Origin of the sequence: Bradyrhizobium sp. NAS80.1, from assembly GCF_001908205.1 — a bacterium.
In the GTDB taxonomy this organism is placed as follows: Bacteria; Pseudomonadota; Alphaproteobacteria; order Rhizobiales; family Xanthobacteraceae; genus Bradyrhizobium.
The window spans coordinates 1-56697 of sequence record NZ_LGHL01000106.1 but is presented as its reverse complement, the minus strand read 5'-3'; the positions used below and the strand labels follow the sequence as shown (position 1 = coordinate 56697).

At 64.0% G+C, this 56697-nt stretch carries 51 protein-coding genes and 2 pseudogenes (1 of these 53 only partly in view); 24 read left to right on the top strand and 29 right to left on the bottom strand.

Annotation, left to right across the window (positions count from 1 at the left end):
• The 3 genes in view from fdhF to AC629_RS23300 are tightly spaced (at most 10 nt apart) and all read right to left on the bottom strand, a layout consistent with a single transcriptional unit that may run on beyond the window.
• A protein-coding gene (gene fdhF, locus AC629_RS23310; protein ID WP_084807298.1) for a formate dehydrogenase subunit alpha crosses the window boundary here: on the bottom strand, positions 1–1143 show its beginning. Its footprint begins 1731 nt before the window's first position; the window shows 1143 of its 2874 coding nt (coding positions 1–1143); its start codon is at positions 1141–1143; the stop codon falls past the left edge of the window.
• A 10-nt stretch (positions 1144–1153) separates the two neighbouring features.
• On the bottom strand, positions 1154–2710 hold the full coding sequence (locus AC629_RS23305; RefSeq protein WP_084807297.1) for a formate dehydrogenase beta subunit: 1557 nt from the start codon (positions 2708–2710) through the stop codon (positions 1154–1156).
• Positions 2707–3195 (bottom strand): formate dehydrogenase subunit gamma, encoded by a 489-nt coding sequence (locus tag AC629_RS23300; protein WP_084807296.1) that lies wholly within the window; start codon positions 3193–3195, stop codon positions 2707–2709. Before AC629_RS23300 ends, AC629_RS23305 begins: the two co-directional genes overlap by 4 nt.
• 222 nt (positions 3196–3417) lie before the next feature.
• On the opposite strand from AC629_RS23300, the gene AC629_RS23295 reads away from it, so the two are divergent.
• A complete protein-coding gene (locus tag AC629_RS23295; RefSeq protein ID WP_084807295.1) occupies positions 3418–4311 on the top strand; it encodes a LysR family transcriptional regulator in 894 nt (297 codons plus the stop codon).
• A 3-nt stretch (positions 4312–4314) separates the two neighbouring features.
• On the opposite strand, the gene AC629_RS23290 is transcribed toward AC629_RS23295, so the two are convergent.
• The 14 genes and pseudogenes from AC629_RS23290 to AC629_RS47045 form a co-directional block, all read right to left on the bottom strand.
• Positions 4315–6642: a PAS domain-containing sensor histidine kinase gene (locus AC629_RS23290; protein WP_084807294.1), complete on the bottom strand. Its 2328-nt coding sequence runs from the start codon at positions 6640–6642 to the stop codon at positions 4315–4317.
• 225 nt (positions 6643–6867) lie between these two features.
• Complete coding sequence (locus AC629_RS23285) at positions 6868–8241, bottom strand: cation-efflux pump (protein WP_084807293.1); 1374 nt, start codon at positions 8239–8241, stop codon at positions 6868–6870.
• A 250-nt stretch (positions 8242–8491) separates the two neighbouring features.
• Positions 8492–9460 (bottom strand): zinc-binding dehydrogenase, encoded by a 969-nt coding sequence (locus AC629_RS23280; protein ID WP_084807292.1) that lies wholly within the window; start codon positions 9458–9460, stop codon positions 8492–8494.
• Positions 9461–9485: 25 nt separating this feature from the next.
• Positions 9486–10481 (bottom strand): NAD(P)H-dependent flavin oxidoreductase, encoded by a 996-nt coding sequence (locus AC629_RS23275; protein ID WP_084807291.1) that lies wholly within the window; start codon positions 10479–10481, stop codon positions 9486–9488.
• Between the two features lie 567 nt (positions 10482–11048).
• Positions 11049–11699 carry a hypothetical protein gene (locus AC629_RS23270; protein ID WP_084807290.1) on the bottom strand — a complete coding sequence of 217 codons (651 nt, stop codon included), beginning with the start codon at positions 11697–11699 and terminating at the stop codon, positions 11049–11051.
• Between the two features lie 59 nt (positions 11700–11758).
• Positions 11759–11956: a hypothetical protein gene (locus tag AC629_RS23265; RefSeq protein ID WP_074116556.1), complete on the bottom strand. Its 198-nt coding sequence runs from the start codon at positions 11954–11956 to the stop codon at positions 11759–11761.
• 163 nt (positions 11957–12119) lie between these two features.
• Entirely contained in the window at positions 12120–12836 is a 717-nt protein-coding gene (locus tag AC629_RS23260; protein WP_084807289.1) for a hypothetical protein, read from the bottom strand.
• Between the two features lie 153 nt (positions 12837–12989).
• Entirely contained in the window at positions 12990–14084 is a 1095-nt protein-coding gene (locus AC629_RS23255; RefSeq protein ID WP_245331980.1) for a coiled-coil domain-containing protein, read from the bottom strand.
• Positions 14085–14900: 816 nt separating this feature from the next.
• Positions 14901–15688, bottom strand: a pseudogene (locus tag AC629_RS23250) (fumarylacetoacetate hydrolase family protein).
• Positions 15685–16704, bottom strand: a complete 1020-nt coding sequence (locus AC629_RS23245) for a 2-dehydropantoate 2-reductase (protein ID WP_084807288.1) — start codon at positions 16702–16704, stop codon at positions 15685–15687. Before AC629_RS23245 ends, AC629_RS23250 begins: the two are co-directional and overlap by 4 nt.
• A gap of 100 nt (positions 16705–16804) precedes the next feature.
• Entirely contained in the window at positions 16805–17230 is a 426-nt protein-coding gene (locus tag AC629_RS23240; protein WP_084807287.1) for a CBS domain-containing protein, read from the bottom strand.
• A gap of 175 nt (positions 17231–17405) precedes the next feature.
• On the bottom strand, positions 17406–18728 hold the full coding sequence (oxlT, locus tag AC629_RS23235; protein WP_084807318.1) for an oxalate/formate MFS antiporter: 1323 nt from the start codon (positions 18726–18728) through the stop codon (positions 17406–17408).
• Positions 18729–18989: 261 nt separating this feature from the next.
• Positions 18990–20276, bottom strand: a complete 1287-nt coding sequence (oxlT, locus tag AC629_RS23230; RefSeq protein WP_084807286.1) for an oxalate/formate MFS antiporter — start codon at positions 20274–20276, stop codon at positions 18990–18992.
• A 270-nt stretch (positions 20277–20546) separates the two neighbouring features.
• Positions 20547–20684 carry a hypothetical protein gene (locus AC629_RS47045; RefSeq protein WP_167336519.1) on the bottom strand — a complete coding sequence of 46 codons (138 nt, stop codon included), beginning with the start codon at positions 20682–20684 and terminating at the stop codon, positions 20547–20549.
• Positions 20685–20995: 311 nt separating this feature from the next.
• Here AC629_RS47045 and AC629_RS23225 point away from each other — a divergent pair, with 311 nt between their 5' ends.
• Positions 20996–22327 (top strand): Hsp70 family protein, encoded by a 1332-nt coding sequence (locus tag AC629_RS23225; RefSeq protein WP_084807285.1) that lies wholly within the window; start codon positions 20996–20998, stop codon positions 22325–22327.
• A 35-nt stretch (positions 22328–22362) separates the two neighbouring features.
• Here AC629_RS23225 and AC629_RS23220 read toward each other — a convergent pair whose 3' ends face one another.
• A complete protein-coding gene (locus tag AC629_RS23220) occupies positions 22363–23169 on the bottom strand; it encodes a GntR family transcriptional regulator (RefSeq protein ID WP_245331979.1) in 807 nt (268 codons plus the stop codon).
• A gap of 191 nt (positions 23170–23360) precedes the next feature.
• Between AC629_RS23220 and AC629_RS47775 the strand changes: the two genes are divergently transcribed.
• The 7 genes from AC629_RS47775 (at position 23361) to AC629_RS23195 (ending at position 28281) form a co-directional block, all read left to right on the top strand.
• Entirely contained in the window at positions 23361–23930 is a 570-nt protein-coding gene (locus AC629_RS47775; protein WP_210419098.1) for a hydroxymethylglutaryl-CoA lyase-like TIM-barrel protein, read from the top strand.
• Complete coding sequence (locus AC629_RS47770; protein WP_210419097.1) at positions 23869–24297, top strand: hydroxymethylglutaryl-CoA lyase-like TIM-barrel protein; 429 nt, start codon at positions 23869–23871, stop codon at positions 24295–24297. The genes AC629_RS47775 and AC629_RS47770 overlap by 62 nt, the downstream gene beginning before the upstream one ends.
• A complete protein-coding gene (locus AC629_RS23210) occupies positions 24294–25508 on the top strand; it encodes a CaiB/BaiF CoA transferase family protein (protein ID WP_084807283.1) in 1215 nt (404 codons plus the stop codon). Before AC629_RS47770 ends, AC629_RS23210 begins: the two co-directional genes overlap by 4 nt.
• Before the next feature lie 40 nt (positions 25509–25548).
• Positions 25549–26592 carry an ABC transporter substrate-binding protein gene (locus tag AC629_RS23205; RefSeq protein ID WP_084807317.1) on the top strand — a complete coding sequence of 348 codons (1044 nt, stop codon included), beginning with the start codon at positions 25549–25551 and terminating at the stop codon, positions 26590–26592.
• Complete coding sequence (locus AC629_RS50245) at positions 26592–26843, top strand: ATP-binding cassette domain-containing protein (protein ID WP_349531229.1); 252 nt, start codon at positions 26592–26594, stop codon at positions 26841–26843. The genes AC629_RS23205 and AC629_RS50245 overlap by 1 nt, the downstream gene beginning before the upstream one ends.
• Before the next feature lie 173 nt (positions 26844–27016).
• A complete protein-coding gene (locus tag AC629_RS50240) occupies positions 27017–27427 on the top strand; it encodes an ABC transporter ATP-binding protein (protein ID WP_349531224.1) in 411 nt (136 codons plus the stop codon).
• 2 nt (positions 27428–27429) lie between these two features.
• Positions 27430–28281, top strand: a complete 852-nt coding sequence (locus AC629_RS23195) for an ABC transporter permease (protein ID WP_084807282.1) — start codon at positions 27430–27432, stop codon at positions 28279–28281.
• 188 nt (positions 28282–28469) lie between these two features.
• Here the strand turns inward: AC629_RS23195 and AC629_RS23190 are convergent, their stop codons facing one another.
• Positions 28470–28913 (bottom strand): SRPBCC family protein, encoded by a 444-nt coding sequence (locus AC629_RS23190; protein WP_084807281.1) that lies wholly within the window; start codon positions 28911–28913, stop codon positions 28470–28472.
• A gap of 234 nt (positions 28914–29147) precedes the next feature.
• Here AC629_RS23190 and AC629_RS23185 point away from each other — a divergent pair, with 234 nt between their 5' ends.
• Both AC629_RS23185 and AC629_RS23180 read left to right on the top strand, forming a co-directional pair.
• A complete protein-coding gene (locus AC629_RS23185) occupies positions 29148–30083 on the top strand; it encodes an alpha/beta hydrolase family protein (protein ID WP_349531221.1) in 936 nt (311 codons plus the stop codon).
• 31 nt (positions 30084–30114) lie between these two features.
• A complete protein-coding gene (locus AC629_RS23180) occupies positions 30115–31245 on the top strand; it encodes an alpha/beta hydrolase family protein (RefSeq protein WP_084807280.1) in 1131 nt (376 codons plus the stop codon).
• Between the two features lie 370 nt (positions 31246–31615).
• Here the strand turns inward: AC629_RS23180 and frc are convergent, their stop codons facing one another.
• From frc to AC629_RS23165, 3 genes are all read right to left on the bottom strand, one after another.
• On the bottom strand, positions 31616–32893 hold the full coding sequence (frc, locus tag AC629_RS23175) for a formyl-CoA transferase (RefSeq protein ID WP_084807279.1): 1278 nt from the start codon (positions 32891–32893) through the stop codon (positions 31616–31618).
• A 62-nt stretch (positions 32894–32955) separates the two neighbouring features.
• A complete protein-coding gene (oxc, locus tag AC629_RS23170; RefSeq protein ID WP_084807278.1) occupies positions 32956–34689 on the bottom strand; it encodes an oxalyl-CoA decarboxylase in 1734 nt (577 codons plus the stop codon).
• A 75-nt stretch (positions 34690–34764) separates the two neighbouring features.
• Positions 34765–35460 carry a GntR family transcriptional regulator gene (locus tag AC629_RS23165; RefSeq protein WP_162250091.1) on the bottom strand — a complete coding sequence of 232 codons (696 nt, stop codon included), beginning with the start codon at positions 35458–35460 and terminating at the stop codon, positions 34765–34767.
• 348 nt (positions 35461–35808) lie between these two features.
• Between AC629_RS23165 and AC629_RS23160 the strand changes: the two genes are divergently transcribed.
• The 9 genes from AC629_RS23160 to AC629_RS23120 all read left to right on the top strand — a co-directional run bounded on the left by AC629_RS23160 (position 35809) and on the right by AC629_RS23120 (position 47595).
• The gene (locus AC629_RS23160) at positions 35809–37938 is read left to right on the top strand and encodes an acetate--CoA ligase family protein (protein WP_084807277.1); all 2130 of its coding nucleotides are present in this window, start codon (positions 35809–35811) and stop codon (positions 37936–37938) included.
• Between the two features lie 180 nt (positions 37939–38118).
• Positions 38119–38943 (top strand): IclR family transcriptional regulator, encoded by an 825-nt coding sequence (locus tag AC629_RS23155; protein ID WP_084807316.1) that lies wholly within the window; start codon positions 38119–38121, stop codon positions 38941–38943.
• 123 nt (positions 38944–39066) lie between these two features.
• Entirely contained in the window at positions 39067–40035 is a 969-nt protein-coding gene (locus tag AC629_RS23150) for a Bug family tripartite tricarboxylate transporter substrate binding protein (RefSeq protein ID WP_084807276.1), read from the top strand.
• Positions 40032–40517 (top strand): tripartite tricarboxylate transporter TctB family protein, encoded by a 486-nt coding sequence (locus AC629_RS23145; RefSeq protein WP_074116570.1) that lies wholly within the window; start codon positions 40032–40034, stop codon positions 40515–40517. Before AC629_RS23150 ends, AC629_RS23145 begins: the two co-directional genes overlap by 4 nt.
• Entirely contained in the window at positions 40517–42016 is a 1500-nt protein-coding gene (locus tag AC629_RS23140; protein WP_084807275.1) for a tripartite tricarboxylate transporter permease, read from the top strand. The genes AC629_RS23145 and AC629_RS23140 overlap by 1 nt, the downstream gene beginning before the upstream one ends.
• Before the next feature lie 120 nt (positions 42017–42136).
• On the top strand, positions 42137–43939 hold the full coding sequence (locus AC629_RS23135; protein WP_084807274.1) for an adenine deaminase: 1803 nt from the start codon (positions 42137–42139) through the stop codon (positions 43937–43939).
• 151 nt (positions 43940–44090) lie between these two features.
• Positions 44091–45881, top strand: a complete 1791-nt coding sequence (gene gcl, locus AC629_RS23130) for a glyoxylate carboligase (RefSeq protein WP_084807273.1) — start codon at positions 44091–44093, stop codon at positions 45879–45881.
• A 13-nt stretch (positions 45882–45894) separates the two neighbouring features.
• On the top strand, positions 45895–46680 hold the full coding sequence (gene hyi / locus AC629_RS23125) for a hydroxypyruvate isomerase (RefSeq protein ID WP_084807272.1): 786 nt from the start codon (positions 45895–45897) through the stop codon (positions 46678–46680).
• A gap of 12 nt (positions 46681–46692) precedes the next feature.
• A complete protein-coding gene (locus tag AC629_RS23120; RefSeq protein ID WP_084807271.1) occupies positions 46693–47595 on the top strand; it encodes a 2-hydroxy-3-oxopropionate reductase in 903 nt (300 codons plus the stop codon).
• A gap of 75 nt (positions 47596–47670) precedes the next feature.
• On the opposite strand, the gene AC629_RS23115 is transcribed toward AC629_RS23120, so the two are convergent.
• From AC629_RS23115 to AC629_RS23105, 3 genes are all read right to left on the bottom strand, one after another.
• Positions 47671–48033, bottom strand: coding sequence for a VanZ family protein (locus AC629_RS23115; protein WP_084807270.1), 363 nt, complete (start codon positions 48031–48033; stop codon positions 47671–47673).
• A gap of 65 nt (positions 48034–48098) precedes the next feature.
• Positions 48099–48695 (bottom strand): thiamine pyrophosphate-dependent enzyme, encoded by a 597-nt coding sequence (locus tag AC629_RS23110; RefSeq protein WP_084807269.1) that lies wholly within the window; start codon positions 48693–48695, stop codon positions 48099–48101.
• A gap of 8 nt (positions 48696–48703) precedes the next feature.
• On the bottom strand, positions 48704–49270 hold the full coding sequence (locus tag AC629_RS23105; protein WP_084807315.1) for a thiamine pyrophosphate-binding protein: 567 nt from the start codon (positions 49268–49270) through the stop codon (positions 48704–48706).
• A gap of 253 nt (positions 49271–49523) precedes the next feature.
• Between AC629_RS23105 and AC629_RS23100 the strand changes: the two genes are divergently transcribed.
• A complete protein-coding gene (locus AC629_RS23100) occupies positions 49524–50573 on the top strand; it encodes a hydroxyacid dehydrogenase (protein WP_084807268.1) in 1050 nt (349 codons plus the stop codon).
• Between the two features lie 117 nt (positions 50574–50690).
• Positions 50691–51140, top strand: a complete 450-nt coding sequence (locus AC629_RS23095) for a flagellar basal body rod protein FlgC (RefSeq protein WP_084807267.1) — start codon at positions 50691–50693, stop codon at positions 51138–51140.
• A 72-nt stretch (positions 51141–51212) separates the two neighbouring features.
• Here AC629_RS23095 and AC629_RS23090 read toward each other — a convergent pair whose 3' ends face one another.
• The gene (locus tag AC629_RS23090; protein WP_084807314.1) at positions 51213–52154 is read right to left on the bottom strand and encodes an ornithine cyclodeaminase family protein; all 942 of its coding nucleotides are present in this window, start codon (positions 52152–52154) and stop codon (positions 51213–51215) included.
• A 166-nt stretch (positions 52155–52320) separates the two neighbouring features.
• Between AC629_RS23090 and AC629_RS47040 the strand changes: the two genes are divergently transcribed.
• A complete protein-coding gene (locus AC629_RS47040; protein WP_084807313.1) occupies positions 52321–52533 on the top strand; it encodes a hypothetical protein in 213 nt (70 codons plus the stop codon).
• 61 nt (positions 52534–52594) lie between these two features.
• On the opposite strand, the gene AC629_RS23080 is transcribed toward AC629_RS47040, so the two are convergent.
• The 3 genes from AC629_RS23080 to AC629_RS23070 all read right to left on the bottom strand — a co-directional run bounded on the left by AC629_RS23080 (position 52595) and on the right by AC629_RS23070 (position 56124).
• The gene (locus AC629_RS23080; RefSeq protein WP_084807312.1) at positions 52595–53173 is read right to left on the bottom strand and encodes a GNAT family N-acetyltransferase; all 579 of its coding nucleotides are present in this window, start codon (positions 53171–53173) and stop codon (positions 52595–52597) included.
• 6 nt (positions 53174–53179) lie between these two features.
• Complete coding sequence (locus AC629_RS23075; protein WP_084807266.1) at positions 53180–55537, bottom strand: Orn/Lys/Arg family decarboxylase; 2358 nt, start codon at positions 55535–55537, stop codon at positions 53180–53182.
• Positions 55538–55644: 107 nt separating this feature from the next.
• Entirely contained in the window at positions 55645–56124 is a 480-nt protein-coding gene (locus AC629_RS23070; RefSeq protein WP_084807265.1) for an Lrp/AsnC family transcriptional regulator, read from the bottom strand.
• Between the two features lie 142 nt (positions 56125–56266).
• Between AC629_RS23070 and AC629_RS23065 the strand changes: the two are divergent.
• Positions 56267–56697 (top strand): annotated as a pseudogene (locus AC629_RS23065) (alanine dehydrogenase); the annotation flags it as partial.

The window sequence follows — 56697 nt, the reverse complement described above, 5'->3', positions numbered from 1 at the left end:
GCGGGCGCAGGTGTCGACATTGTTGTTGCCGAAGCCGGCGCGGATCAGCTTCTGCACCAGATAGGTTTCCTCGTTGGTGCAGCGGGACGAGGTGATGCCGCCGATGGCGTCGCGGCCGTACTTTTTCTGGATGCCGCGCATCTTGGCGGCGGCGAACGAGAACGCCTCATCCCAGGACACCTCGCGCCAGGGATCTTCGATCCGCTCGCGGATCATCGGCTTGAGGATACGTTCCTTGTGGTTGGTGTAGCCCCAGGCGAAGCGGCCCTTGACGCAGGAATGGCCGCGATTGGCCTTGCCGTCCTTCCAGGGCACCATGCGCACCACTTCCTCGCCGCGCATCTCGGCCTTGAAAGCGCAACCGACGCCGCAATAGGCGCAGGTGGTGACGACGGAGTGCTCGGGCTGGCCGATCTCGATCACCGACTTTTCCGTCAGCGTCGCGGTGGGGCAGGCCTGCACGCAGGCGCCGCAGGAGACGCATTCGGAGCCGAGGAAGCTCTCGCTCATGCCGGGCGAGACACGGCTGTCGAAGCCGCGGCCCGAGATCGTCAGCGCGAAGGTACCTTGCACTTCCTCGCAGGCGCGGACGCAGCGCGAGCAGACGATGCACTTCGAGGGATCGTAGGTGAAGTAGGGGTTGGACTCGTCCTTCGGCATCCAGGCCGGATCCACATCGCCGTTGGACTTGGCGAAGACGTGATTCTCGCCCCCGTAGCCGTAGCGCACGTCGCGCAGGCCGACGGCGCCGGCCATGTCCTGCAACTCGCAATCGCCGTTGGCGCCGCAGGTGAGGCAGTCAAGTGGATGGTCGGAGATGTAGAGTTCCATCACGCCCTTGCGCAGCTTCTTCAGCCGCTCGGTCTGGGTGTGCACGACGAGGCCGTTCATCACCGGCGTGGTGCAGGAGGCCGGCGTGCCGGCGCGGCCCTCGATCTCGACCAGGCAGAGGCGGCAGGAGCCGAAGGCGTCGATCATGTCGGTGGCGCAGAGCTTTGGGATCTGGTGGCCGGCGTCCATCGCCGCGCGCATGATCGAGGTGCCCTCGGGCACCGAGACCTGCTTGCCGTCGATGGTCAGCGTCACCATCGTTTCCGATCTGGAGCGCGGCGTGCCGAAGTCGATTTCTTCGATCAGAGACATTCTCGTTCTCCTATTCCGCGGCCTGAAGCGTGGTCGGCGCCGAGACGAAGTCTTCCCGGAAATGCTTCAATGCGCTGAGCACCGGGTAGGGCGTGAAGCCGCCGAGTGCGCAGAGTGAGCCGAATTTCATGGTGTTGCAGAGGTCCTCGACAAGCGCGAGGTTTTCGCTCACGCGCTCGCCGTTGATGATCTTCTCGATGGTCTCGACGCCCCGGGTCGAGCCGATGCGGCAGGGCGTGCACTTGCCGCAGGACTCGATCGCGCAGAACTCCATCGCGAAACGCGCCTGCTTGCGCATGTCGACGCTGTCGTCGAACACGACGATGCCGCCATGGCCGATCAGACCGTCGCGCGCGGCAAAGGCCTCGTAGTCGAACGGCGTGTCGAACAGCGCGCGCGGGAAGTAGGCGCCGAGCGGTCCGCCGACCTGCACCGCGCGGACCGGACGTCCCGTCAAAGTGCCGCCGCCGATGTCGTCGACGAGTTCGCCGAGCGTCACGCCGAACGCCGTCTCGAACAGTCCGCCATGGCGGATGTTACCGGCGAGTTGGATCGGCATCGTGCCACGGGAACGGCCCATGCCGAAATCCGCATAGGCCTTGGCGCCTTCGGCGAGAATGAAGGGGATGGCGGCGAACGACAGCACGTTGTTGATGACGGTCGGCTTGCCGAACAGGCCTTGATGCGCCGGCAGCGGCGGCTTCGCTCGCACGATGCCGCGGCGGCCTTCGAGGCTCTCTAGCAACGAGGTTTCCTCGCCGCAGACATAGGCGCCTGCGCCGACGCGCACTTCGAGGTCGAAGCTGTATGTGGAGCCGCCGATCCTGTCGCCGAGATAGCTGCCGCGCTTCGCCGCCACGATCGCGGCATTCATCGCTTGGACGGCATGCGGATACTCGCTGCGGATGTAGATATAGCCCTTGGTCGCGCCGACGGTGATGCCGGCGGTCGTCATACCCTCGATGACGAGGAAGGGATCGCCTTCCATAATCATGCGGTCAGCAAACGTACCGCTGTCCCCTTCGTCGGCATTGCAGACGATGAACTTGCGATCGGCCTTCGTCTGGGCGACCGTTTTCCACTTGATGCCGGTCGGGAAGCCCGCGCCGCCGCGGCCGCGCAGGCCGGATGCCGTCACTTCGTTGAGGATCGCGTCCGAGCCGAGCGACAGCGCGCGCTGCAGGCCCTTGTAGCCGCCATGGGCGCGATAGTCCTCGAGCGAGCGCGGGTCGATCACGCCGCAGCGCGCGAAGGTGAGGCGGGTCTGGCGCTTGAGCCAGGGGATCTCGTCAGTTGTTCCTAATCGCAGCAGATGCGGTGTGTTGCTGGCGAGCGCATCGAGCAGGGAGGGCACATCGGTCTCGGTAACCGGGCCGAAGGCGATCCGGCCCTGCGGCGTTGCAACCTCGACCAGCGGCTCCAGCCAATACATGCCGCGCGAGCCGGTCCTGACGATCTCGACCGTCACGCCACGCTTGGCCGCAGCCTGTTCGAGCGCCAATGCAACCTCGTCGGCGCCGACGGCAACCGCAGCTGCATCGCGTGAAACGAAGAGACGCATGCTCATCGCTGAGCCTCCGCAACCAGTGCATCGAGGCGCTTCTCGTCGAGCCGTCCGATGAGGCGGCCATCGAGCATCGCGGACGGCGCAGTCGCGCACAGCCCGAGGCAGTAGATTGGCTCCAGCGTGACGAGATCATCTGCGGTCGTGTTGCCGAGCGATACGCCAAGCCTTGCCTCCGCGCGCGCAGCCAGCGCATCGCCACCCGCAGCCTGACAGGCCTCGGCTCGGCACAGCTTCAGCACATGGCGGCCGGCGGGCTTGCGCCTGAAATCATGGTAGAATGTGAACACGCCGTGGACTTCGGCGCGCGACAGGTTCAGCGCCTGCGCGACCATGGGAATGGCCGCCTCCGGCACATATCCGAATGCCTCTTGAAGGGCGTGCAGGATGACGAGCGTTGCGCCTTCTTGCTTGGCATGTTCGGCGATGATTTCGGCGCCGCGCGTCTCGTCCCAAGGCTCGTAAATCGGCTCGTAAACGGCTGTCATTTTTCGTTCTCAACCAGAGCGTTCCTTCGCGGCAAACTATTTGGAATCGTTCGAAGATCAATAAAGCTGTCTCATGCTGCGATTGCGGATTCTGATCGATTGGCGAAGGTGATCGGTCGATATGAAATCGCAATCGGCGCCGTAGCCGAGCGATTTTTACGTGTTGGGCAGGGTCTAGCGTGCTAGCTTGTATGCCAAGGCAAAATCCGAGGGGACGACCGGTTGATCGACAAGCTTGAACTGCTGCTGGCGCTGGCGAAGGAGCGACATTTCGGACGCGCAGCGGAGGCTTGCGGCGTGACGCAACCGACGATGTCGACCGGGCTGAAGCAGCTCGAGGAAATTCTCGGCGTGATGCTGGTTCAGCGCGGGTCACGGTTCCAGGGCTTCACTCCCGAAGGCGAGCGGGCGCTCGACTGGGCGCGCCGCATTGTGGGCGATGCCCGCGCGATGCGCCAGGAGATCAACTCTCTGAAGGACAAGCTCTCCGGCGAGATCCGCATTGCCGCGATCCCGACCGTGCTCGGCATGGTCGCCGCGCTGACGACGCCGTTCCGCGCAAGGCATCCCGAGGTGCGCTTCCGCATTCAGTCCACCACCTCCTCCGAGGTGCTGGGACTCCTCGAAAATCTCGAGGTCGATGCGGGGCTGACCTATATCGAGAACGAGCCGATCGGCAAGGTACGCACCATACCGCTCTACAACGAGAGCTACCGCCTGCTGACCGCGCCCGACGGAATGTTCGGCGACCGAGAGACGGTGACATGGAAGGAGGTCGGGCAGGTGCCGCTGTGCCTTCTGACGCCCGACATGCAGAACCGCCGCATCATCGACCGCGCGTTACGCTCGGTCGGCGCGGAGGCGACGCCGACGCTGACCTCGAACTCGCTGCTCGTGCTGTTCACGCATGTGAAGACGGGGCGTTGGGCGAGCGTGATGCCCGCCAAGCTCGCCGAGACGCTCGGCCTTTCCGATACGGTGCGCTCGATCCCGATCACCGATCCTGACGTCAATTACAGCATCGGCATGGTGATCCCGCAGCGCGATCCGATGACGCCACTGATCGCGGCGCTGGTCAATGTCGCGCGGGAAGTGGCGCCGACGCTGCAATTGTAGGGTTCAGGCCGCAGCCGATATCTTGGCCGCCTTGGCCGCATCGCGCGGCAGGGTCACGCGGACGACCGTGCCCACATCGATCTTCGAGCGCAGCCGCATCGAGCCGCCATGGAGCTGTGCGAGCGAGCGCGCGATCGCGAGCCCAAGCCCGGAGCCGTGATAGGTCTTGGTGAGCTGGCTCTCGACCTGCTCGAACGGGCGGCCGAGCCGCGCCAGCGAATGTTGCGCGATACCGATGCCCGTGTCGGCGATCATCAGCACGACGCTGTCGTCGAGCTGCCGGCTGCGGACCACGACACGTCCGCCGTCGGGTGTGAACTTCACCGCGTTGGAGAGCAGGTTGACGATGATCTGCTTGGTGGCGCGGCGGTCGGCTACGACGGAGATTGATTTTGCGATATCGGCGTCGAGCGTCAGGTCCTTGTCCTGAGCCCGGCCGCTGACGACCCGCAAGGATTCGGCCAGCGTCTTCGCCAAATCGAGCTCTTCCATATCGAGCTTCATGCGGCCAGCCTCGATCTTGGACATGTCGAGGATGTCGTTGATGACCTCGAGCAGATAGTGGCCGCTGGTCAGGATGTCCTGGCAGTATTCCTGGTACTTTTCCGAGCCGAGTTCGCCGAACATGCCCGAGCCCATGATCTCGGAGAAGCCGATGATCGCGTTGAGCGGCGTGCGCAGCTCGTGGCTCATATTGGCGAGGAACTTCGACTTGGTCTGGTTGGCTTCCTCGGCGCGGGTCTTCTCGCGCTGATACTTCTCGGCGAGATCGGCGAGCTCGATTGTCTGGCACTCCAGCGCAGCCTGGGAGCGCTTCAGATCGATGACGGTGGCGCGCAGGCGCAGATCGTTGTCGACCAGCTTCTGCTCGTGCTCCTTGATACGGGTGATGTCGGTGCCGACCGAGACGTAGCCGCCGTCCTTGGTGCGGCGCTCGCTGATATGTAGCCAGCTGCCGTCGTCGAGCTGCGCCTCGAAGGTGCGCGCGCCTGGGGCCTGGCTTGCGGTCTCGTTGTGGCGCGTGCGCACCTCCGGCATGCGGCCGACCTCGAGCACCGTCTCGTAGGAGGTGCCGGGGATGACGGCGCTGTCGGGCAGCTTGTGCAGGCGCTGGAAGTGCGAGTTGCAGAGCACGAGGCGGTCGCTCGCGTCCCACAGCACGAACGCTTCCGGAATGGTCTCGATCGCGTCGCGCAGGCGCAAATCGGCTTCGACAGTCTTCTGGGCGAGGCTTTTCTGCTCGGTGATGTCAACCGCGATTCCGATCAGGTGCACGCTGGAATCGGTCGCGCCGCGCGTCTTTTCGCAGCGGACGCGAAGCCAGATCCAGTGGCCGTCGACATGCTGCATGCGGAAGGTCTGGTCGATGTGGTCGATCTTCTCGGAGATGAGCTGGTCGGCGATCTCGAACAGGTCGATGTCGTCGGACTTCACCAGGGCATTGACCTCGCCGAAGGTGAGAAGCTCGTTGCGGCCGTCGAGGCCGAGCATCGAGAACATCGACTGTGACCAGAAGATCCTGCCGCGCGACAGATCCCAGTCCCACAGCCCGCAGCGGCCGCGGTTGAGTGCGGTATCGATCCGGCCGCGCACGGCGTCGTTGATGAGATCACCCTCGCGGGCCCGGGTCGACTGCCAGTGGAAGGCGAAGCCCAGAATCAGGACGACGAAGCCTGTGGTCGCCGACAGCGTCACCGAGAGCGCGGCGTCCGAGCCCCAGATCGGCTCGTTGCGTTCCTGGATCACGGTGACGAAGCCGGGCATCGACTTGACCTGCCGCGAGGTTGCGATCGCGGCGTTGCCGTTCGGCAGCGTCATGTCGGAGATGCTGTTGTCCCGCGGCGGTGCCGCGATCAATTGGGCCGTCGTGATCGCATCGAGCAGGCGGTCATTGCCGGTCGGGTCGCTGTCGATCGGAATGCGGGCGAGGATGCGGCGGTCGATGCCGGCCGAAGTGACGATGACGTGGCGGCCCGTGGCCATGCCCCAGGAAGGAATCAGGTCGGGCAGCAGCGCCGGCAGATGCTCGATGTTCTTCTGCCGCTCCAGCCGCGATGAGGTGAGGTGGTCGATGCGCTCGGCCAGCAGGTCGGCGAGCGCCGAGATGTCGTGCTGGATCACCAGCCGCTTTTGGCGCGTCTGGTCGGTGACCTGGACGAACGCGCCGAGGCAAATCGTGATCAGGAAAGCGATGATGAGAGTCGGCACGGCACGGCGCAGCGCCGGCTCCGCGATCAGGAGCCGATGATAGGCAGGTTTCGCGATCGATTGCGCCAATCCCTTGATCGAATCGGATTGCACGCACGCGTTCGCTGCGTCTGCGCGCGCCATGCCTTCTGCCCCCTGGAAACCCTGCTGCGACTAATTTCGAAAGCAGCCCCACATCGCTTTCGAATCACACCGATTTGAATCCAGTTTTCCCGGGCTGTCGAGAGTCAACGAAACGTTAACGCGAAATAAATCTTATCCAATGGAGAGTTTGCGTCTCGTGCGTCCGCAAATCGACCTGCGCGGTGAGTCCGAAACGCGAACGTGTGGCTCCTCGCGCGTTCTGCGTCACGCGCGCGGCGGCTCAGCGTGACTGATGACGCGCTTCACGCTCGGGTAGGCGCGACGCAGCGCGCGCTCGATCGCGTCGACCTGCTCGTGCACCTTGATCACGCTCATCGATGGCGCAGCGCGGCAATGGAAGTTCACGATCTCGCCGGCATCGGTGTTGCGGACGCGGACATTGTGAATGTCGTGGATCTGGCCGCCGGCGGCATAGCCGGTGAGGGCGGCGGCGATGGCCTGCACCCGTTCCGGCGCGGCATCGACCCCGAACGGCAGTTCCGGTTGCAGGGGCTCGATATGGACGTCGACCTCGACGTCCTCGCCGAATTCCTCCTGGATGTTGCGCTCCAGCGTGTTGGCGACGTCGTGGGCGGCGTGAAGCTGCATGTCGGCGTCGACCTCGAGGTCTATGCCCACGATCAGCTTGGCGCCGAGGTCATGCACCGTGACGTGGTGGATGGCGAGGCCCGAATTGCGGGCGATCACCATGATGCGGTCGCGCACGGTCTCGTTGTTGCGGGCGACGGGGACGGCCGTGAAGCTGAGATCGGCATCGCCGAAGGCCTTGGTTACGGCCGCCTGCGCGTTGCGCTTGATGTCCTCGACGCGGTCGATCGGATAGGTCCGCGGTACATTGGCGATGGTGTCGATGAACGTGGTGGCCCCGACCATGCGCACGCGCAGGCGCTCGACGTCGATCACGCCGGGAACGCTGCGGATCGCGGCCGTGGCCTTTGCCTGCGCGCCTTCCGGGGCGCGGTCGACCAGCGTCTGCACGGTCGAGCCGGCCATGCGCAGTCCGAGCAGGGCGATCATCACGGCCACCGCAGCGGCGGCCGCCGCGTCGCCCCACCAGAAGCCGAGGGCGGCGAGGATCAGGCCCACGATCACGGCGAAGGAGCCCATGACGTCGGAGGCGAAATGGAGCGCATCGGCGGCGAGTGCCTGGCTCCGCGTCTCCCGCGCGGCACGATGCAGGGCGCGGGCGCGCCAGAGATTGACGGCGATGTCGATCACCAGCACGACGAACGGCACGGCCGAGATGGTCGGCGGCGGGGTTCCCTCGCGCAGCCGGCTATAGGCCTCGACCAGGATGCCGCCGGCGAGCACATAGAGCAGGGCGGTGACGCCGAGCGCGGAGATGCTCTCCAGCTTGCCGTGGCCATAGTGGTGCTCGTCGTCCGCCGGCTTGTCGGACACCCGCACCACCGCCCAGGTGATGATGGTCGCGACCAGGTCGATCGAGGAGTGCAGGGCCTCGGAGATCAGTGCGAGCGAGCCAATCGCGATGCCGACCACGAATTTGGCCGCCGCCATGCCGCCGCTGGCGAAGATCGAGATCGCTGCGACCGATGTCTTGCTGTGCTGAGAGGTCATGGCCGGGGATTTAGCAGCCCCCGGCCGAACATCAAGCGGCAGTCCGCACGTGTAGTCGCTAGTGAGTTGCAGGAGCGACGCCGGCCCTCTCACCGTCATGCCCGGGCTTGTCCCGGGGATCAACGTTCTTCGTGCCGCGCCAAAGACGTGGATGGCCGGGACATTTAGATGAAGACGTGCTTCGCGCTTTTGCCCAGCCATGACGAGCGGAGAGAGGCGTGCCGTGTCGCTCTCGCCCCGCTGCCACCCCTCAAACCGTCACGACGATCTTCCCGAGATGCTTGTTTGCCTCCATGTGCTCGAAGGCCTGGTCGATCTCGTCGAACGTGTACACCCTGTCGATCGGCAGCTGCAGCTTGCGCGATTCCACCGCGCCCCAGAGGTCCTTGCGGACTTCGTCGAAGATCTCGCGGACCTCCTCGATGGTGCGGGTGCGGAAGGTGACGCCGATGTAGCTGATGCGGCGGGCTGCATGGAGGTCGAAGTTGAAGTCGGCATGCGTGCCGCCGAGCCGGCCGACATTAACGATGCGGCCCTTGATCTTCGTCGCGGCGAGGTTCTGGTTGGCGACCTTGCCCGAGACCTGGTCGACGATGAGATCGACGCCTTCGCCGCCGGTCGCCTTCAGCACCTCGTCGACCCATTTGGGATCGGAGGAGTCGACCGCGAGGTCCGCGCCGTACTCCTTCAGCCGGCCGCGGCGATAGGAATCGGTCGATGAACCGATCACGAGCTTCGCGCCCTTGAGCTTGGCGATCTGCATCGCCATCAGGCCGACGCCGGAGCTCGCGCCCTGGATCAGCACGGCTTGCCCGGGCTGCAGGCCGCCGACCGTGACGACGGCGTTGTGCATGGTCGCGAGCGCGACGGGCAGGGTGGCGGCTTCCTCGAAATTCATGTTCGAGGGCGCGCGGAAAAGCCGGCCGTGGTCGGCGAGCGTGTATTCGGCGAAGGCCGCGCCGCCCGAGCCCATGATGCGGTCGCCGACCTTCACGCCCCTGGCATCCGGTCCAAGCTCGGCGACCTCGCCGGCCCATTCCATGCCAAGCACGGTGCCGACGCCCCCGGCCGCGCCATGGGCGTGGCCCTTGCGCATGCCGGTGTCAGCGCGATTCAGCCCGCAGGCGTGGACGCGGACCAGCACCTGCGTGCCTTTAGGCTTTGGTTGAGCTACGTCGGAAATCCGAGCTCCGTCAGGGCCATAGACATAAGCCTTCATGAATTACTCTCGCTCCTTGAAGTGATTATTCCGCAGCTTGCGCGTTCGGATGAACGATCATGCGTTCGAGCCGGCTCCTGATGATCGCTTCGGCTTCGCCCACGATGCGGGAGACGAGTTCGGCGCAGCTCGGGATGTCCTGGATCAGGCCCTGCACCTGGCCGGCCGACCAGATGCCTTCGTCGGAATTGCCGGTCGCGTAGACCATCTTGCCGCGGGCGCCCGCGACGAGCTCGCGGATGTCCTCGAACTTGGCGCCTTCCTTCTCCATGGCGACGACCTTGGTCGAGATCTCGTTCTTGGCGACGCGCGAGGTGTTGCGCATGGTGCGGAAGATCAGCTCGGTCTCGCGCTCGTCATTGGCGACGATCTTCTCCTTGATGAGCTGGTGGATAGGGCTTTCCTTGGTCGCCATGAAGCGGGTGCCCATGTTGATGCCGTCGGCCCCGAGCGCCAGCGCCGCCACGAGGCCACGCGCGTCGGCAAAGCCGCCGGAGGCGATCATCGGGATCTTGATCTTGTTGGCGGCGGCCGGGATCAGGATCAGGCCGGGCGTGTCGTCCTCTCCGGGGTGGCCGGCGCATTCAAACCCGTCGATCGAGATGGCGTCGACACCCATGCGCTCGGCCGAGAGCGCGTGGCGGACGCTGGTGCATTTGTGCACGACCTTGACGCCGTGCTTTTTGAACTCGTCGACATGTTCCTGTGGCTTGTTGCCGGCGGTCTCGACCACCGTGATGCCGCTCTCGATGATAGCGGCGCGATATTCGGCATAAGGCGGCGGCTTGATCGCTGGCAGGATGGTGAGGTTGACGCCGAATGGCTTGTCGGTGAGGTCGCGGCAGCGCGCGATCTCCTTGGTCAGGTCCTCCGGCGTCGGCTGGGTCAACGCCGTGATGAAGCCGAGCGCGCCCGCATTGGCAACGGCGGCAACGAGCTCGGCGCGGCCAACCCACTGCATGCCGCCCTGAACGATCGGGTGCTGGACGCCGACGAGTTTCGTGAATCGTGTCTGCAACATATTTGGTTTCCCCCGCCTGCGTGGCGCTCTGTTGTCGGTTGATGGCGGGAGGATGCCGCCCGGGTCGGCAAAAGTCTATTGCGCCGGCGTGCGGTGCGGGCAGGGCGTCATGCGGGGGACGAGGGGATTCCGTCGGGCGGATAATTGGGGTGCGCGATGAGTATGGGACGGCGCCACTCACTCTCGTGTCCCGGACGCGCTGCAACGGGACCCATGCTCCACGAACGCTCTGAAAGATGGGCCCCGGCTCTGCAGCGCACCGTCGAAGGGACGCTGCGCTGCGTCCGGGGCACGGACGACCATCTGTTGATCCATCTCGACCCAACTTTCAAATCGCAGGCACGCCTTCGCCGTCTCGCGGCTTGTTCCGCCCGAGCTTTGCTCCGTCGCATCGCGAGGTAGGGAATTTGTGCGGGGTGTTTTGCCCGACGGGCAAGGTGCCGCCCCGAACTTTGCCGACGTATTGTGCGCCGTTGCTTCAACATCGTCATTGCGAGCCAACGGGGCTGCGCTTCGCGCGGACCCGTTGGCTCGCAATGACGGCGTGGTGTGACTCAGCCTGGCGGGCTACTCCGCCGACAGCCGCACCATCTGGCGGCCGCCGTTCATTTCCTTCAGCCTGTTGACGAAGTTTTCCGGACGCTGCCAGCGGTAGGGGACCTGCAATCCCATGAACTCGGCGATGTCGCCGATGAAGCCGGTGCAGTTGGTGGTCTCGGCGTTCCAGACCGGCGAGCTCGCCTGCAATTTCTTGATATAGGCGAACACGCGTTTGGCGTCGGCCTCGTTCAGATAGACGCGATAGCTGGCGGTCAGGTATTCCGGATCGAGATCGCCGTAGCTCGCGCCGGTCTCAGATGGCACCCAGGTCAGGTGGCCGAGCACGTAGGCCCAGGTGTCGCCGGCGGGCGTCAGGCCTGCGACCTCGACGGCGCGCTCGCTGGTCTTGCCGTACCAGACGAAGGCATGGCCCCAACTCGCGGCCGTCCGGGCGCGGAAGTCGACATAGTAGGGACCTTTCTCCGCGCGAGCGACGGGGCGCCGGGTCGATTGTGGCGCCGGTCGGGATGCGGTGTCGGTCGAGACAAGCGCATTGGCGTCAGCCATGCGCTTGTTCGCTTCGTGGGCCGAGGCCGGCGGCATCGTGCATGCGATTGCGGCCGCAAGGGCGAATCCTGCAAGTGCGCAGGATCCCGATCGATCCGATTTGTTCGTCACGTTATGCCCCCTCGGCTTGTCGGCCGTTCACGCTAATGCAGCGATTGCGGTGCTGCGCGTCAGTAGCGTGAGACGACCGGGCCGGGCGCCTTGCCGATCGGGGCCTTTCCAACCGGGCTCTTGCCGATCGGCATCTTGCCGATCGGAGCCTGTTGCTGGACGTAGACGGGCTGCCGGTGCGGCAAGTCCGCGGCGTTCGCAGCCGTTACCAGCGCAAGCGTAGCACCAAAGACAATTGCAATCTTCTTCACAGTCATACCCCTGAAGGTTTGGTCCGAGCACAGCGATGCCGTGCCCCCCAGACACGCCTCACAGATGGGCGTCGGAATGCGTCCACAGTGCGGCGAGCGCGGGACAAGTTGGCGGCATATCGCTGAGATTCGATGTGTCAAAACGTTTCGTCGCTGCGCCGCACGCTCGTCAGCGATCGGCACTGAGCCGAAAATGCATCTCGATCTTCGTGGGCGATGGTTCGCTCGCAACGCGCCAGGGCGAATAGCCGGGCGTCGGATCCGGATCGGAGGGAAGATCGACCGGCCAGCTTTGCGTTGGAATGCCTGGGAGCGTCAGGCTGACCGCGCGGTGACGCGTTTTGTACATCAACGAGGCGGAGGCAATGATCGCCGGACGGTCGCCGTCATGGGCGCGCCAATTCGCGGGCAACAGGGCGGTCGCATATCCCTGCGCTTCCTCCACTTCGATCCGCACGTCCTCTTCCTTGTCCGGCAGGGTGGTGCCGGCGGGAAGGCGGAATTGGAGCTCGAGCGTCATGAAGCCGTGGCTGAGATTGGGTGAACGGATGAGTTCGTGCCAGGCCCACCAGGAGAGGCTTGCCGCGACGCAGAGGACGGTGACAGCAAAGGGATAGGAGAGCCGTGCCGCGTGGCGAGGCGGAGCATCGGCACTTTCCGCGGCGGATGGCAGCGCTGCCCCTCGGACCAGGCCGAAGCGCATGAACAGCCAGATCCCCGCGATCAGGCCGGCGACGCCGCCGAACGGGCTGATGTTGAAGACCGCGCCCATGGCGATGCCGCCGTCGCGGTCTGGCCCCGCCAGCACCATCACCAATGCGGCGAGCGCCGACCAGCCCGCGAGCATGCCGAGCAGCGCAGACAGGAAACCGAGGATAAGGCGCATGTGCGGGATTGGTCGCACGGATATGGATCGCGGTTCGAGACCGATGCGTGTTTCAGCTGTAGCCCGCATGAGCGAAGCGACATGCGGGGGTATTTGCGGATCATGCTTCCCCGGATGTCGCTTCGCTCATCCGGGCTACGACCCCAATAGCTCTCACCCGATCCGGTTCAGGCTGTTCCGGATCGTCGAGAAGATGCCGCCGATGTCCTTGCGGAGCGCATCGAGCGCATTGAAATTGTCGAAGATGCGGGCGAGCCGGTCCTCGACCTCGCGCTTGCTGTTCGTCAGTGCGTCGACACGTGAGGCGAGGGTGACGTCGCCGTTCGCCTCGATCTCGCCGACCGTCCTGGCGAGGAGGTCGCGGGTGCCGCTGACGTCGGCGATCAGCGCCTCGATGCCGAACACCGGGGCTTTCAGCGGGACGAGGTCGGCCTGCGACTTCGACAGCTCCGCCTTGAAGGCGTTCAGCGTCGCCAGCGTCTCCTGCAGCGCGCCGAGGCGCTGGCGTGACTGGATGACGAAGTCGTTCAGCGCGTTTTGGCGATCGACGAGGCTCTTGCCGCCGGAATCGGTCTCGACCTCCGCAATCGAGCGTTCGAGCTGGACCTGGCGTTGGCCGAGCTCCTCGAAATCGAGCCGGATCGCCTTGAGGATGTTGAAGCTGTCGTCGATGCGGGCAAGGCGCTGCTCGATTTCGATCTTGTTCTTCGACAGCGTCTCGACGCGGGTGCCGAGCGGCGCTTCGCCGCCGGTCTCGAGCTCGTCGATGGTCTTGGCGAGGCGGTCATGGCTGAGGCTGAGCTCGCCGATCAGGGCGTTGATGCCGGCGTCCGACGAGCGCAGCGGCGCCAGCTCGGCGTAGGATTTTGCCAGATCGTCCTTGTACTGGTTCAGGGTCGCGAACGTGTCCTGGACCGCGTTCACCCGCGTCAGCAGCGTCGAGACGTCGTGCGCGATGTTCTTGAGCTTGTCGGCGAGGTTGTTCTTGCGGTCGTCGGTCTCGAGGTCGTGCAGGGACCGTTCCAGCTGGTTCTGGCGGTCGCGGATCTCGGTGAAGACAGGCTCGACCGCCCGGCGCTGCTCGGCGACCTTGCCGACCATCTCGCGCAGCCCCTGCTGGCGGCGACGGATATCGGCGAGTTGGTCGTGCATGTCGGTGGCTTCGTTGCGGCCCTGCTGGAGCAAAGCGCGCTGCTCGGTCTCGCCCAGCTTGTCGTGGAGCGCGGAAACAGCTCCCCCCCGGGTCACTCTCGATCAGGTGCTGGACCGTAGCATCGAGGTGGTTTTGCAGGGCGTGGGCTGCGACGACGTCTTCCCGGGTCTTCTTGAGCCGGTCGCGTAGCGCGTCAAGGCGCCGGTCCTGGCGCGAGAGCCGCCAGGCGGTTGCGCCGACCAGCGCCAGCGTCACCGCCAGGATCGCGCCGCCTCCAATGCGCTGCAGCATGGGCAGGCCCGCGAACAGGGCGGGCAGGTGGCTGACGTCATAACCTAACGCCTGCTGGGCGAAGATCGCGATGGCGGCTAGCAGGACAAACCAGGCAACCAGGAAAAACAGCCACATCGTGAGGTTCTCGCGCCGGCCCACGGTACCCCTGAGTTGCTATTGGAGAGTGGAACCGAGATCAATGGGGCGGGCGGGTTGCTGGGTATCTCCGGTGGCGCGATCCACAGCCGGTTGCTTCAGCCGGTCGGTGGAGGGCCTCGCCGAAGCCCGGTTTTCCCGAAATTGGGGGGGCGGCGCCAAGACCCTCAGCCGTCATTCCGGGGCGGCGCGAAAGCGCCGAGCCCGGAATCCATTTATCCGCGTCACTGCCGCTCGATGGATTCTCAGATGCGCAATTGCGCATCGTAGTTCGCGACTTCGTCGCGCCCCGGAATGACGGAGAGAGGAGAATTCGTAGCCCGCATGAGCGCAGCGACATGCGGGATGCCACACGAATCGCTTTCCCGGATATCGCTTCGCTGATCCGGGCTACGGCCTGAGAATCCATCAGGCGGCAGAGACTGTGGATGAATGGATTCCGGGCTCGGCGCTTTGCGCCGCCCCGGAATGACGGAGAGAGGTTACAGCCGAAACTCGTTGGTCAGCTCGCCGATGCCATCGATGGCGACCGTGACGGTATTCACCGGCTCTTCATCACGCCGACACCGACCGAAGTGCCCACCGCAATGAGGTCGCCGGGGAGCAGGGTCATGTCGTGGGAAATCCGGCTGACCAGCTCCTGCGCGCTGAAGATCATGTCAGATATTGGATAGTTTTGTCGCTCGGCGCCGTTGAGGATGGTTCGCACCGCGAGTCTTGCGGGATCAAGGCCGGTTGCGATCACCGGGCCGAACGGGCCGTAATCGTCGATGCCCTTGGCGCGCGCCCATTGCGGAAAGGTGGGGTCGCGGGTCAGGATGTCGTTGGCGGTGATGTCGTTGACGCAGGTGTAGCCGAAGATGAAGCTGTCGGCCTCGGCCGGCGAGACGCGCGCGCAAGTCCTGCCGATGACGATGCCGAGCTCGCCCTCATAGGTCGTCTTGCCGTCGTAGTAAGAGGGGCGGCGGATCACCGCGCCGGGCGCTGCGATGGTCGTGGTGGCCTTCAGAAGATAGAGCGGCTCCGGCGGCTCGGGCTGATTCAGATTGGCCGCGAGCGCGTGGAAATTATTCCAGAGCGCGACGATCTTGCTGGGCGCACAGGGCGCGAGCAGCTCGACCTCCGACAGCGCCAGCGTCTTGCCGGTCGCTGCATGGCGGCCGAACATCTCGCCCTCGTGCACGCTGATGCCCGACTGCGTTAGCGTGCCGAAACCGGTCGCACCGCCATGGCGGTAGCGGAGCCATTTGGTGACTTCGCCGGTCATCATGCCACCGCCAGCGCGCGCGGATCGGCCGGCGTCGAGACGCCGTCATACAGACCGGCGATACGGGCACGCTGGGTCACCATCGCCAGCACCGAGTCGAGCGCGGGCGTCGCGATCCCGATGAGGCGGCCCATTTCCTGCACGACCGTGACGAGCGGGTCGATCTCCATCGGGCGGCCGCGCTCGAGATCCTGGAGCATCGATGTCTTGTGCGCGCCGACCTTGCGGGCACCCTCGATGCGGCGCTCGACATCGACGCGAAATTTGACGCCGAAGGTCTCGGCGATGGCTTGCGTCTCCACCATGATCGCGCGCGATAGCGAGCGCGTCGCCGGATCGGTGCAGATCACGTCGAGGGTTGCATGGGTCAGCGCGCTGATCGGGTTGAAGCAGACGTTGCCCCAGAGCTTGAGCCAGATCTCGTCGCGGATGCGATCGAGCACCGGAGCCTTCAGGCCGGCCGCGACGAAGAGATCGGCGAGGCGCTGCACATCCGACGTAATCTCGCCGGAGGGCTCGCCGAGCGGAAAATTGTTGCCGTAGACGTGGCGGATCACGCCGGGTGCCTCGATCTCGGTGGCGGGATAGACGATGCAGCCGATCGCGCGCTCGGCGCCGATCTCGCGCCATTGCCGTCCGCCGGGGTCGATGCTCTCCAGCGTCGAGTTCTCGTAATCGCCGCCGTGCCTGTAGAAGTACCAATAGGGGATGCCGTTGACGGCGGTGACGATGCGGGTGTGGGGCCCGAGCAGGGGCTGCATCTTCTCGATCACGCCCGTGATCGAATGCGCCTTCAGCGTGATGATGATGAAATCCTGCACGCCGAGTTCGGCGGGATCGTCGGTACAACACGGATAGACGGTGTGCCTCTCATCGCCCGCGAGCAGAGTCAGGCCGCGCTCGCGCATCGCGGCGAGGTGGGCGCCGCGTGCGACCAGGCTGACGTCGGCGCCGGCGCGCGCGAGCTGAACCCCGAGATATCCGCCGATCGCGCCGGCGCCGTAGATGCAGATCTTCATGAAATCCTCGCGGGAAACCGGAATTTGGGACGAAAGATCCGGTCCGGCTCGGAGATGTCCGAGCCGGGGCCGGTCGTCGCAGGGGATGAATGTTGCCGCGTTAAGCGGCTTGCGGCGTGCTGTTGGTCATCTCGTCAACGGCAGCGGCGATGTCGCGCATGCTGATGACGGAGACGAGGCTGTACTCGTCGATGACAGGCAGGTGCCGGATGTGGTGCCGGTTCATCAAATGGCGAACGTGCTCGATCGTGTCGCGGGAGGTGCAGGAGACGAGCTGCTGCACCGAGACGAGCTGCGAGACCTTGATGTTGACCGCGCCCGTGCCGTGCTCGGCGACGGCGCGCACCACGTCGCGCTCGGTGAACATGCCGACCGCAGTGTTTCCTTCCGAGCGGACCACGTCCTTGACCACCAGCGCACTGATGTTGTTGGCGCGCATCAGCTTGGCGGCGATACCCACCGTTTCGTTCATTCGCACCGTGACAACGCGCGGCGTCTTCTTGCGCAGAATGTCTCCGACCAGCATTGCAACCTCCGTGTGAACGATGGAGGAAGTGTGGTATACATAATGCCAATCGTCAAGCGCTGGATTTGGCTGGTCCGAAAAATTTTGCGGCAGGAATGCTGACGTTTGCCGTCGGATAAAAACGAAAGGGGCGCATCGCTGCGCCCCTTTCGATCGCTGCAAAGGCCTATAGGCGCTACGCCGTCTCGGTCTTGGCGGTCGCTGTCGCGGTGTCGGCGCTCTCCGCTTCCTTGCCGTCGATGAAGGAGCGGCGCAGCGGCTTGATCACGAACAGCGCCATCAGCGCGGCGGTCGCGTTCAATGCCACCGCCACCACGAACACGGCCTTCCAGCCATAGGCGGTCGAGATCACGCTGGCGAGCGGAACGAGCAGGGATGCGGTGCCCTTCGCGGTGTAGAGCATGCCGTTGTTAGTGGTCGCGAACTTCGAGCCGAAGGTGTCGCCGCAGGTCGCGGGGAACAGCGAGTAGATTTCGCCGAACACGCCGAAGTAAACCGCGGTCGCGAGCACGAACACGATTGGCACGTGGCCATATGCCGACAGCGTGAGCAGCATCAACGCGGCGGTGCCGAACGCGATGAACATGGTGTGCTCGCGGCCTATCGTGTCGGAGACAAAGCCGAAGAACGGACGTCCGAAGCCGTCGAAGATGCGGTCGAGCGAGATCGCAAAGGTCAGCGCCGCCATCTGGAAGCCGGCGAGGGTGACCGGGGTGTTCGCGATCTTGAAGTCGTGCGCGATCGGGGCGATCTGCGCCGCGGTCATCAGGCCGCCGGAAGCGACCATGACAAAGACGAGATACATCACCCAGAAAATAGGGCTGCGCAGGACCTGCGGCGGAGTGAAGTCGATCTTGGTCTGCGGCAGGTTGAGCCGCTTCTTCTTCGGCGGGATCGAGATCCGCGGCGGCTGGATAAAGAAGGCGAGCACGAACACGATCACGCCCTGGCCGATGCCGAAGGTCAGGAACGCGTGCTGATAGCCGCTCGATGCGATCATACTCGCGATCGGCACCACGGTGAGCGCGGCGCCCGCACCGAAGCCGGCTGCAGTCGCGCCGGCGGCGAGGCCGCGGCGATCAGGAAACCACTTCAGCGCATTGCCGACGCAGGTGCCGTACACCGCGCCCGCGCCCATGCCGCCGACAACTGCTGCCGCATAGAGCACGGGAAGGCTATCGGCGTAGGAGTTGAGCACCCAGGAGAGTGCGATCATCACACCGCCGAACATGATGACGATGCGCGGGCCGTATTTATCGACGAACCACGCCTCGATCGGCACGAGCCAGGTTTCGGTGACGACGAAGATGGTGAAAGCGAGCTGGATCGCCGCGCGGCCCCAATGATATTTGGCGTCAATCGGGTCGACGAACAGCGTCCAGCCATATTGCAGGTTGGCGATCATCGCCATGCAGACGATGCCCATGACGAGCTGGAGCCAACGGAAACCTGTGCGAAGAGGCGCGGCTGTGACGGCGCCTTCCGTGCTGGAAATCATCAACAACCTCCCAAGGCGCCTGTCTGTTGGCAACACCGGATGCCAAGATGACTTAGTGTCGCAAATGTTGTGGCTTATCGTCGCAAGCGCGGCGGGCAGATTGGTATACCATATCCCAGAAAGCAAGCCCTATCTTGGATCCAGTTCGACAAAATGCGCGACCCCTTTCGGATTTCATGAAAGCGGAGAGGTTTTGGACGAAACGAAAACGCCCGGCCGTGAGGCCGGGCGTCGTGCCAGGATCAGCTGTGCTAAAGCGTGTCAGACGGTCGAGTTGGCGACCACCGTCCTGCGCCAGGGCTTGAGCACCACGATCGCAAGCAGCGAAGCCAGGATGTTGGCGCCGGCTGCGATGATGAACACGTTGTCCCAATTGCCCGAGCTCTGCTGCATCAGGTTCGCGACCGGGACGAGCAGCGCGGCGGTACCCTTGGCGGTGTAGAGCAGGCCCGCATTGGTGGTCGCGAATTTCGCGCCGAACGTGTCGGTACAGGTCGAGGGGAACAGCGAGTAGATCTCGCCCCAGGCGAAGAACACGAAGCCCGACAGAAGCACGAACCAGACCGGATCGTGGCCCCAGAGATAGAGCATCCAGATGCCGAAGCCTTCCATGCCGAAGGCGATGAACATCGTGTTCTCGCGGCCGATCATGTCGGAGATCCAGCCGAAGAACGGACGCGTCAGGCCATTGAGCACGCGGTCGATCGTCGCCGCAAACGTCACCGCCGTCATGGTCATGCCAACCAGCGTGACCGGAATGGCATCGACCTTCCAGTCGACCGCGATCGGCTTGAGGTTCGCGGTCACCATCAGGCCGCCGGCGCCGACGATCACGAACATGAAGTACATCAGCCAGAAGATCGGCTGGCGCAACACCTCGGTCGGCTGGTAGTTGCGGCGGCTCTGGGCCAGCGCCGCATTCGCCACCACGCTCGGCACCTGGCCGGGCTTCGGTGCGAACAGGAAGAAGGCGAGGATGCAGATGATGATGCCTTGTCCGAGGCCGAAATAGAGGAAGGTGGTCTGGAAGCCACTATCCTTGATCATGGCCTGGATCGGCGCGACGGTGAGGGCGGAGCCTGCACCGAAGCCCGCGGCCGTGATGCCCGCGGCAAGACCGCGCTTGTCGGGAAACCATTTCAGCGCGTTGCCGACGCAGGTGCCGTAGACGGCGCCGGCGCCGATGCCTGCGATGATCATGCCGAGATAGTAGCCGTTGAGCGTCGTCGCCTGTGCGTTGATGGCCCAGCCGATCGCGCAGAGCAGGCCGCCGACCAGCACGACGATGCGCGGACCGTATTTGTCGACGAACCATCCTTCGATCGGCACGAGCCAGGTCTCGAACAAGACAAAGAGTGTAAAGGCCCACTGGATCGAGGCGCGATCCCAGCCGAATTTCTTCTGGATGTCGGGGACGAAGAACGTCCAGCCGTATTGATAGTTGGCAATCATCACCATGGCCGCTACACCGATCGCCAATTGCGCCCAGCGATACGAGTCGCTGACGCGCGCGGCTGTAGGGGCCGTTGCTTGCACCATGTCCGTCATAGAGCCTCCCGTGGCGCCTCTGATTTTTATTCGAGCGCTGCGCCGGCATTGTTGTATTCAATATGCCAAGGTTCAAGCGCTGGTCCGGTCACCGTGCGCAAATGCCGCAGGGCCCTTTCCGGTTGCGGCTGTGCACTCCGGACAATGCAAATAGAGACAATGCAAATAGAAATGGCCCCGTCGTGCGGGGCCATTCATCAAAAGTAGTATGTGGACGGTTCTGAAACCGGCGCGTCGGCGGCGCGAGAAGCGCCTGCTTGAAGCGCCTGCTTACAGGCCGAAGCGGGGCAGGTCACCGTTGTGATTCGAGATCTCGGCGCTCGCCATCAGGAGACGGTCGATCGCAGCCATCAGGCGGGCGAACAGCGAGGAGGAGGGCGCGAGGGCGACGGAAGCGGTCTTGGACATCGGAATTCCCTTTCTTGGGACGGTCAATATTGCTGTCTCATTTCGGGGAGAAATCTATGTATACCAGATACCAATGTCGACCTGATTGTTTGCATGGCAGCATGCGAGCTATCGCATTGCAACATGATGTCGCGGTAATGGAGCCATCTCGGGCCTAAGGCTGCAAAAAGGGGGCGAAACCGGATGCCAGCCCCCCAAAGAGGCCTCTTCGCGGGGCGGACTGGGCCGCGGCTTAAGGGACCGGCCTTGGCAGGGCAGTTCAAAGCCGGTAGTGGTCTGCCCCCTTTTCCAATCAACTGTCAGAGTGGTTCATGTCGAGCGCCTCGCCCGCCGTCTCGATCGGCATCGATTTTGGGACCAGCAATACGGTCGTCGCGCTTGCGGCGGACGACCGCCGGGTCGAGGCCATCCGCTTCGATCATGGCGGACAACGGCACAGCGTCTACGTGTCGGCCCTGTGCTTGTGGGAGGACCGGCCCGGCGCCGGGGCGCTGGCCGAAGGCGGCCCGTGGGCGATCGAGCAGTTTCTCGAAGGACGCCACATCTACCGCTTCCTCCAGTCGTTCAAGACCTTCGCTGCAAGCAGCAGCTTCAACACCACCCAGGTGTTCCGGCAGCGCTACAAGTTCGAGGATATTTTGGCGGCGTTCCTGCGGACGCTGGCGCGCCATGGTGGCGACAGGTTCGGCTTCGAGACATCGACCATCACGGTCGGCCGCCCCGTGCGCTTCGCCGGCGGCAATCCCGACGAGGCGCTGGCGATGCAGCGCTACCGGGCCGCGTTCGAGCGCCTGGGCGCCGGCCATGCGCGCTATGTCTACGAGCCCGTGGGAGCCGCGTTCTCCTTCGCGCGCCGGCTGGAGCGCGATGCCACCGTCTTGGTTGCGGATTTCGGCGGCGGCACCAGCGATTTCTCCGTGATGCGTTTCTCGCGCGCGGGTGGCCGTTTGCGCGCCGAGCCGCTCGGCCATGCCGGAATCGGGATTGCGGGCGACACGTTCGATTACCGCATCGTCGACCACGTCGTCTCGCCGCGGCTGGGAAAGGGCTCAAGCTTCCGCTCATTCGACAAGGTGCTGCCGATCCCCAACAGCCACTACACCAACCTCGCGCGCTGGCATCAACTCGCGATGATGAAGAGCAACGGCGATCTGCGCGAGCTCAGGGAGCTTTCGCGCACCGCGCTGAAGCCGGCTCTGCTTGAGGATTTCATCACCATCGTCGATCTCGACCTCGGCTTTTCACTGTACCGCGCGGTGTCCGACGCCAAGGTCGCGCTGTCGGCGCAGGACCAGGTGGACTTCCGCTTCAGGGGCGGCGGCGTCGACATTGGCTCGACCATCACACGGAAAAACTTCGAAGCCTGGATTGCTGACGATATCGCCCGGTTAGGCGCCACCGTCGACAAGGTGCTGGGCGAGGCCGGCATCACCGCCCGCGAGGTGGAGAAGGTGTTTCTGACTGGCGGGACCTCGTTCGTGCCCGCTGTCCGAAAGCTGTTCGCCGAGCGGTTCGGCAACGAGCGGCTGATGTCGGGGGACCAGTTCGAGTCGATCGCCTACGGCCTTGCGCTGATCGGACATAGTCCCGACCCGGACCGCTGGACCGCAAGCGGTGGGCTCGAGTCGCAGGTGGGCGCGTAGCAATCGTTCACGACTGGCCGCAAGTTCCAGGCGCTCTATGCAGCGCCAATCGAGAGCGGACGTTGAAGATGACGTGTCATCAGCGCGGCTGCCTCCGCGAACCGGCCGGACTCCAGAACGTCCAACAGCCGCAAATGCTCCGCAATGTGGCGGCGCATGCCGCTCCGATCGGCGAAGCTGCGATAAGCGAACAATCGCCGGATTGAATTTACGCGCCGAAGCGATTCCACGAAAAATGGATTGCCGGCGCCGCGGGCGATCTCCTCATGAAACTCGCAGCCGAATTGATAGACTTCACCGACTGTCATTTTCTCGAGCTCGCCGGCAAGAATCCATTCCTGGCGCTGGCGCAGACGATCGATAACCTCCGATCCTAGTTGGTAGCCCGGCTGCATGATCGCGGCCGGTTCAATCACGGCCCGGAAAGCTGCGACCTGGGCTTGCGCTTCGGGGCTCAAGACTGTCTCGGTGAAACGCCAGCCATAGCCGGGCAGGCGTGCGATCCAGCCTTCGACCGCGATGCGATCGAGCAGACGCTGCAGTTCGGTGCGGCTGAGCGTGTAGCGGCGCATCAGTTCGGCTTCGGTGACGTCGGTGGGCAGCCGCCTTGCGAGCAGATCCGCCGCGACGGCGGCGTAGGATTTTTCCGCACGGTTCCCCGCCGCGATCGCGGATCGCGCAGCGCCGGTGCCGGGGCTTCTGGTCAACACGAAGCCGCGGTTCGGTTCTCCGCGCGCAAATCCAGCAGCCTCAAGCGCCTTCAGGCCCAGCCGGATAGGGGCGCGCGAGACGTCGAGCGCGTCGGCGAGCTTCTGCTCGATGAGCCTGTCGCCCGCCTTCATGCCGTCTCGCCGGGCCAAAGCCAGGATGAGGCCCGCCAGATGTTCTCCTCGATCCGAACCATTGCTGGCTGGACGTTGTCGTGAGGATTGAGAAGCGGACATGGCGGCAAGCTCGAAATTTTCTGGCTTGACAGACCGTATCGCGAATTGTTCTTTTGTACAACAATATACAATAATGGGAGGGATGCCGGATGGCCCGGGCGCCCGATGTTCTTATCTGCGAGGTCGCTGCGCGCGACGGTTTGCAAAATCTGGACACCTTCGTTCCGACAGAAGCGAAGTGCGAGCTCATCGACGCGATTGCCGCCGCCGGCATCAGTGAGATCGATGCCGGCTCCTTCGTACCGCCGAAGGTGGTGCCGCAATTCGCCGACGTCGACGCCGTGATGGCGCATGCGCTCCAGCACAAGAGCGCGACAATCGGTGCTCTGGTGCCCAATTTCAAAGGCGCGGAGCGGGCGATCGCCGCGGGTGTCGGCGCCATCTATTTCGTGATCTCGGCCAGCGAGAGCCACAACCTCGCCAATGTGCGTCGCACCAGCGAGGAGCAGCTTGATGGCTTTCGCGCCGTGCGCAGGGCGCTGGATGCGCTTCCAATCGCGGGGCGTCCGCGCCTGATGGGGGCAATCGCGACGGCGTTCGGCTGCTCCATCGAGGGCCAAATCAAGGAGGCCGCGGTCGGCCGGCTGGCGCGCGGCTTTGCCGAAGCGGGGGGCCGACGAAATCGGCCTCGCCGACACCGTCGGCTATGGAACGCCTAGCCTGATCAAGGACATCGTTCGCGTCGCGCGAGACGAGATCGGCTCACAGATGCCGCTCAGGCTGCACCTCCACGATACGCTTGGCATGGGTCTCGCCAACGCCGTCGCGGGCCTCGATGTCGGAATTCGCCGCTTCGATGCTGCCGTATCAGGCCTCGGCGGATGTCCCTTTGCGCCGGGCGCACGCGGCAATGTCGTGACCGAGGACCTCCTCTTCATGCTCGAGCGAATGGGGCTTTCCACCGGGATCGATCTCGACCGCTTGATGCAGACCCGCGAAATCCTCGCGCGCCATATCGCGCCCAAGCACCTGACCGGACACCTGCACGAGGCGGGAATCCCGAAGGCGTTGCGGAGCGCCGCATGAGCACCGCGCCTGACGGAACACCACTTCGTCCGCTTGAAGGCGTGCGCGTCGTCGAGTTCAGCCAAATGGTCATGGGCCCGAGTTGCGGGCTGATCCTTGCCGATCTCGGCGCCGACGTGATCAAGGTCGAACCGACAAAGGGGGATCGCACTCGCTCTTTCAAAGGCCCGGCATCGGGCTTCTTCAATACCTATTGCCGCAACAAACGAAGCATTGCCCTCGACACGTCGACGTCGCGGGGCCAGCAACTGGCGCGACGGCTCATCGAAAGCTGCGATGTGCTCATCGAGAATTTCCGGCCCGGCCTTCTGAAGCGCATCGGGCTCGACTACGATTCTGTTGCGAGCTTTGCGCCGCGATTGATCTATTGCTCTCTCAAGGGATATCTACCGGGGCCCTACGAGAACCGCCTTGCGCTGGACGAGGTGGTCCAGATGATGGGCGGACTGGCCTACATGACGGGCCTGCCTGATAGGCCGATGCGCGCGGGCGCCTCCGTCAACGACATCATGGGCGGCATGTTCGGGGCGATCGCGATCCAGGCCGCTCTTGCCGAGCGGCAACGAACTGGTCGCGGCCGGTATATCCAGAGCGCATTGTACGAAAACAACGTGTTCCTGATGGCGCAGGCCATGATGTACGAAACCGTGACGGGCGAGCCGTCGACCCCGTATTCCGTCAAGCAGAGCCCATGGCCGGTCTATGACCTCTTTGACACGCGCGACGGCTCGAAGCTGTTTGTCACCGTTGTCGGTGAGGAACAATGGGGCGCATTTTGCCGTGCGTTCGATCGCGAGGCCTGGTTGAGCGATCCGCGCTTCGTCACCGGACAGGATCGGGTCGATCACCGGGATTGGCTGATCCCGGAGATTGCGAAGATATTCGCTCAGTGGAACAGGTCCGATCTATCGGAGAAGCTCGATCAGCTCGATCTGCCCTATGCGCCGGTCAACAAACCCGGTGATCTCTTTGACGATCCTCATCTCAACGCATCCGGTGGATTGATCGACATCAAGCTGCCGGATGGACGCCTCGCCAAAACGCCGCTGCTGCCGGTTTCGATGGATGGGCGGCGCCTGCCGAACCGCTACGATCCGCCACAGATAGGTGAGCATACCCGCGACGTGCTGATGGAAATCGGCTGTACGCCACACGAGATCGCAGAGCTGGCAGCGAAGGGAATTGTCACGGCCACGCCTGAAGCTGCCTGACCGCAACATCAATGAAAACAATACCTGCGAGGAGGAATGCATGAAGATCACGCGCCGCGAAGCTCTCATTGCGGGCTCGGCCTTCGCCGCCACGGCCTTTCCGCGGGTGCTGAGCGCTGAAGAGAAAGTTGCAAAGCTCGCGTTCGGGCCTGTCTCGCCAGTCTACGCGATCGGCATGATCGCCGAGTTGAAGGGGTACTTCAGGGACGAGGGACTCGATCCCAAGCTGGTCGCAGGCAATTCCGGCACGTTTGGGCGCCAGACGCTCGCTGCGGAGCAGGCGATGTTCGCCCATGGCGACGCCAGTCATCCACTCCAGCTTTCCGCGCGCGGCAAGCCCTGCAAGATACTGCTCGCGACCGAAATGGTGTGCTCCTACGCCAACATCGTCGTTCGAAAGGATCTCTACGACAGCGGCATCACATCCGTCGACAAACTGGCAGCTTACAAGCGGGCCAACGACGCCAAGCCGATCGTTGCCGCAACCGCAATCGGGTCGGGCACCTGGGTCTACGGCACCTATGTGTTCGAGGCACGCGGGCTCGGGGACAAGGTGAACTGGGTCGCTGGCGGTGGCCCGAACACCATGTTTCCTTCGCTGGAGACCAAGCAGTTCGATGCCATCATGGCACCGCCGAGCTGGATCGTCGAAATCGAGAAGAAGGGCTTTGGGAAGGTCATTTACGACACCTCGAAGCCCGGAGAGTTCGAAAGGGATTTTGGCGGCACGGTGCCGGTGCTGGTGATCTATGCACTCACGGATACGGTCACGCAGGACAAGGCAATGGTGCAGGCCTTCGTCAACGCCATCTACCGGGCCATGAAATGGGTCAAGACGTCGCCGCTCGCCGAGGTGCAGGCACTCGTTGCGCCAAAGTATTTCTCCGGCGTGGATCCCGAGGCGGTCACCGCCGAGCTTGGATTCGACACGTCGACATGGGCGTATGACGGGACCATCGACAAGGCGTCGTTCGAGCGCGGTGCAAAACCCTGGTACCGCAAAGGCACGGATATCCCCGAAACCAAATACGAGGACGTCGTCGACATGAGCTTCCTCGACGCCGCCAAGGCGAAGTACAAGTGATGTCGGTTGGTCCCGGCCTTGCTGTTGCTCCGCAAGCGGGCAGTGCGGCGATCCGGATTACCGTGCAAGGCCTGACGAAGAGCTTCAGCACGGGCAACGCGCAATTTACCGCGGTGGACAACGTATCCTTTGACGTGCGCCAGGGTGAGTTCGTCGCACTCCTTGGCCCCTCCGGCTGCGGCAAGAGCACAATTCTCAACATGGTTGCAGGTCTGCTGCCTCGTTCGGGGGGGACGTATTCTCATCGATGACGCCCAGGTCGAGCCGGGTAGGGTGAACCGGAAGGTTGGTTATGTCTTCCAGCGCGATACGCTGTTTCCCTGGCGGACCGTCGAGCGCAATATCGGGTACGGACTCGAGATCGCGGGGGGTCGCGAAGGCTGAGCGCGCCGACCGTGTCGCAAAGGCGGTCGAGCGGGCGGGTTTGGACGGTTTCGCCCAGACGTTTCCGCGCATGTTGTCCGGCGGCATGCGCCAGCGGGTTGCCCTCATGCGAACGCTGATCCTGGAGCCGGAGATCCTGCTGATGGACGAGCCGTTCGGGGCCCTCGACACGCACACCAAGCTCGAGATGCACAAGACGTTGCTGGAGATATGGGAACGCGAGCGGCAGACCGTCCTTTTCGTAACGCACGATCTCGGCGAGGCCCTGACGCTTGCAAGCCGGATCATCCTGTTGTCCGCGCGGCCGGGACGATTGAAGGAGGATTTCGACGTCGCTTTCCCGCGCCCGCGCGACCCGGTTGGCCTGCGCGAGACCGCCGAGTTCGGTCGCCTCTATTCCCATATCTGGCATTCGCTTGGCGAAGAGTTTCGCCGAACCAAGGCAGACTGATCATGTCTTCCCGCCGCTCGGTCATCCTGTTCTGGCAGCTCGCGATCCTCGCCCTGACGCTCGTCATCTGGCAGTGGGGTTTCGAGTGGAGCAAGATGCTCCTGCCCAAAGCCTATGTCCCAAAGATCCTTGACCCATACTTCGTCGCCAAGCCGTCGCTGATCTGGGGCAGCTTCCTGCGTCTCGGCTGTTTCAGTGACCCCGGCGGCTTTCTCGCGTGTGTCCAGAACAACGACAATAATCTCTGGATAGCCACTCTCGTCACGCTGAAGAACACGTGGTGGGGATTCCTGTTTGGCAGCGCCACGGGTATCGCGGCTGGCATCGTTCTCGGGCGCTCTGATTTTCTCGCACGCGTGTTCGGCCCTTACGTCGTGGCGCTGAACTCGATTCCGCGCATTGCCCTGGTGCCGCTCGTCATCCTGATCTTTGGGCTCGGCGACCTGTCCAAGGTCGCAACCGCGTGGCTCGTGGTATTCTTCGTGGTCTTCTTCAACACATTCGAGGGCACGCGCGCGGTCGACCGCGATCAGATCGCGGCAGCCCGTCTGATGGGGGCAAGCGAATTCGCCGTTTTACGAACGGTGGTGATCCCGTCTGCGCTGGCGTGGGTGTTCGCATCGCTGCTTCCCGCGGTGTCGTTTGCGCTCGTCGGCGTCATCGTGGGCGAGTTCATCGGCGCCGAGCGTGGTCTCGGAAAACTCATCATCGAGGCGGAGGCGCGTGCCAATGCCAGCGAGATGATGGTCGCGATCTTCATCATGATGATCGTTGGTATCGTGCTGGCCATGCTCGTGCAGGCGCTGCAATCATACCTGCTGCGCTGGCAGCCGCAGTTTGAGGGATCGGTGTAGGCCTGGCCGCGAGTGGCGGGAAGCTCGTCCGCGGCCCATCCTTCGAGACGCCCGCCTACGGCGGGCCCTCAGGATGAGGTCGCGTTTTGCGGCGAGATATCAGACCCTCATGGTGAGGAGCCCGCCAAAGCGGGCGTCTCGAACCATCCAGGTCGAGCATGTCGCTGCATGGCTCTTGACATGGTCAGTTACTGATTGATCTCGGGCTCGACGAGCCGTGCCAGGTTGCGCAGCGACTCCTGCCAGCCGAGATAACAGGCCTCCGGCGGGATGACGTCGGGGATGCCGGCCTGCGTGACGTCTAGTTCGGTTCCGACCGAGACCTTCTTCAGTGTCACGGTGACCTCGAGCACGCCGGGCAGATTGGGGTCATCGAACTTGTCGGTGTAACGCAGCCGCTCGCCCGGGACGAGCTCGAGGTATTCGCCGCCGAAGGCGTGGCTGTGGCCCGTTGTGAAGTTGCGGAACGACATTTTGAACGTGCCCCCGACCTTGGGCTCCAGGTGATGCACGGTGCAGGCAAAGCCGTTGGGCGGAAGCCATTTCGCCAGCGCATCCGCTTCCAGGAAGGCGCGATAGACTTTCTCCGGGCTGGTGGCCAGAATGCGGTGCAGGCGGACAGTGCTGGGCATAATCGTCATCCTCATGAATTGATGGGCCCGACACCAGTGTCCGGTGCCCATTCATGCCCCGAGGACGAACGAAGGGTTGCCGATCCGACAGGGCGCCTCGGATTTTCTTGCTGATCCTTATTGAGAGCGCCAGCAGCGCATTTGCTGCAGTTGCAGCACGCCTGGTCAACTGAAGCCACAATTCCGCTATCGTTCCCAATTCAACTCCTGCGCGAAATCAGGGGGGGACTTCCGTTGCGCAGGACGCTTTGGGCTTTCGTCATCATACTCTGCTGTCTTGGCACACCCGCAGAGGCTGCCGGTATCCAGCTTCTCGAGTCCGATCCGGCGCTGTCAGGCGCGATCTGGTATCCCTGCGCCGCGGAGCCGACGCATGTGGCGCTCGGGAGTCTTTCGGTTGGCGCCGATTTCGACCTGAGGGGCGTAAAGGATTGCCCCGTCAGGGGCGCGAAACTCCCGCTCATCATCTTTTCGCACGGCCGGGGTGGATTTTTCGGTCAGCATCACGACACCGCGGAGGCGCTGGCCGATGCCGGCTTCGTCGTCGCAGCCATCAATCATCCGGGCGACACATATAGCGACTCCTCGCGGCGAGACACCTTGTCTGTCTTGGAATCGCGTCCTGCGGACATGGTCCATCTGCTCGATTTCCTGCTGAACGACTGGAAGGATAGGGCGGTGATCGATCCTGCTGGAATCGGCTTCTTCGGCTTCTCGCTGGGAGATTTTACTGGCTTGCTGCTGATGGGCATTAAGCCGGATTTCGGCAGGCTCGCCAGCCTCTGCAAGGAAACCACCGGGAGCTGCGCACAGCTTCACAGAGGAGAGGCGCCGCCCAATGCGCCGCAGGACGCGCGCATCCGCGCCGCTGTGATCGTCGATCCCCCATCGACCACCCTGACAAGGGAGAATCTGGCTGCAATCAAGATCCCATTCCAATTCTGGCGCTCGCAGTTCGGCGGCCCGGGCGTCGGCGACGGTTCGGGCACCGCGCGCGTCGCGGATGGCCTGCCGGGCAAGCCCGAGGTTCATGTCGTGCCGGCCGGCCACTTTGCTTTCCTCGCGCCTTGCTCGGCCGAACTTGCGGCGGCCATTCCGCGCATCTGCACCGATGTGCCGGCGGGTTCGACAGGGCAGGCTTTCACCGCGAGTTCAACGCGGCTGTGGTGAGGTTCTTTCGCGAGCAACTCGGAGAGCGCTGATGGGGCGACTTGGCTGCACGATCGCGCTGCTTGCGCTTGTGTTCTCTCCAGCCTTGGCCGATCCCGCGCTGCCCGGTCTCGTTCGGGAGGATCGGCTGATTCCGATCACGCTAGGCGATGGAAGCAAGGTCAAGCTCGAAGCCATGATCATTCGCCCGGATCGGCCGGGGCGCTTTTCATTGGTCCTGCTGGTTCACGGTACGAATCCTGCCACCGGGCAAGCCTTTCGCGCCGCGGCTGCGCGACAATCGCCGGTCGATCTTCTCAATCCCGCTGTCGCATTTGCACAGCACGGTTATGCCGTCGCATCGATCATGCGTCGGGGTTTTGGTCGGTCAGAGGGACGATTTGCCGAAGCGCTTTTCGGACCATGCGACGATCAGGACTATCTTGCCGTTGGGCGGATCGCGGCTGAAGACGTCACCGCTGCTGTCGTCACGCTCCGTGGCGAGCCCTGGGTCGAGCCTGATCAGGTCCTCCTGATGGGGCATTCGACCGGCGGCTTTGCTGTGACTGCCGCGGCGGCGAACAATCCTGCCGGCGTCGTCGGCATTCTGAATTTCGAGGGTGCGAACGGTTCAGTCCCGGGTCGCACTTGCAGCCCGGATCATCTCGTCGCGGATGCCGGCATCTTTGGCCGCACGGCGCGAATTCCGGCGCTATGGGTTTATTCGGAGAACGATCACAGCGCCCCGCCGGCGTTAGGCCGTCGCATGTTCGATGCTTACGTCGCTTCCGGCGCACCGGCGCAATTGCAGGTTTTGCCGCCCTTCGGTGTCGACGGGCATGCCATGGTGCCGATGGGCCCCGCCGACATTTGGTGGCAGGCTGTCGAGAGTTTCATGAGCAAATTGCGCCTGCCGACGTCGCTGATTGTCGAATTGCCCCCGCCCGCGGCCATTCCGGCGCCGACGCCGCTCAACGTGGCGTGCACGGGCTATTTCGATGCCTACGTGAAGGCATGGACCGATGTCAAAGCCTTTGCTTGGAATCGCGACGGTCATTGTTCGTCGGTGACCTCCACGCAGCGAACGGTCGATGACGCGAAGAACGAGGCGATGCGCCAATGCGTGGCCGCCTGGAAGGAATGCTTGCTCTACGCGGTCGGGCAGGCGCTGGCGCCCGGTTAGAGTCCTCGCGCAGCTGCATTCCAAAAAAGAGAAAGGGCCGCCAAAACGGCGCTCTTGATCGTTGCGGTGTCGCTTACTCGGCGACCTAGTGATTGCTGAAGCCGTGCACGGCACACTGCGCAGGGTCTCGTCGGCGCGTCGGCCGGGCAAAACATCCACTTTCTCGAATATTGGCATAATATCCCTGTTTTGCCCGACGCGTCAAAGCAATTTCGTTAAATACGAAATTGCTTTGCAGCCAAGGGGGTAGCTACTGTGCATGGGGTTGTTTTTCAGTTTTTTAGTTAGTGCCTGCGACCGCACGGCTTTTCTCATGCAAAAAGGGCCGCCTCGGCAGGCGGCCCTTTCGTCTCACTCAATGCTGTGTCGCTTACTCCGCGGCCTGCTTCTGCGGCGGGTCGAGTGCGCCGGACTTGTGGATATCGGCGACCTGATGGTCGCTGAAACCGAGAACAGTACGCAGGATCTCGTCGGTGTGCTCGCCGAGCAGCGGGGAGCGCTGCACGTCGCTCGGAGAGTCCGACAGCTTGATCGGGTTGCCGACCGAGATGTACTTGCCGCGGGTGGGGTGGTCGACCTCGACCACGGTGCCGGTCGCGCGCAGCGACTGGTCTTCGGCGATCTCCTTCATCGACAGGATCGGGCCGCAGGGGATGTCGTCCTTGTTGAGGATCTCCATTGCCTCGAACTTGGTCTTGGTCATCGTCCACTGTTCGATGCGGGCGAAGATCTCGTTGAGGCGCGGCAGGCGGGCCGGCGGCTTGGCGTAGTTCGGGTCGGTCTTCCAGGTCGGCTCGCCGATCACGTCGCAGATCTTCTCCCAGACCGGGGCCTGGGTGATGAAGTAGATGTAGGCGTTGGGATCGGTCTCCCAGCCCTTGCACTTCAGGATGCGGCCGGGCTGGCCGCCGCCGGAATCGTTGCCGGCGCGCGGCACGGCATCGCCGAACGGAATGCCTTCGCCGAACTGGCTGTACTCCTTGAGCGGGCCATGGGCGAGGCGCTGCTGATCGCGCAGCTTGACGCGGGCGAGGTTGAGCACGCCGTCCTGCATCGCGGCGGTGACGCGCTGGCCCTTGCCCGAGTGGGTGCGGTGATAGAGCGCGGTGACGATGCCGAGCGCGAGATGCAGGCCGGTGCCGCTGTCGCCGATCTGCGCGCCGGTGACGAGCGGAAGACCGTCGCGGAAGCCGGTGGTGGAAGCGGCTCCGCCGGTGCACTGCGCGACGTTCTCATAGACCTTGCAATCCTCGTACGGTCCGGGACCAAAGCCCTTGATCGAGGCGACGATCATCTTCGGGTTGATCGCCTGGATCTTCTCCCAGGGGAAGCCCATGCGGTCGAGCACGCCGGGGCCGAAGTTCTCGACCAGCACGTCGCACTTCTTGATCAGCTCGGTCAGGACTTCCTTGCCCTTGGGGTTCTTGGTGTCGAGCGTGATCGAGCGCTTGTTGTGGTTGAGCATGGTGAAATACAGGCTGTCCACGTTCGGGATGTCCTGCAGCTGGCCGCGGGTGATGTCACCCACGCCCGGGCGTTCCACCTTGATCACGTCGGCGCCGAACCATGCGAGCAGCTGCGTGCAGGTTGGTCCGGACTGGACGTGGGTGAAATCGAGAATGCGAACGCCCGAGAGCGCTTTGGTCATCATCTTGCTCCGTACTCTGTCTGCCCCCGCTAACCGCAGAGGAATGGGTTGAGGGGAAGTGCTTACTTCTTCTTCTGCAGAACGCTCTGCGGATTGAGGTTGCCGATGCGGCCGCTCTCCGAACCTGCGGCCGGATCGATGACCGCGTTGATGAGCGTCGGCTTGCGTGAAGCCATCGCCTCGTTGACGGCGCGCTTGAGCTCGTCGGGCGAGGTCGCATTCACGCCGACGCCGCCGAAGGCTTCCATCATCTTGTCGTAGCGCGCGCCCTTGACGAATACAGTCGTTGCCGGATCGGCGTTGGCGCTGTTGACGTCGGTGCCGCGATAGATGCCGTCATTGTTGAAGATGACGACGCAGATCGGAAGGTTGTAGCGGCAGATGGTCTCGACCTCCATGCCGGAGAAGCCGAAGGCCGAGTCGCCTTCCACCGCGAGCACGGGGTTGCCGGTCTCGAGCGCGGCCGCGATCGCCTGGCCCATGCCGATGCCCATCACGCCCCAGGTACCGACGTCGAGGCGCTTGCGCGGCCTGTACATGTCGATGACGCCGCGGGCGAGGTCGAGCGTGTTGGCGCCCTCGTTGACGAGGATCGCCTCGGGATGGTCCTTGATGACGTTCTTCAGCACGCCGAGCGCGCCGTGATAATCCATCGGCGACTTGTTGTTCATGAGCTTCGGCGCCATCTTGGCGACGTTCTCTTCGCGCTTGGTCGAAACGGCCTTGGTCCATTCGGCTGGCGGGGCCGTCCAGCCCGAAGCCATTGCCTGGTTGAAGGCGGAGACGACCGAGCCGATGTCACCGACGACAGGCGCGACGATCTCGACGTTGGAGTCCATTTCCTTCGGCTCGATGTCGACCTGAATGAACTTCTTGGGCGCTTCGCCCCAGGTCTTGCCCTTGCCGTGCGAGAGCAGCCAGTTCAGGCGCGCGCCGATCAGCAGCACGACGTCGGATTCTTTCAGCACCGTCGAGCGGGCCGCGCCGGCGCATTGCGGATGCGTGTCGGGGAGAAGGCCCTTGGCCATGCTCATCGGCAGGAACGGCACGCCGCTCTTCTCGACGAAGTTCTTGATCTCTTCATCGGCCTGCGCGTAGGCGGCACCCTTACCGAGAATGATGAGCGGACGCTTGGCCGCCTTGAGCACGTCGAGCGCGCGCTTGACCGAAGCGGGCGAGGGGATCTGCGCGGGCGCAGCATCAATCACCTTGACCAGCGACTTCTGACCGGCGTCGGCGTTCATCACCTGGCCGAACAGTTTTGCCGGCAGGTCGAGATAGACGCCGCCGGGACGGCCCGACACCGCGGCGCGGATGGCGCGGGCGAGACCGATGCCGATGTCCTGCGCATGCAGCACGCGATAGGCCGCCTTGCACAGCGGCTTTGCGATCGCGAGTTGGTCCATTTCCTCGTAGTCGCCCTGCTGGAGGTCGACGATCTCGCGCTCGGAGGATCCCGAGATCAGGATCATCGGGTAGCAGTTGGTGGTGGCGTGCGCGAGCGCGGTGAGACCGTTGAGGAAGCCGGGCGCGGAGACGGTGAGGCAGACGCCGGGCTTCTTGGTGAGGAAGCCGGCGATGCCCGCCGCATAACCGGCGTTCTGCTCATGGCGGAAGGAGATCACACGAATGCCGGCGGCCTGCGCCATGCGGCCCAAATCCGTGATCGGGATGCCCGGCACATTATAGATGGTGTTGATGCCGTTCAGCTTGAGCGCGTCGATGACGAGATGAAAACCATCCGTCAATTCCTGCTCGGTGCCCGGTGCTTCGGACTTGGTCGCGGTATTCAGCATGGGCCTTGTCTCCCTGGTCTCAAGGTGCCGTTTTTGGCTTTGGGGGCGAGTGGTTCGCCCTTCTGGTGAGCGTTGCTAGGTAAAGAGTTCCTGACCGTGCGCTTCGACGTAAGCGGCAAGGCCAAGGGTGTGGTCGCGGGCGCGCTTCTCGGCGAGTTCGGTGTCACGCGCCTCTAACGCTTCGATGATGCCGAGATGCTCGGGCAGGGAGGTCGCGGTGCGGTCCTTGCGCCCGATGGTCAGTTGCCGATAGCCGCGCACGTGCAGCAGCAGGTCATTGGTGAGATCGACCAGCACGGGGGATTCCGACAGCGAGATCAGCGCCTGATGGAAGGCGATGTTGGCGCGCGAATATTCCTCGACGTGATCCTCGGGCAGGCGGTCCTTGCCGAAATCCTTGAAGAAATCACGCAGCGCCGTGATGTCCTTCTTGCGTGCAGTGGTGGTGATGAGGCGGGCCGCCATGCTCTCCAGCGCCGCCCAGGCGCGGATCATGTCGACGATCTCGCTCTTGGTCCGGCGCACCACCATGATGCCGCGGCGCGGAACGGTCTTCACGAAACCGTCCTGCTCGAGCATCGCGATCGCTTCGCGGATCGGGGTCCGACTGACACCCAGGCGTTCGGACAGCGCGCGCTCGTCGAGCATCACCGGCTCGGGCGTCGAATAGATGTCCATCTTGAGGATGGCTTCCTTCAAGGCGTCATACGCCTTGTTCTTGAAGCTGCTCTCCGGGGCAATTCGAACGATTGCGATATCTGCCTCGGCCATGTTTGGCAACGCCTTGGTTGGTTTCCGTAGGGACACGACGAATCTCCTCCAGTGGGAGTCGTCTTTTACAGGATTATTAACGGGAAAGTTTTTGGCATACCACATGCCAGAATGTCAAGCCGCCTATTTTTTGCGGCGTTCCAAGTCGTGCCGTGGCTTGACAAGTTGGCTTCTGGCATACCAAATGCCATCGCCAGCCATTTTTGATCCAAGGCGGCGGAGTAGTCTTGGCTTTATGCCACTCCGTTCCGCGACATGGAACAGAGCGCGGCCAATGGCAAGCATCACGGGCAGCCGCAACACGCGCGCGCTTTGAAAAGAACGAACTGAGGTCAAGGGAGAAGCCACATGTCCAATTCCAAAGATGCCGTCCGCAAGGTGCTCGACCAGGTCAAGGCGGACAACCGTACCAGCCTGACCGCCCCCGAAGGCAAATTGGTCTGCGACGCCTACGGCATTCCGGTGCCGAAGGAGGGCGTGGCGAAGTCGGCGGGCGAGGCCGGCAAGATGGCCTCCTCGATGGGCTTCCCGGTGGTGATGAAGATCGTGTCGCCGGACATTCTCCACAAGACCGAAGCCGGCGGCGTCATCGTCGGCCTCAAGACGGCTGAAGACGCCGAAAAGGCCTACGAGACCATTCTCGGCAACGCCAAGAAGTACAAGGCGGATGCCAAGATCGAGGGCGTTCAGGTCCAGCAGATGCTGGCCGGCGGCACCGAAGTCATCGTTGGCTCGATCACCGACGGCTCGTTCGGCAAACTCGTCGCCTTCGGCCTCGGCGGTGTGCTGGTTGAAGTCTTGAAGGACATCACCTTCCGCCTCGCGCCGGCGACAAAGGAAGACGCGCTCTCGATGCTCGACGGCATCCAGGCGCATGAGATTTTGAAGGGTGTTCGCGGCGGCGAGCCGGTGAACCGCAACGCCCTCGCCGACGTCATCGTCAAGGTCTCGCAGCTCGTCACGGATTTCCCTGAAATCGTCGAGCTCGACCTCAACCCTGTCTTCGCGACCCCGAAGGATGCGACGGCCGCTGACGTCCGCATCGTCGTCGACTTCGCCTACAAGCCGAAGCCGAAGCCGCGCCCGACCGAAGAGATCGTTGCGGCGATGAACCGCATCATGCAGCCGAAGGCGGTCGCCGTGGTCGGCGCCTCGGCCGAGGATGGCAAGATCGGCAACTCCGTGATGAAGAATCTCATCAACGGCGGCTACAAGGGCGACATCTATCCGATCCATCCCAAGGCCGCCGAAATCCTCGGCTACAAGGCGTACAAGAGCGTCAAGGACGTTCCTGGCGTGATCGACGTCGCGGTGTTCGCGATCCCCGCGAAGTTCGTGGCGGCGGCGCTCACCGAATGCGGCGAGAAGAAAATCCCGGGCGCGGTTCTGATCCCGTCGGGCTTCGCCGAAGCCGGCGCGCCGGAGCTTCAGGCCGAGATCGTCGAGGTCGGCAAGAAGTACGATATCCGTCTGATGGGGCCGAACATCTACGGCTTCTACTATACGCCCGCCAATCTCTGTGCGACCTTCTGCACCGCCTACGACGTGAAGGGCCACGCTGCGCTGTCGTCGCAGTCGGGCGGCATCGGCATGGCCATCATCGGCTTCTCGCGCTCGGCCAAGATGGGTGTCTCCGCGATCGTCGGTCTCGGCAACAAGTCCGACATCGACGAAGACGATCTGCTCGCCTTCTTCGAGCAGGACCCGAACACCAATTTGATCGCGCAGCACTGCGAAGACCTCAAGGACGGCCGCGCCTTCGCGGAAGCCGCCAAGCGCGTCTCCAAGAAGAAGCCGGTCGTCGTGCTCAAGGCCGGACGCACCTCGGCCGGCGCCAAGGCAGCCTCGTCGCACACCGGCGCGCTCGCCGGCAACGACCGGATCTACGAGGACGTGTTCAAGCAGTCCGGCGTGATCCGTGCACGGTCGCTGCGCCAGTTGCTCGAGTTCGCCCGCGGCGTGCCGGTTCTGCCGACGCCGAAGGGCGAGAACGTGCTGATCATCACCGGTGCGGGCGGCTCGGGCGTGCTGCTGTCGGACTCCTGCGTCGACAACGGCCTGTCGCTGATGTCGATGCCGCCGGATCTGGATGTGGCGTTCCGCAAGTTCATCCCGCCGTTCGGCGCGGCCGGAAATCCCGTGGATATCACCGGCGGCGAGCCCCCGATCACCTACGTCAACACGGTGAAGCTCGGCCTCTCCGACGACCGCATCCACGCGCTGATCCTCGGCTACTGGCACACGATCGTCACTCCGCCGATGGTGTTCGCCCGCAACATGGTCGAGGTGAAGAAGGAGATGGAGACCAAGGGCTTCGTGAAGCCGATGGTCGCCTCGCTTGCAGGCGACGTCGAGGTCGAGGAAGCCGCCGAATATCTCTACCAGAACGGTATCCCGGCCTACGCCTATTCGACCGAGCTGCCGGTCGAGGTTCTCGGCGCCAAGTACAAGTGGGCGCGTGGGGCAGGGCTACTTTGAGCTGAGCTTGTGTTCGCCTCTCCCCGCTTGCGGGGAGAGGCCGAATTCGATCGCAGATCGAATTCGGGTGAGGGGGAGCTTCCGCGAGTCTAACTGCCACTGTCCTTGCGGAGGCTCCCCCTCACCCTAACCCTCTCCCCGCAAGCGGGGAGAGGGAAATAAGAACGAATGCAGGTCGCGATGAGCAAGAACGTGATCCGGCGCAAATCGCTCGAGCCTCGATCGCCATCGGAGGCGGACCGCGACGGCGGCGTGCAGTCCGTTGACCGCGCCCTTTCCATCATCGAGACACTGGCTGAGGACGACGAAGGCTATCGCCTCAGCGATCTTGCCGTCCGCACCGGCCTGTCGGCCTCCACGGTGCACCGCCTGCTGGCAACGCTGGAAAGCCGGCGCTTCGTGCAGTTCGACCGCGCGGAGTCCAAATGGCATGTCGGCGTGCGCAGCTTCACGGTCGGCGCGAGCTTTGCGCGGCGGCGCAATTTCAGTGCGCAGGCGATTCCTTACTTGCGCAAGCTGCGTGATCTCACTCGCGAAACCGCTAATCTCGCCGTCGTCGACGACGAGTTCATCATCGTTCTGACCCGCCTGGAGAGCCGCGAGATCATGCGCTCGCTGACCAAGGTCGGCGGCCGTGTCGCGATGGTGACTTCAGGCGTCGGCAAGGCGGTGCTCGCGACTTATTCGGACGAGGACGTCGGCGCCGTCATCCGCCATCACGGCATGCCCCGCCTGACAGAGAAGTCGCTCGTCCGGCCGAGCGACCTGTTCAAGGAGCTAGAAAAAATCCGCAAGCAGGGCTACGCCCTCGACGATGAAGAGGCCTGCATGGGCCTGCGCTGTATTGCCGCAGTGGTCTACAACGACTGCGCCGAGCCGCTCGCGGCGATCTCTGTCTCGGGCATGACCAGCCGCCTGACCGACGATAGATTGCCGGAAATCGGGCAAATTGTGCGCGATGTCGCTAGTGAGCTGACGGTCGCGCTCGGCGGGGCGATGCCGTAGCCTGACTAACAAGGAACCGGTCCCTGTCGCTGGACAGCATCGGCCGTTTTGGCTGATATGCGACCAAACGACACAATGCGGACACTGATCAGAACGTCCGCACGAGCCTGGAGAATGCCCCCCATGTTTCAATTTCCCGCGCGCCTTGTCGGCGCAGCCGTCGCGCTGACCCTTGCTATGGGCACACCGACCTTTGCCCAGCAGCTCGAGCTCAAGCTGATGGCGCCGGCGGCACCGGGCGGTGGCTGGGACCAGACCGCGCGCTCGATGCAGCAGGCGCTGGTCGCTTCCGGCGTAGCGCGCAGCGTGCAGGTCACCAACGTTCCCGGCGCAGGCGGCAGCGTCGGCATCGCGCAGTTCGTCAACGGCGCGAAGGGCGATGGCAACCAGATGATGGTCAACGGCTTCGTCATGGTGGGCGCACTCGCCATGAACAAGTCGCCGGTGACGCTCGAGCAGGTGACGCCGATCGCGCGCCTCACCGAGGAAATTCAGGTGATCGTGGTGCCGGCGAATTCGCCGATCAAAACTGCACAGGATCTGGCCGCCGCGGTGAAGGCCGATATCGCCAAGGTGACCTTCGCCGGCGGCTCGGCCGGCGGCGTCGACCACGTGATGGCGGCGTTATTCGCGGGCGCTGTTGGCGCCGACGCGAAGAAGATCAACTACATCCCGTTCTCCGGCGGCGGCGAGTCATTGGCGGCGATCCTCGGCGGCAAGGTCACCGCGGGCATTTCGGGGCTGAGCGAATATGAAGGGCAGATCAAGTCCGGCAAGCTGCGCGCGATCGGCGTGACTTCGGAGAAGCGCACCGCAGGTAGCGACATTCCGACCTTTAGGGAGCAAGGCATCGACCTTGTGATCGCCAACTGGCGTTCGGTGGTCGCGCCTCCCGGCATCACGCCGGAGCAGCGCAAGACGCTCAGCGATGCGGTCGAGAAGATGGTGAAGTCGGATGCCTGGAAGGAGATCCTCAAGCAGAAGGGCTGGGAGGATGCCTATCTCGGCGGCGATGCTTTCGCCGACTTTCTGAAGAAGGAAACGGTGCGCGTCACTGACGTGCTGAGGTCGGTCGGCCTGGTCAAGTCATGACCTCAGGCGATCCCGTCCAGCCGCCGCGGCGCGTCGATCGCGCCGGCATCGTCATCGCTGCATTGCTGGCGGCCACCGCCGCGGTGCTGGTCTGGGACGCGCGCGGCCTGCAATCCACCGCGATGTACGGGATGGGGCCGGAGGCGATGCCGGTCGTGGTCGCCAGCGGGCTGGCGCTGCTCGCGATCGGTAATTTCGTCGATGCGCTGCGCGGTAGCCTGCCGGCGCGCGAGAGCGCCGATCCCGTGCCGGTGGTTCTGATCCTCGTTGGCCTCGCGCTGCTGATCGCCATCATCGGCTTCGGCGGCGGCTTCATCCTGGCGACCTCGGCCCTGTTCGTCACGACGTCCGCGGCATTTGGGCGTCGCGCCATCCTGGTCGACAGCGTCATTGCCATCGTGATGTCGACCCTCATTTATCTCGCGTTCGACCGCCTGTTGACGCTGAGCCTTCCGACCGGCCCCCTGGAGCGACTGCTGTGATGGACACCTTTGCCGCGCTGGCCCACGGCATGGCGGTCGCCGTCCAGCCGATGAACCTGCTTTATGCGCTGATCGGCGTGTTCCTCGGCACAGCCGTTGGCGTGCTGCCCGGCATCGGCCCGGCGCTGACGGTCGCGCTGCTGTTGCCGGTGACGTACAAGCTCGACCCCGGCGGCTCGCTGATCATGTTTGCCGGCATCTATTATGGCGGCATGTATGGCGGATCGACCACGGCGATCCTGATCAACACGCCCGGCGAGAGCGCGTCGATGGCGACGGCGCTCGAAGGCAATAAGATGGCCAAGGCTGGCCGCGGCGGGCCGGCGCTTGCGACATCCGCGATCGGCTCCTTCGTCGCCGGCACCATCGCGACGATCGGGCTCGCCTTTCTTGCGCCGTGGCTGGTCGATTTCGCCGTACGCTTTGGCCCAGAAGATTATTTTGCGCTGATGTGTGTCGCCTTCGTCACGGTGTCGGCGACCTTCGGGGATTCCCCGATCCGCGGCCTGACCAGCCTGTTCATTGGCCTGACGCTGGGCCTGGTCGGCATCGACAAGCTGACCGGACAGGCGCGGCTTGCGTTCGCCGTCCCCGAGCTGCTCGACGGCGTCGAGGTGACGACGCTTGCGGTCGGCCTGTTCGCGGTGGGCGAGGCGCTCTATGTCGCATCGCGCCGCCACCACACCGAGGAGAAGCTCGAGCCGGTACGCGGCTCGCTGTGGATGACCAAGGAAGACTGGAAGCGATCGTGGCGGCCGTGGTTGCGCGGCACCATGTTCGGCTTCCCGATCGGCGCGCTGCCCGCAGGCGGTGCAGAGATCCCGACCTTCCTGTCCTATTCGACCGAGAAGCGGCTCACCAAACATCCGGAAGAGTTCGGCAAGGGCGCGATCGAAGGCGTCGCGGGACCGGAAGCCGCCAACAACGCGTCCGCCGCCGGCACGCTGGTGCCGCTCCTGACGCTCGGGCTGCCGACCTCGGCGACGGCGGCGATGATGCTGGCGGGCTTCCAGCAATACGGCCTCAACCCGGGGCCGCTGCTGTTCGCCGAGCGGCCCGACCTCGTGTGGGGCCTGATCGCGAGCCTGTTCATCGCCAATTGTATGCTGCTCGTGCTCAACCTCCCGCTGGTTGGCCTGTGGGTGCGGCTGCTCGCGATCCCGCAGCCGTGGCTCTATGCCGGCATCCTCGTCTTCGCGACCATGGGCACCATCGCCGCAAAACCATCGGTGGTCGAATTATCGATGCTGGCTGGTTTTGGCGTACTCGGTTTCCTGATGCGGCGGTTCGATTTTCCGATCGCGCCCGTCGTCGTCGGCCTGATCCTCGGTCCGATCGCCGAGAGCCAGTTGCGTCGCGCGCTCGCGATCAGCCTCGGTGATCCCATGACGCTGGTCCAGAGCCCGATCTCGGCCACGCTGCTTGGAGTGGCGCTGATCGCGCTGCTGGCACCCTTCGTGTTGAAGGGGCTCGGGCGGTTCAAGGCGAATGAGGATTAGCGGAACCCTTGATCTGGCGCGTTTGCTCAATGCGTAAGCAGCGGTGCCGTTTTATTTGAGTTGCCCCCGCCGCCGTCGGAGGCAACCATCGTTAGGCTGTCCAATCTTCGCGAGAGCCCGATGACCAAACTCACCCGCTTTGCCGTCGCGCCGCTGCACAGTATGACGCGGCGCCTTGCCGACGTCGCCTCCGGGCGAGTCGCGCCGGATCTCGTCGTCACGGGGGCACGGGTGCTCTCGACCTATTCGGAGCGCATCCGCGCGAACCGCGAGGTCTGGATCACCGGCGGCCGCATCGCGGCGGTGAGGCCGGCCGGGACGGCGAAGAAGGTCTGGAGCGATGTGCCGCTTTACGACGCGGCCGGCGGCATCATCGCGCCGGGGCTGGTCGATCCGCACATCCATATCGAATCCTCGATGGTGACCGCCTGCGCCTATGCCGAGGCCGCGCTGCTCAACGGCACCACGACGATCTTCTGCGACAGCCACGAGATCGGCAACGTCATGGACGTCGCCGGCGTCGAGGCGATGCTGGAGGACGCACGTGAGGCGCCGCTCTCCATCTTCCTGACGGTGCCGTCGACTGTCCCTGCGACCTCGGCCGAACTCGAGACCGCGGGCGGCGACCTCACGCCGGACAAGATCGCCGACCTGTTCGACCGTTGGCCCGAAGCCGTGGCACTCGGCGAGAAGATGGATTTTGTGCCGGTGACGATGGGCGACGAGCGCAGCCACGCGATCCTCGCCGCCGCCTTGAAGCGCGGGCGGCCGGTGTCCGGCCATGTCTACGGCCGCGAATTCGTCGCGGCCTATGCGGCGAGCGGCGTCACCGATACGCATGAGGCGATCGACCGCGACATCGCCGACGACCTGCTCGATGCCGGCGTCTGGGTTTTCCTGCGCGGCGGTCCCCCCACGACGCCTTGGCATTCACTGCCGCAGGCGATCCGCACCATCACCGAGCTCGGTGCCTCGCACAAGCGCACGGCTGTGTGCACCGACGACCGCGACGCCGACGATCTCCTGCTGTTCGGCCTCGACTGGGTGGTGCGCGAGGCGGTGAAGGCGGGGGTTTCGCCGGAGCAGGCGTGGTCGATGGGCTCGCTTCATGGCGCAACACGCTTCGGCATGGAGGGCGATATCGGCGGGCTCGGCGGCGGTCGCCGCGCCGATCTCGTGCTGATGGACGATCAGCTCAAGCCGCAATGCACCTGGTATGGCGGCGAGCTCGTGGTCGAGCACGGCAGGATCACGCCGCGGCTCGATCAGGCGCTGGCGCAGCGTTATCAATATCCAAAGGCGGCCTACGCCACCGTGAAGCTGCCGGAGAAGGTGAGCCTGACGCCCGAGCTGCCGGCGAAAGCCTGCACCGTCAACGCGATCAAGACCGCGCTGCCGGGTATCACGCTGATCCATGAGAAGGTCGCGATCGAACCCGCAAATGATTGGCCATCGTTGTTCGAGCGCTACGGCCTGTGCTTTGTCGCGGTGGTCGAGCGCCACGGCAAGTCGGCGGGCAACGTCGCCCATGGCCTGCTGAAAGATTTCGGCCTGAAGCGCGGCGCGGTCGCCTCGAGCGTCGGGCACGACAGCCACAACATCATCGTTGCAGGAACCAACGAGGCCGATATGCAGGTGGCAATCGCTGCGATCAAGGCGCAGCAGGGCGGTGTCTGCGTCGTCGCCGAGGGGGAGGTGAGGGCGCTGGTCCCGCTGCCAATTGCAGGCCTGCTTTCCGACAAACGCGTCACCGAGGTGGCCGAAGAGGTCAAGGCGCTGAAGAAGGAATGGGCGGACGCCGGCTGCACCATCCCCTACATGGGCTTCAATTTGATTCCGCTATCAGTCATTCCGGAAATTCGTATCACCGACAAGGGCCTCGTGCTGGTGCCGCAGATGGAGCTGGCGCCGCTGTTCGAGTGATCCGCTTTCACACATCTCTCGATCTAACCGATTGAGACCGCCGCGATTTTTTCGCGGCTGCCGCATCGTGGAAAATAAAATCGATCTCGTTGAGATCGCATCTCGGTCGCCCGATGATCTCGCTCGCTGACGCAACTAAGCGAGGTCTGATATGGCGAAGATGCGAGCCGTCGATGCAGCTGTGCGAATCCTGGAGAAGGAAGGTATCTCCACCGCCTTCGGCGTACCCGGAGCAGCGATCAATCCGCTTTACTCGGCGCTGAAGAAGCGCGGCTCGATCCGCCACATCCTCGCGCGGCACGTCGAGGGCGCCTCGCACATGGCCGAAGGCCATACGCGGGCGAAAGCCGGCAATATCGGCGTCTGCATCGGCACGTCGGGGCCGGCCGGCACCGACATGATCACCGGCCTCTATTCGGCGATCGCCGATTCCATTCCGATCCTCTGCATCACCGGACAGGCGCCGCGGGCGCGGCTCTACAAGGAGGATTTCCAGGCCGTCGACATCGAGTCGATCGCCAAGCCCGTGACCAAATGGGCGGTGACCGTGCGCGAGCCGGCGCTGGTGCCGCGGGTGTTCAGTCAAGCGTTCCACGTCATGCGCTCGGGCCGGCCGGGCCCTGTGTTGATCGACATGCCGCTGGATGTGCAGCTCGCCGAGATCGAGTTCGACGACGAGACCTACGAGCCGCTGCCGGTCTACAAGCCGGTCGCGACCCGCAAGCAGGTCGAAAAGGCGCTGGAGATGCTCAACGCGGCCGAGCGCCCGCTAATCGTCGCGGGCGGCGGCATCATCAATGCCGACGCTTCGGACCTGCTGGTCGAATTCGCCGAGATCGCCAACGTGCCTGTCGTGCCGACGCTGATGGGCTGGGGCGCGATCCCCGACGATCACGTGCTGATGGCCGGCATGGTCGGTCTTCAGACCAGCCATCGCTATGGCAATGCGACGCTGCTCGAGTCCGATTTCGTGCTCGGCATCGGCAATCGCTGGGCCAACCGCCACACGGGCTCGGTGGAGACCTACACCAAGGGCCGCACCTTCGTGCATGTCGACATCGAGCCAACCCAGATCGGGCGAGTGTTCAATCCCGATCTCGGCATTGTCTCGGACGCGAAGGCCGCGCTGGAGCTCTTCGTCACTGTCGCCAGGGAGTGGCGCCGGTCAGGCAGGCTCCGCGAGCGCCAGGCGTGGCCCGCGGCCTGCCGCGACCGCAAGCGGACGATGCTGCGCAAGAGCCACTTTGACAACGTCCCGATCAAGCCGCAGCGCGTCTACGAGGAGATGAACAAGGCGTTCGGCCGCGAAACCACCTATGTCACGGTGATCGGCCTGTCGCAGATCGCCGGTGCGCAATTCCTTGGCGTCTACAAGCCGCGCAACTGGATCAATGCCGGGCAGGCCGGGCCGCTCGGCTGGACCCTGCCGGCGGCGCTCGGCGTGCGCGCAGCGTGTCCGGAACGAGAGATCGTCGCGCTGTCGGGCGACTATGACTTCCAGTTCCTGATCGAGGAGCTCGCGGTCGGGGCGCAGTTCAATCTGCCCTACATCCACGTGGTCGTGAACAATTCCTATCTCGGCCTGATCCGGCAGGCCCAGCGCGGCTTCGACATGGATTATCACGTTCAGCTCTCCTTCGAGAACGTCAACGCGCCGGAGATCGGCGTCTACGGCGTCGATCATGTCGCCGTCGCCGAAGGCCTCGGCTGCAAGGCGATCCGCGTTACCGATCCCAAGGACACACAGGCCGCGTTCGCCACGGCACGTGAATTGATGGCGAAGCACCGCGTGCCCGTGGTTGTCGAGTTCATCCTCGAGCGCGTCACCAACATCGCGATGGGTACGGAGATCGACAACATCGTCGAGTTCGAGGAGGTGCTGGACCTGCCGCTCGACGATGTCGGAAGCGCACGCCCAGGCGTGCTGCAGCCGGCGGAATAGGGAGGACAGCATCATGCCGAAATTCGCTGCCAACCTCACCATGCTCTTCAACGAGATGCCGTTTCCCGAGCGCTTCGCCGCGGCGAAGGCGGCCGGCTTCAGCGGGGTCGAATATCTCTTTCCCTACGATTTCGACAAGGCGCTGCTGCGCGAGCAGCTCGAAGCCCACGGGCTGACTCAGGTGCTGCACAACCTACCGGCCGGAAACTGGGCGGCGGGCGAGCGCGGCATCGCGATCCTTCCCGACCGCACGGCCGAATTCCGCGACGGCGTGTTCCGCGCCATCGACTATGCCAAGGCGCTCGATTGCGAGCAGCTCAACTGCCTCGTCGGCATCGCACCCGTCGATGCCGATCCGCGCGAGCTCAACGAGACGCTTGTGGGCAACCTGCGTTTCGCGGCCTCGACCCTGGCGCGAGAGAACATCAAGCTCCTGGTCGAGCCGATCAACACGCTCGACATCCCCGGCTTCTATCTCAACGGCACCGAACAGGCGGTGCAGCTCATATCCGACGTGCGCTCGAGCAATTTGTTCATCCAGTACGACATCTATCACATGCAGATCATGGAGGGCGATCTCGCCCGCACCATGCAGGAATATCTCGACCGCATCGCCCATATCCAGCTCGCCGACAATCCTGGCCGTCACGAGCCCGGCACTGGCGAGATCAACTATCCCTTCCTGTTCCGCCATCTCGATGCCATCGGCTATCGCGGCTGGATCGGATGCGAATACAAGCCGCGCACCACGACGCTGGAAGGCCTGTCCTGGCACGCAGCGCAGACCTTCGAGACCTGAGGACATCTGGACATGATCGATATCGGCTTCATCGGACTTGGCACCATGGGACGGCCGATGGCCGGCCATCTTCTGGCCGCGGGCCATCGCGTTCTCCTGCATGACGTCGCCCCGGTCGCGCCGGAGCTGATCGCGGCCGGCGGCGTTGCCTGCAAGTCGAGCAAGGAAGTGGCGGAGGAGGCGGATGCCGTCATCATCATGGTGCCGGATACGCCGCACGTCGAGGCCGTGCTGTTCGGCAAGGACGGCGTTGCCGCTGGCATCTCAAAAGGCAAGATTGTCGTCGACATGAGCTCGATCTCGCCGCTGGCGACGAAAGAGTTCGCAAAGAAGGTCGAGGCGCTCGGCGCGGACTATCTCGACGCGCCGGTGTCGGGCGGGGAAGTCGGCGCCAAGGCGGCGAGCCTCACCATCATGGTCGGCGGGCCGGAGCGCGCCTTCAACACAATGAAGTCTGTGTTCGACAAGATGGGCAAGAACGTGACCCGCGTCGGCGCCAATGGCGACGGGCAGACGACGAAGGTCGCCAACCAGATCATCGTCGCGCTGACGATCGGAGCGGTGAGCGAAGCGCTGCTGTTTGCGTCGAAAGCCGGTGCTGATCCGGCGCTGGTGCGGCAGGCCCTGGTGGGTGGATTCGCTTCGTCGCGGATTCTCGAAGTGCATGGCGAGCGCATGGTGAAGCGCAATTTCGAGCCGGGCTTTCGGATCGAGCTGCACCAGAAGGACCTCAACCTCGCGCTCGAAGGCGCTCGCTCGCTGGGACTGTCGCTGCCGAGCACGGCGGTGGCGCAGCAATTATTCTCGGCCTGCACCGCGCATGGCGGCAAGGCCTGGGATCATTCGGCGATGGTGCGAGCGTTGGAACTAATGGCGGGGCACGAGATCGCCGCTGCGGAAAGTGTTACGCCGTAACAGGTTTCCGTGGTGATGGCGCGTGTTTGGTCGCGGGGGAGCCGGAACGACGATCCGGCCCCGTGGTTGGAGGCCTTAGCCTGTCAGAGCCGAACTTGCGCGAAAGCGGGTCATGACCCAATCGGCGGCAGCGGCGAGCGCAAAGCCGATACAGGCCGTTCCGGCATCGACCACAAAATCCTCCAGCCGGGCATGTCGTCCTGGCGCCCAGAATTGCATCAGCTCAAGCACGCCGATCAGGACCACCGCGGCGGCGGCGACGGCCCAGCGGCGATTCCGGTAAGCGAGGCCGAAAGCCAGCCCCACCAAGATGAAGGCGAGGGCATGCTCACTATCTTGGCCGAGGTCGGAATGCGGCCGCAGGCTGGGCGGGCTGAGGGTTGCGAAGGTAACGGCGGCTGCGAGCAGCCAGGCAAAAAAGCGAACAAAAATGGACATCCGGTGCCGATAGCACGGATTCTCGACAGCAGGTATCAGATCGCCGTGTAGTTAATTACGAAACGTTAAAGTGGCTCGCGCACGCCGAGGCCGTGCATGAAGCGCTCCCGGATCTGTACGGGGTCCCGGCGGGTGGTGCCGACCCCCGGCTTGTCGTCGATGCGGACAGCGATCAGGCTCGGCTCCGAGGCAGTCATGGCCTCGTCGACCAGCCGCTCGAAATCCTCCTCGTCGGCGGCCCAGGCGCTGTTGGCTAGCCCCGAGCCGGCGGCGATGGCGACGATGTCGGCGACCTGTGCCGCCGGCGTCGGCTGCGCGCCGGTGATCTGATAGATGCCGTTGTCCATCACGATCATGATCAGGTTCTTCGGCTTCAACGTCGCAATCGTCGAGAGTGCGCCAAGCTGCATCAACAGCGAGCCGTCGCCTTCGAGCGCGAAGACGCGGCGATCAGGCTGCGCCAGGGCAACGCCCAGCGCGATCGGGAAGGCGAGGCCCATGCTGCCGAGCATGTAGAAATTCTGCGGGCGATGGCCGGCGGCCCAGAGGTCGAAATTGGTGTTGCCGATGCCGCCGATCACCGCTTCCTCGTTCTTGAGCTTCGCGATCAGGCGCGAGGTGACATCGAAGCGGTTCATCACTTTGGTGTTGCCAGTGTTCATGGCCGGGCTCACTTGTCGAAAACCTTGCCGCCCGTGAGCAGCGGGTTGAGGATCAGCGCCACCGGCGCCTGCGTCGTGACGGCCTGCTTGATCGAGCGGTCGGCGATGAATTCGAGTTCGTCGAGTCGGGTGATGGTGTGATGCTCCAGCGCCAGCGAGTCCAGCACGGGGCGCATGGTGCGACAGACCAGCGACTGGCCGTAGTTGAACTCGCCGAGCGTGCCGCGCTCGGACACGAACATGATCAGCGGGATCTGGTAGGGCACCGCGAGCGAGGCGAGCACGTTAGCGAGCGTGGCAAAGCCCGAGGTCTGCATCAGCATCGCGCCGCGCCGTCCACCCATCCAGGCGCCCGAGAGGATGCCCACGGCCTCCTCCTCGCGGGCGGTCGCAAAGGTGGTGAAGAAGGGATCGGCGTGCAGGTTCTTGATCAGCGGCGTCAGCACGCGATCGGGCACGTAAGGGATGAGGCTGATCTCGTTCCGCTTCAGGGTCTGCAGGACGATGCCGTGCCAGCTCTTGTCGCTGGAGGCCTGCGCCGCCTGGGTTGAATTATGCTGTTCCGCAATCGCCATTGCGTTCTCCCTCGAGCCGCGCATGCTTCTTGGTCTTTGCCATTGTCCTGGCCGTCGCGGCGGTCTGCCGAACTTGACGCGGCGGGCGGGATTGTCAACATGTCCGGGCCGGCACCGTGATCTGCGCCAGATGGCCTGCCGTGGCCGGCACCGCCATGTCATAAGCGATGATAACGGGAAAAGTTGGGGGAGCATGGTAGGGGGCGCGTCGCGCAGACCTTGCGGATCTCCCTAGAGAGCCGGAAGGGTCCTGATGTCCGTCAACAGCAAGCGCGTCTTCTACGTCAAATATCTGGCCAATCCGATCTATATCGACATCCTGAAGGCGCGGCCCGACGTCCGGCTCGATCGCATCGAAAACGAGAGCCCTGAAGATTTCTATGCGCCGATCCTGAGCGCGGCCCATGTCTACCAGATCGGTGCGGCCCGCGATGAGCTCGCGCCGCATTTCCATGTCGATGCCGCCTTCCTGAAGCGCACGCCGAAGTTGCTGCTCGTCTCCAGCAATGGCGCAGGCTTTGATCCCGTCGACGTCGAGGCCTGCACCGATGCGGGCGTCCTGGTCGTCAATCAGTCCGGCGGCAACGCCCATTCCGTCGCCGAGCATGCGCTCGCGATGATGCTGACCCTGTCCAAGCGCATCATCCAGTCCGACCGCCGTTTGCGCAGGGAGCGCGACGTCAATCGCAACGAGCTCGTCGGTAATGAGGTCGAGCACAAGACCGTCGGCATCATCGGGCTCGGCAATGTCGGACGCCGCATCGCGGCACTCTGCAAGGGCCTGCTCGGCATGAAGGTGCTGGCCTACGATCCGTACCTCACGGCCGAGGTGATGGCCGAGCGGGGCGGGGAGAAGGTCGAGCTCGACGAGCTGCTGCGCCGCGCCGATTTTGTCTCGATTTCCTGTCCGCTCGACAAGCGCAGCCGCAACATGATCAGCGTGCGCGAGTTCGGGCTGATGCAGCCACACGCCTATTTCATCACCACGGCTCGCGGCTTCATCCATGACGAGGATGCGCTGCTCCAGGCGTTGCGCGACAAGCGCATCGCGGGTGCCGGTCTCGACGTCTGGTCCAAGGAGCCGCCGCCGCCGGAGCATCCGCTGCTCAAGTTCGACAACGTGCTGGCGAGCCCGCATACCGCAGGCGTTACGATCGAGGCGCGCCAGAACATGGGCCGTATCGCCGCCGAGCAGGTGCTGGAGACCCTCGACGGCAAGCGACCGCCGCGCATCATCAATCCCGAGGTCTGGCCGCGTTATGTGCAGCGCTTCAAGCAGGCCTTTGGCGTGACGCCGGGCTAGGGGCGCGCGAAGTCTGATCGCGCTCCGATCTTTGGTTACGAGGATGAAAACAGAAAGCGGCGGATTTTACTGATGGCGTGAGTGAACGCGTATGACTTGTCCTGTAGATCAGGGTTCATGAGCATATTTTCGATTGCGACATCCGAACTGTCTGCGGTGAGTCTGCGCGTGAGCGTGGCCGCGAGCAATATCGCCAACGTTCGCACCACCGGCCCGCTACCGGCGTCAGGCGGATCGGGCACGTCGGCCGGTGCGGGCAGCCCGAGCATTGGTCCGACGTTTCCCGCGGTTTATGTGCCATTGCGCGTCGATCAGGTCGATCAATCGAGCGGCTCGACGGCGGGCGGTACGGTTGCGACCGTGTCGACAGTCTCTCCGAGCTTTACCGCACAATTCGACCCAAGCGCTCCCTTCGCAAACCAGGACGGCCTGGTCGCAGCGCCGAATGTCGATCTCGCCAACGAATTCGTTGAGCTGGAGATCGCAAAGTCCAGCTTCATTGCCAATGCGAAGGTCATTCAAGCCTACTCAGAAACGACAGAGTCGCTACTCGAAATCACGACGTGATGGCTGATGTCGGCCCTGTCCCGGTAGCCTTCGCTCGTGCGCCTCCACCGGCGTGACACCGGGGTAGGGTGTCTACCCCAGCTTTGCGCCGAGCTGCTTGAAGACGGCTTCGCACGTCATGAGGTCGAGATGGCCGCCGCCCGCGTTCTTGAAGAACGTAATGTCGGACGGTGAGGTCCGTCCCTCCACGCGACCGCCGGCGAGGTCGTAGAGGTCGCCGAGAACATCGGTCTCGCTGATCGCACCATTCGCGATCGGCTGCAGGATGTCGCCAACGCCGTGGAAAGCGGATTCCCGCCGGTCCACGAAGACGCGCGATCGCTTTGCCGCCTCGTCATCGGCCTCACGCGTTTGCGGCGTGTAGCCGCCGACCAGGTCGAGATGTGTTCCCGGCCGCAGGTTGCGCCCCTTGATCAGCGGTGCATGCGACCGGGTGCAGGTTGTGATGATGTCGGCCTCGCGCGTTGCGACGTCGAGGTCTGTAGTCGTTTCGCACCTCACACCGCCGGCCACCAGCCGCCTGGCAAGATCCGCGGCCCGTTCCGGGCTCCGGTTCCAGATCACCACGCGTTGCAGCGACGGCCGGACAGTGCGATGCGCCCGGATCAGCCATTCGGACATCTCCCCTGCGCCGACGCAAAGGAGCGTCTCGGGATTGGGCGCTGCGAGAAGTTTCGCGCCCAGCGCGGAGTCGGCGGCGGTGCGCCAATGCGTGATCTCGGTCCCGTCCATCGCCGCCAGCGGCCGTCCGTTCGTGCCGTCGAACAGCACGCACACGGCCTGCACCGCCGGCATCTTGCCTTCCGCGAGGTTGGCCGGAAAGCTGGTGAACATCTTGCTCGCCATGTACCGGCCGGGATCGACGGCGCTCCGGATGACGTATTGCGCCTTCTCGCCACCGAGGAAGGCGTCCAGAACCTCCATCTTCGGCCGGCGGTGCGCTTCTTCTAAGGCCGCAATGAGGATCGGGAACGTCAGAACCTTCGTGACTTCGGTGTCGGAGACAAAGTGCAAGGCAAAATCCTTATGGGTGAAGATCGGCACTCCGGCTTAGACTCCGGCAGCGGGTTCCGCAATGGATTGGCCGCGGCGTCCGATCGATCTTGATGCGCATCAAAATCTCCTTCCCTCGTCCGGCCTAAATGGGACTAAGGTGCTGCCGGGGCAGCAGGAGGACCCCATGTCCATCTATGTCGTCAGGTTCATGAAGGACGTGCTCGGCGAGTACGGCCGGCAGAGGGAGATTTGCCAGGGCACGCTCGAAATCGACGCCACCGACGAGAACGAAGCCAGGGAGCGGGCGAAGGCAAAATTCTGCAAGGACCAGGCGTTGCATCACTGGTCGCTGCATGCCGACCGCATCCAGGTGAGGCAGGCTGACTTTCCGTCGTGAGGATCTAATGCGCGACGCGATTGGATGAAGTGTCATCGCGCCTTCGCTTATTGTTTGAACCCTACCGGCCCGGCGCCGCGACAGGCGGGGGCGCCGTCGTCCCCGCGCCGAGCGAACGCTGCACCATGACGGTGTCGGACCAGCGGCCGTGGCGGTAGGCGACACCGCACAGCAGGCCGGCGCGCGCGAAGCCGAACTTCTCGTGCAGCGCCAGCGAGGGCGCGTTGTCGGCATCGATATAGCCGATCATCTGGCGGAAGCCGGCCGCGGCACAAGCATCGATCAATTCCCCGAGCAGCAGCCGGCCAACCCCGCGGCCAAGATGCTCGTGGTGGACGTAGATCGAATGCTTGGCCGTGTAACGATAGGCCGGGCGCTTGCGGAACAGCGCCGCATAGGCATATCCGACGACCTCGCCACGAAAGGTTGCGACCAGATGCGGCAGACGGGTCTGCTTCAGGTTCTTGCGCCGGTCGCGCAGATCGTCCGGTTCGGGCGCTCCGGTTCCCTCGACATCGCGCGGCACACCATTGCGGACGTGATGGCGGTAGATCGCCAGCATCGCCTCGACATCGCTCTCGCGTGAGGGACGGACCAGGACCGGCTCATCATCCGGGCGCGCAACTGCTGTTTCGTTCATCGGCATCTACTCGGCAACGACGTAAGTATAGAGCCCGATGCGGCCGTTCGCATCGATCTCCTTGTAAACGCCCTGGATTTCCACATCGAAGCCCGGAAAAGTGTTGAAGCAGGTCTCGAACATCTTGAGATAGTCCACCATGGGCTTCGCCCGGTCCGTCAGCCGCTCGCCGGGCACGATGGTGGCGATGCCGGGCGGATAGACCACGAAGGGCGTGGTGGCGATGCGGCCCGCAATCGCCTCGATCGGCAAATAGTCGACATCGTTGCGGAACAAATAGCGCGCGGCATCGCGGGGCGAGATCGCGATCTCCGGCATGTGCTCGGGCATGAACTGCCGTGCCTGGAGCGCGCTGACATCGGCCGCGCGGAAGAAGCGGTGCATCTCGCCGCAGAGGTCGCGCAGCCGCACGCCAGCATAGCGCGCCTGCCGCCGCTGGTAGAATTCGGGAATGACGTCCGCCAGAAGCGCGTTGTCGTCGTGCAGCTTCTTGAACGCGACGAGGCCGGAAATCAGCGTGCCGGCCTTGCTCGCCTCGACGCCGGGGGTGAGCAGGAAGAGCAGGGAATTGAGGTCGTTCTTCTCGGGCACGATGCGGTTCTCACGCAGATATTGCGCAACGACCGGAGCCGGGATGCCGTGCTCGGCATAGGCGCCGGTGGCGCGGTCAAAGCCGGGCGTGAGCAGCGTCAACTTGTTCGGGTCGGTCATGGCAAAGCCTTCGGTGAGGCCAGGGAAGCCATGCCAGGTCGTGTCGGGGGAGAGCTGCCATAGCGCGGGATTGGTGGCGAGCTCGTCGGTGGACAGCGTTTCCCAGGCGACGTTGTGCGGGGCGCCGGGGCGGCTGGCATCGGGAATCGCGACGCGGTCGGGGACGAAGGGTTCGAAGAACCAGCGCCGGTCCGGATTTTGCTCCTTCTCCTCGAACTCCCTGCGCATCGCGCGGATTTTCTTGCGCAGCTCGATGCCGAGCCGGATCGTGTCGTCCCAGAGCACTTCGCCGGAACGGCCCTTCATCATCTGTGCGCCGACGTCGAGCGAGGCGAACAGCGGATAGAACGGCGACGTGGAAGCGTGTTGCATGAAACTCTCGTTGAAGCGGCGGTGCTCTACGCGCCGCTTCTGGCCGCGGATATGGCGGTCCTTGATGTGGATTTGCGAGGCCTGCGAAAAGCTCGCGAGCTGCTTGTGGGTTGACTGCGTCGCGATGATGCCGGGCGCCTCGGGAGGAAGGTTCGCCAGGCCCATGGCGAACCGGCCGGCGTAGAGCGGATGGAACTTCATGAAGCCGGCCCAGGCCTCGTCGAACAGGATGTATTCGCAGAGATGGCCGATGCGCTTCAAAATCATCTCGGCGCTGTGGATCGAGCCGTCATAGGTGCACTGCTCGACGACCGCGACACGGAAGGGGCGCTCCTTGCGCCAGGCATCCTTGTCCGTGACCAGCGGATGGTTGCGGATCGCTTCGCGCAAGGCCTTCTCGCCGAGCGCATCCCAGCGCATCGGGCCGATCAGGCCCCAGGCGTTGCGGATGGTCGGCACGTAGATCGGGATGCCGCCATTGATCATCAGCGCGCCGTGATGGGCCGCCTTGTGGTTGTTGCGGTCGAACAGCACGAGGTCGCCGTCGGTGACGAGGGCGCCCAGCGCGACCTTGTTGGAGGTCGAGGTGCCGTTGAGCACGAAATAGGTCTTTTCGGCACCAAAGATCTGAGCGGCCTCCTTCTGCGCCTTCAGCGCAGGGCCTTCATGGGTGAGGAGGTCGCCGAGATCGAGCACGGAATTGTCGAGGTCGTCGCGGAAGACGGACTCGCCCAGATGCTCGACGAAGACCCGGCCGATCGGGCTGCGGCTGTAGAACGAGCCGCCATTGTGACCCGGGCAGGTCCAGAGCTGGTTGCCTTCCTCGGCATAATCGACGAGCGCGCCGAAGAACGGCGTCTTCAGCGTCTCGGCATATTGCTTGAGGCGGCTGATCAGATTCTTGGCGATGAAGGGCGGGGTCTCTTCGGAGAGGAAGACGTAGCCGTCGATGAAATCGAGCACCTCGACCGGCAGGTCCTCGAAGCGTTTGCGCCGGATCAGGAGGATGATCGGGAAGTCGAGGCCGCGGCGCCGCATCAGGTTGATCAGCGCCGAGGTCTTGCCTTCCAGGCCCTTCTTGCCCCAGTCCACCACCATGCAGCCGATCGCTGCATCGGTCTGCACCGCGATCTCGGCGTCTTCCAGCTTGCGGGCCCGGACCACCTCGAAGCCGGAGCGCTGGATCTCCTCGATGATCTGGTTGAAGCGGACGCCCTCGAGGTCGTCTGCGTCGAACACAGGTGCGGCGAACAGGAAGTTGAAGCGCTTGAAATAGTCCATGGCGTGTCCCGAATGTGCGAGACCGACAGGTCTCCGTACATTCGATGACAGTCCTATGACAGCGGCGCAGGTCGGCCTTCCTCCTCTTTGGAGGGGGAGGGGAACCGCTAGTGTTTCAGTTCGCCGAACACCACCGTTGGTACCGCGCGGTTGACGATTTCGCGCAGCGCGAAGCTGGATTGCACGCGCGCCACGCGTGGCAGGCGCGACAGCTCGGTGCGGTGGATGCGCTCGAAATCCTGGATGTCGCGAGCCAGCACGATCAGGATGTAGTCGTCGGTGCCCGACATCAGGAAGCATCGTACGACGGACGGACACTTTACCACCTCCGCCTCGAAGGCCTTGAGCGCCTCGTCGCTCTGGCTCTCCAGCGCGATGCGGACCAGCACCGTGGTGGTCAGGCCGAACTGCGTGAGGTCGAGCGCGGCCTGGTAGGCCTGGATGTAGCCGTCGTCTTCCAGCGCCTTCTGCCGCCGCGCCAAGGCGGTGCTGGACAGGCCGACCTTGTTGGCGAGCTCGGTGTGGCTCGCCCGCGCATTGGTCGTGAGTTCCACAAGGATGGCGAGGTCTTTCCGGTCGAGGGCCAAGGTTCTGTTTCCAGCGTGAAAGGGCGCGTCCGCGCCGGAAACCGGCGCGAGGTAACCAAAACTAGCGGATATTTGCACGAAACCAAACCGGTCGCGTCGCTACGATGATGGAGTGAATCAGGATACCGGAAGGGAGCTTAAGATGCGCGTCGGTGTTCCCAGGGAAATCAAGGTGGAGGAATATCGCGTCGGGCTCACCCCGGGCGCCGTCCGCGAATATGTCTCGGCCGGGCACCAGGTGACGGTCGAGACCGGCGCCGGCAGCGGTATCGGCGCGTCCGACGAGGTGTACCAGCGGGCAGGGGCCACCATCGCCGAGAGCGCGCGTGATATCTTCGCCAAGTCCGACATGATCGTGAAGGTGAAGGAGCCGCAGCGAGGCGAATGGGCTCAGCTCCGCGAAAGCCAGATCCTGTTTACCTATCTCCATCTGGCGCCGGATCCCGAACAGGCCAAGGGTTTGCTCGCCTCCGGCTGTACTGCGATCGCCTATGAAACCGTCACCGACGCGGCCGGCCGCCTCCCCCTGCTCGCGCCGATGAGCGAAGTCGCCGGCCGCCTCGCCATCGAGGC

Excerpts from the sequence above, each read along its gene's own strand:
- AC629_RS23305 (WP_084807297.1), bottom strand. The coding sequence starts at position 2,710 with ATGAGCATGCGTCTCTTCGTTTCACGCGATGCAGCTGCGGTTGCCGTC.
- AC629_RS23300 (WP_084807296.1), bottom strand. The coding sequence starts at position 3,195 with ATGACAGCCGTTTACGAGCCGATTTACGAGCCTTGGGACGAGACGCGC.
- AC629_RS23290 (WP_084807294.1), bottom strand. The coding sequence starts at position 6,642 with ATGGCGCGCGCAGACGCAGCGAACGCGTGCGTGCAATCCGATTCGATC.
- AC629_RS23285 (WP_084807293.1), bottom strand. The coding sequence starts at position 8,241 with ATGACCTCTCAGCACAGCAAGACATCGGTCGCAGCGATCTCGATCTTC.
- AC629_RS23280 (WP_084807292.1), bottom strand. The coding sequence starts at position 9,460 with ATGAAGGCTTATGTCTATGGCCCTGACGGAGCTCGGATTTCCGACGTA.
- AC629_RS23275 (WP_084807291.1), bottom strand. The coding sequence starts at position 10,481 with ATGTTGCAGACACGATTCACGAAACTCGTCGGCGTCCAGCACCCGATC.
- AC629_RS23265 (WP_074116556.1), bottom strand. The coding sequence starts at position 11,956 with ATGACTGTGAAGAAGATTGCAATTGTCTTTGGTGCTACGCTTGCGCTG.
- AC629_RS23260 (WP_084807289.1), bottom strand. The coding sequence starts at position 12,836 with ATGCGCCTTATCCTCGGTTTCCTGTCTGCGCTGCTCGGCATGCTCGCG.
- AC629_RS23245 (WP_084807288.1), bottom strand. The coding sequence starts at position 16,704 with ATGAAGATCTGCATCTACGGCGCCGGCGCGATCGGCGGATATCTCGGG.
- AC629_RS23240 (WP_084807287.1), bottom strand. The coding sequence starts at position 17,230 with ATGCTGGTCGGAGACATTCTGCGCAAGAAGACGCCGCGCGTTGTCACG.
- oxlT (WP_084807318.1), bottom strand. The coding sequence starts at position 18,728 with ATGATTTCCAGCACGGAAGGCGCCGTCACAGCCGCGCCTCTTCGCACA.
- oxlT (WP_084807286.1), bottom strand. The coding sequence starts at position 20,276 with ATGACGGACATGGTGCAAGCAACGGCCCCTACAGCCGCGCGCGTCAGC.
- AC629_RS47045 (WP_167336519.1), bottom strand. The coding sequence starts at position 20,684 with ATGTCCAAGACCGCTTCCGTCGCCCTCGCGCCCTCCTCCTCGCTGTTC.
- AC629_RS23225 (WP_084807285.1), top strand. The coding sequence starts at position 20,996 with ATGTCGAGCGCCTCGCCCGCCGTCTCGATCGGCATCGATTTTGGGACC.
- AC629_RS23220 (WP_245331979.1), bottom strand. The coding sequence starts at position 23,169 with ATGAAGGCGGGCGACAGGCTCATCGAGCAGAAGCTCGCCGACGCGCTC.
- AC629_RS47775 (WP_210419098.1), top strand. The coding sequence starts at position 23,361 with ATGGCCCGGGCGCCCGATGTTCTTATCTGCGAGGTCGCTGCGCGCGAC.
- AC629_RS23210 (WP_084807283.1), top strand. The coding sequence starts at position 24,294 with ATGAGCACCGCGCCTGACGGAACACCACTTCGTCCGCTTGAAGGCGTG.
- AC629_RS23205 (WP_084807317.1), top strand. The coding sequence starts at position 25,549 with ATGAAGATCACGCGCCGCGAAGCTCTCATTGCGGGCTCGGCCTTCGCC.
- AC629_RS50245 (WP_349531229.1), top strand. The coding sequence starts at position 26,592 with ATGTCGGTTGGTCCCGGCCTTGCTGTTGCTCCGCAAGCGGGCAGTGCG.
- AC629_RS23195 (WP_084807282.1), top strand. The coding sequence starts at position 27,430 with ATGTCTTCCCGCCGCTCGGTCATCCTGTTCTGGCAGCTCGCGATCCTC.
- AC629_RS23190 (WP_084807281.1), bottom strand. The coding sequence starts at position 28,913 with ATGCCCAGCACTGTCCGCCTGCACCGCATTCTGGCCACCAGCCCGGAG.
- AC629_RS23180 (WP_084807280.1), top strand. The coding sequence starts at position 30,115 with ATGGGGCGACTTGGCTGCACGATCGCGCTGCTTGCGCTTGTGTTCTCT.
- frc (WP_084807279.1), bottom strand. The coding sequence starts at position 32,893 with ATGACCAAAGCGCTCTCGGGCGTTCGCATTCTCGATTTCACCCACGTC.
- oxc (WP_084807278.1), bottom strand. The coding sequence starts at position 34,689 with ATGCTGAATACCGCGACCAAGTCCGAAGCACCGGGCACCGAGCAGGAA.
- AC629_RS23165 (WP_162250091.1), bottom strand. The coding sequence starts at position 35,460 with ATGGCCGAGGCAGATATCGCAATCGTTCGAATTGCCCCGGAGAGCAGC.
- AC629_RS23160 (WP_084807277.1), top strand. The coding sequence starts at position 35,809 with ATGTCCAATTCCAAAGATGCCGTCCGCAAGGTGCTCGACCAGGTCAAG.
- AC629_RS23155 (WP_084807316.1), top strand. The coding sequence starts at position 38,119 with ATGAGCAAGAACGTGATCCGGCGCAAATCGCTCGAGCCTCGATCGCCA.
- AC629_RS23150 (WP_084807276.1), top strand. The coding sequence starts at position 39,067 with ATGTTTCAATTTCCCGCGCGCCTTGTCGGCGCAGCCGTCGCGCTGACC.
- AC629_RS23145 (WP_074116570.1), top strand. The coding sequence starts at position 40,032 with ATGACCTCAGGCGATCCCGTCCAGCCGCCGCGGCGCGTCGATCGCGCC.
- AC629_RS23140 (WP_084807275.1), top strand. The coding sequence starts at position 40,517 with ATGGACACCTTTGCCGCGCTGGCCCACGGCATGGCGGTCGCCGTCCAG.
- AC629_RS23135 (WP_084807274.1), top strand. The coding sequence starts at position 42,137 with ATGACCAAACTCACCCGCTTTGCCGTCGCGCCGCTGCACAGTATGACG.
- gcl (WP_084807273.1), top strand. The coding sequence starts at position 44,091 with ATGGCGAAGATGCGAGCCGTCGATGCAGCTGTGCGAATCCTGGAGAAG.
- hyi (WP_084807272.1), top strand. The coding sequence starts at position 45,895 with ATGCCGAAATTCGCTGCCAACCTCACCATGCTCTTCAACGAGATGCCG.
- AC629_RS23120 (WP_084807271.1), top strand. The coding sequence starts at position 46,693 with ATGATCGATATCGGCTTCATCGGACTTGGCACCATGGGACGGCCGATG.
- AC629_RS23115 (WP_084807270.1), bottom strand. The coding sequence starts at position 48,033 with ATGTCCATTTTTGTTCGCTTTTTTGCCTGGCTGCTCGCAGCCGCCGTT.
- AC629_RS23110 (WP_084807269.1), bottom strand. The coding sequence starts at position 48,695 with ATGAACACTGGCAACACCAAAGTGATGAACCGCTTCGATGTCACCTCG.
- AC629_RS23105 (WP_084807315.1), bottom strand. The coding sequence starts at position 49,270 with ATGGCGATTGCGGAACAGCATAATTCAACCCAGGCGGCGCAGGCCTCC.
- AC629_RS23100 (WP_084807268.1), top strand. The coding sequence starts at position 49,524 with ATGTCCGTCAACAGCAAGCGCGTCTTCTACGTCAAATATCTGGCCAAT.
- AC629_RS23095 (WP_084807267.1), top strand. The coding sequence starts at position 50,691 with ATGAGCATATTTTCGATTGCGACATCCGAACTGTCTGCGGTGAGTCTG.
- AC629_RS47040 (WP_084807313.1), top strand. The coding sequence starts at position 52,321 with ATGTCCATCTATGTCGTCAGGTTCATGAAGGACGTGCTCGGCGAGTAC.
- AC629_RS23080 (WP_084807312.1), bottom strand. The coding sequence starts at position 53,173 with ATGAACGAAACAGCAGTTGCGCGCCCGGATGATGAGCCGGTCCTGGTC.
- AC629_RS23075 (WP_084807266.1), bottom strand. The coding sequence starts at position 55,537 with ATGGACTATTTCAAGCGCTTCAACTTCCTGTTCGCCGCACCTGTGTTC.